The following is a 57,671-nucleotide window of genomic DNA, read 5'->3' as shown; positions in this document are numbered from 1 at the left end:
GGAAGATTTACCTGTGCCAACGATTTCCGCCGTTAACGGCTACGCGCTGGGCGGCGGCTGCGAATGCGTGCTGGCGACCGATTACCGTCTGGCAACGCCGGACCTGCGCATCGGCCTGCCGGAAACCAAGCTGGGCATCATGCCGGGCTTTGGCGGTTCCGTGCGTATGCCACGCATGCTGGGTGCGGACAGCGCCCTGGAAATCATCGCTGCCGGTAAAGACGTGGGTGCAGAACAGGCGCAGAAAATCGGCCTGGTCGACGGCGTCGTGAAACCAGAGAAGCTGGTTGAAGGAGCACTCGCCATTCTGCGTCAGGCGATTAATGGCGATCTCGACTGGAAAGCCAAACGCCAGCCGAAGCTGGAGCCGTTAAAGCTCAGCAAGATTGAAGCCACCATGAGCTTCACTATCGCCAAAGGCATGGTGATGCAGACGGCGGGTAAACATTACCCGGCGCCAATCACGGCGGTGAAAACCATTGAAGCGGCAGCCCGTCTGGGCCGTGATGAAGCCCTGAAGCTTGAAAACCAGAGCTTTGTCCCGCTGGCGCATACCAATGAAGCCCGCGCGCTGGTTGGCATCTTCCTGAACGATCAGTTCGTGAAGGGCAAGGCTAAGCAGCTGACCAAAAACGTTGAAACGCCAAAACACGCGGCGGTGCTCGGCGCCGGCATTATGGGTGGCGGTATTGCTTACCAGTCGGCCTGGAAAGGCGTGCCGGTGGTGATGAAAGACATCAACGAAAAATCCCTGACGCTGGGCATGACCGAAGCCGCCAAACTGCTGAATAAACAGCTTGAGCGCGGCAAAATTGACGGTATGAAACTCTCCGGCGTGATCTCCACCATCCAGCCAACGCTGGAATACAGCGGCTTTGACCGCGTGGACGTGGTGGTTGAAGCGGTCGTTGAGAATCCGAAAGTCAAAAAAGCAGTGCTGGCCGAAACGGAAGAGAAGGTGCGTCCTGAGACGGTGCTGGCCTCCAACACCTCCACCATTCCTATCAGCGAGCTGGCAAGCGTGCTGAAGCGTCCGGAAAACTTCTGCGGAATGCACTTCTTTAACCCGGTGCACCGCATGCCGCTGGTCGAAGTGATCCGCGGGGAAAAAACCTCCGACGACACCATCGCCAAAGTGGTGGCGTGGGCCAGCAAAATGGGCAAAACGCCAATCGTTGTTAACGACTGCCCGGGCTTCTTCGTTAACCGCGTACTGTTCCCCTACTTTGCCGGCTTCAGCCAGCTGCTGCGCGACGGCGCGGACTTCCGCAAGATCGACAAAGTGATGGAAAAACAGTTCGGCTGGCCGATGGGCCCGGCCTATCTGCTGGACGTGGTCGGGATCGACACCGCGCATCACGCTCAGGCGGTGATGGCAGCGGGCTTCCCGCAGCGCATGCAGAAAGATTATCGCGACGCAATTGACGCCCTGTTCGACGCCAACCGCTTCGGGCAAAAAAACGGCATGGGCTTCTGGCGTTATAAAGAAGACAGCAAAGGCAAGCCGAAGAAAGAGGAAGATCCGGCGGTGGATGGCCTGCTGGCCGACGTATGCCAGCCGAAACGCGACTTCACCGACGACGAAATTATTGCCCGCATGATGATTCCGATGATCAACGAAGTGGTGCGCTGCCTCGAAGAAGGCATTATCGCCAGCCCGGCAGAAGCGGATATGGCGCTGGTGTACGGCCTGGGCTTCCCTCCGTTCCACGGCGGCGCGTTCCGCTGGCTGGATACGCTCGGCAGTGCCCGCTACCTCGATATGGCGCAGCAGTATCAGCACCTCGGCCCGCTGTACGACGTGCCGGAAGGCCTGCGTAACAAAGCGCGCCATAACGAACCCTACTACCCAGCAGTTGAGCCAGCCCGTCCGGTTGGCGCACTGAAAACGGCTTAAGGAGTCACAATGGAAAAGGTTGTCATTGTTGATGCGATTCGCACCCCGATGGGCCGTTCAAAAGGCGGCGCGTTCCGTAATGTGCGCGCGGAAGACCTCTCCGCGCACCTGATGCGTAGCCTGCTGGCGCGTAACCCGGCGCTGGATCCCGCTGCGCTGGATGATATCTACTGGGGCTGCGTGCAGCAAACGCTGGAGCAGGGCTTCAACATCGCCCGCAACGCGTCGCTGCTGGCGGAGATCCCGCATTCGGTTCCGGCCGTTACCGTCAACCGCCTGTGCGGTTCATCGATGCAGGCGCTGCACGATGCGGCGCGTATGATTATGACCGGCGATGCGCAGGCCTGTCTGGTCGGCGGCGTTGAGCACATGGGCCACGTGCCGATGAGCCACGGGGTTGATTTCCACCCTGGCATGAGCCGCAACGTGGCGAAAGCCGCAGGCATGATGGGCCTGACCGCCGAAATGCTCTCCCGCCTGCACGGTATCAGCCGCGAAATGCAGGATGCTTTTGCCGCGCGCTCTCACGCCCGCGCCTGGGCCGCCACGCAGTCTGGCGCTTTTAAGAATGAGATTATCCCAACCGGCGGACACGACGCGGACGGCGTACTGAAGCAGTTCAGCTACGACGAAGTTATCCGTCCTGAAACCACGGTCGACGCGCTTTCTACCCTGCGTCCGGCTTTTGATCCGGTCACCGGCACGGTAACGGCGGGCACCTCTTCTGCCCTGTCCGACGGCGCCGCCGCGATGCTGGTGATGAGCGAAAGCCGCGCCCGCGAATTAGGCCTGACGCCACGCGCCCGCGTGCGTTCGATGGCGGTCGTGGGTTGCGATCCTTCAATCATGGGTTACGGTCCGGTTCCGGCCTCGAAGCTGGCGCTGAAAAAAGCGGGGCTGAGCGCAAGTGATATCGATCTGTTCGAGATGAACGAAGCCTTCGCCGCACAGATCCTGCCGTGCATTAAAGATCTGGGCCTGATGGATCAGATCGACGAGAAGATTAACCTCAACGGCGGCGCGATCGCCCTCGGACACCCGCTGGGCTGCTCCGGGGCGCGTATCAGCACCACGCTGATCAACCTGATGGAACGCAAAGATGCCCAGTTCGGGCTGGCAACGATGTGTATTGGGTTGGGTCAGGGGATCGCGACGGTATTTGAGAGGGTGTAAGGCTATAACGTAAGCCCGATAAGCTTCGCGCCATCGGGCTTTTGCCGGGAGGCGCTGCGCTTTCCCGGCCTACGAAGAATAAAGTTTAGTTGCCGTTCTTCCCGCCTGTCAGGGGCGGGTTTTTTACATCATTGCAGCAGCGAAATATCCGCCACGCGCAGGAACAGCTCACGCAGTTTCTCGAGCATAGAGAGACGGTTAATACGCAGCTCTTTATCTTCCACGTTTACCATCACTTTCTCGAAGAAGGCGTCGATGATGTCACGCAGCTCCGCCAGCTCCACCAGCGCTTCCTGGTAGCGGCCTTCCGCGAAGTACGGCTCAAGCTTGTCGCGCAGCACCACAACCTGCATCGCCAGAGCAATCTCTTCCGGCTCTTTCAGCGACGCGGCGTTTACACGCTCGTTCAGCGTCTCGTCGGATTTCGCGAGGATGTTAGATACACGCTTGTTGGCCGCAGCCAGAGCTGACGCCGCTTCCAGCGTACGGAAGTGGGATACCGCTTTCATACGCGCATCGAAATCTGCCGGACGGGTCGGACGACGCGCCAGCACCGCCTGAATGGTGTCAACGGAGTAACCTTCGTCCTGATACCACGCGCGGAAACGACCGAGCATAAAGTCGATAACATCATCCACAACCTTCGCGTTGGTCAGCTTATCGCCGTACAGACGCACCGCTTCTTCCGTCAGCGTTTGCAGATCGAGGTTCAGGTTCTTCTCAACGATGATACGCAGCACGCCCAGCGCGGCGCGGCGCAGCGCAAACGGGTCTTTATCGCCTTTCGGATGCTGACCGATACCGAAGATACCCGCCAGGGTGTCCATCTTATCGGCAATCGCCACGGCGCAGGCAACCGGGTTGGACGGCAGATCGTCACCGGCAAAGCGCGGCTGATACTGCTCGTTCAGGGCCACCGCCACGTCTTCCGCTTCGCCATCGTGACGCGCGTAATGCATGCCCATGACGCCCTGGGTGTCGGTGAATTCGAACACCATGTTGGTCATCAGGTCGCACTTGGAAAGCAGGCCCGCACGGGTAGCGTGGTTCACGTCCGCGCCAATCTCACGGGCAATCCAGCCGGACAGCTCCGCGATACGGTCGGTCTTGTCGCGCAGCGTACCCAGTTGCTGCTGGAACAGCACGGTTTGCAGACGCGGCAGGTTATCTTCCAGACGTTTTTTACGGTCGGTGTTGAAGAAGAACTCTGCATCCGCCAGACGTGGGCGCACCACTTTCTCGTTACCGGAGATAATCTGGATCGGATCTTTCGATTCGATGTTCGCCACGAAGATGAAGTTTGGCAGCAGCTTGCCGTCGTTGGCGTAAACCGGGAAGTACTTCTGGTCACCCTTCATGGTGTAAACCAGCGCTTCTGCCGGAACGGCCAGGAATTTCTCTTCGAATTTCGCGGTCAGTACAACCGGCCATTCTACCAGAGAAGTTACCTCTTCCAGCAGGCTGTCGCTCAGATCGGCATTACCACCAATCTTACGCGCCGCTTCTTCTGCGTCCGCTTTAATTTTGGCTTTACGCTGTTCGTAGTCAGCAATAACTTTACCGCGCTCCAGCAGGATCTGCGGGTACTGGTCGGCATTGTCGATGGTGAACTCTGGCTCGCCCATAAAGCGATGGCCGCGGATCACGCGATCGGACGCCACGCCCAGAATGGTTGCTGGAATAACGGTATCGCCCAGCAGCAGGGTCACAGTGTGCACCGGACGCACGAAGTGTACGTCGGACGCGCCCCAGCGCATCAGCTTAGGAATCGGCAGCTTAGCCAGCGAAGTCGCGATCATATCTGGCAGCAGCGCTTCCGCACTTTCGCCTTTCACGTGGGCACGATACAGCAGCCATTCACCTTTATCGGTGGTCAGACGCTCGGCCTGGTCAACGGTGATACCGCAACCGCGCGCCCAGCCTTCTGCCGCTTTGCTCGGCTTGCCTTCCGCGTCGAACGCCTGAGCAATGGCCGGGCCACGTTTCTCAACTTCACGATCCGGCTGAGACGCCGCCAGGTTTGCCACCTTCAGCGCCAGACGACGCGGCGCAGCAAACCACTCAATTTTACCGTGCGCCAGGCCAGCGTTATCCAGCTCGGCAGTAACGTTCGCAGCGAAAGATTCAGCCAGGCTGCGCAGGGCTTTTGGTGGCAGCTCTTCAGTGCCGATTTCCACCAGGAAAGTTTTCTCAGACATGGCCGCCTCTTATTTGTTTCGGTTGCACATCGGGAAGCCAAGGGCTTCACGGGACGCGTAGTAAGCTTCTGCAACGGCTTTGGTCAGGGTACGGATTCGCAGAATGTAGCGCTGACGTTCAGTCACGGAGATGGCTTTGCGGGCGTCCAGCAGGTTGAAGCTGTGGGCAGCCTTCAGAATACGCTCGTAGGCAGGCAGCGGCAGCGGAGTCTCCAGCGCCAGCAGCTGCTGGGCTTCTTTCTCGTACTGCTCGAAGCAGGTGAACAGGAAGTCCACGTCCGCGTATTCGAAGTTATAGGTGGATTGCTCCACTTCGTTCTGATGGAACACGTCGCCGTAGGTGGTTTTACCCAGCGGGCCGTCGCTCCAGACCAGGTCGTAAACGCTGTCTACGCCCTGAATGTACATTGCCAGACGTTCCAGACCGTAGGTGATTTCACCGGTGATCGGCTTACATTCGAGACCGCCGACCTGCTGGAAGTAAGTGAACTGGGTCACTTCCATGCCGTTCAGCCACACTTCCCAACCCAGACCCCAGGCACCCAGCGTTGGGTTTTCCCAGTTATCTTCCACGAAGCGAATGTCGTGAATGGTTGGATCCATACCCAGCTCTTTCAGTGACCCGAGGTACAGTTCCTGAATATTGTCGGGTGATGGCTTAATCACCACCTGGAACTGATAGTAGTGCTGCAAGCGGTTCGGGTTCTCGCCGTAACGGCCATCGGTCGGACGACGGGATGGCTGCACGTAGGCGGTTGCCATTGGCTCTGGCCCTAACGCGCGCAGGCTGGTCATCGGGTGTGAGGTGCCTGCGCCAACTTCCATGTCCAAAGGTTGAACAATGGTGCAGCCCTGACGAGCCCAGTAATCCTGTAAGGTCAGGATCAGGCCCTGGAAGGTCTTGGTATCAAACTTTTGCATAGTATTTCGTGCTGGATACGTGTGGTTTTAAATGGAAGGGATCAGTATACCCGCTGGCTGCAAGATATACAGTACGAAACGGGGTTGTTTAGGGAAAATTGGGGAATAAGGTCTACTGCCAGAACCGGTGAGGGCTCTGGTTGCTGATTATCCGAGCAATTTAGCGCATCGAGAGATGTAAAAACTGGCCGTCTGCATCAAAAGAGCAGACAAAGCCCTCTTTACGCGCAGTATACCCTTTCAGTTCATAGCTGCCCTGAAAGCGCTCAAAGCCGTTTATGTGAATTTTCTGTGCCTCGGAATTATAGCGATGAGCCGCCTCACCTATGCACAGCTGTTCCATATTCAGGGAACGCTCCGGGCTCATTTTCCCCTGCTGCGCTTTCTGGACAGGGGCCTCCTGAGAAGCACTGCACCCTGCTAATAAAAGCAGCAGAAAGAGTGACGCCCCACGCTTCATCATCATTTTTATTACCGCCCCGGTCAGTGGCTGTTATTTTTAGTAGCAACACGTTTATAGATTAATGTTCAACATTCTGCGAATCTCGCCAGCTCGCGACAAGACAGCCTGGCTAAACTCAGAATTTTCCAAGGGAAAAGTTTTACGCTACCGCAGTCACACTTTCTTTATCAGGAATACAGAGGAACTGATGCAGTCAAAAATTAACTGGATTGATAACCTGCGGGGAATAGCCTGTCTGATGGTGGTGATGATCCACACAACGACCTGGTATGTCACGAACGCGCACAGTATCAGCCCCGTTAACTGGGATGTCGCCAATATTCTGAACTCGGCCTCCCGCGTGAGCGTCCCGCTGTTCTTTATGATTTCCGGTTTTCTCTTTTTTGGTGAGCGTAGCGCGCAGCCGAGACATTTCATCCGTATTGTCTCCTGTCTGCTGTTTTACAGCGCCATTTCGCTGCTCTATATCATCCTGTGCACGTCCATTAACGCCGAACGTTCCCTGCTCAATGTGCTGCAAAAACCGGTGTTCTATCACCTGTGGTTTTTCTTCGCGATAATCGTTATTTACCTGGTTTCTCCGTTAATTCAGGTAAAAAACGTCAGCGGTAAAATGCTGCTGGCCTTGATGGCGATCATCGGGATTGTGGCAAACCCGAATACCCTCTCACAAAAAGTTGATGGCTTTGAATGGCTTCCCGTCAACCTCTATATCAACGGCGACACGTTTTATTATGTGCTGTACGGCATGCTGGGGCGCGCCATCGGCATGATGGAGACGCAAAAGCGAGGAATGAACTGGCTTTGCGCGGCTGCGTTTATCGCCGGTGTGTTTATTATCTCTCGCGGGACGCTGCACGAGCTGCAATGGCGCGGCAACTTTGCCGATACCTGGTATCTGTATTGCGGCCCGATGGTCTTTATCTGCGCGATTTCTCTGCTGACCCTGGTGAAAAACACCCTCAACGAACGTCCGCTTCCGGTGCTGGGATTTATCTCTCGCCACTCGCTGGGTATTTACGGTTTTCACGCGCTGGTGATCCACGCCCTGCGCACCCGCGGCGTTGAGCTGAAAAGCTGGCCGGTGCTGGATATTATCTGGATATTTACCGCTACGCTGGCTGTCAGCCTGCTGCTGTCCATGTTGCTGCAAAGAATCGATACGCGCAGGTTTGTAAGCTAGCCAGATGGATGGGGAGTTGCAGGCCGGGTCAGCGCAGCGCCACCCGGCGGATGTTCAGGACATCAGCGGTAAAAGCTGCTGATAGATTTTGCGGAACACGACTCGTCGTTCAGCATAGCGAGCATGGTTTTTCGCATCAGGACGATGCTGCTGTTCAAGCGGAAGCTGGGGCAAAAGCGAGTTCAGTGGTTTATCCGGGTTCACCGCGATTTGCGCCAGCCGTGCCGCACCGAGCGCCGGACCAACTTCTCCCCCCGTACGATAGTCCAGCGGCAACCCGCTGATATCAGAAAGCATTTGCCGCCAGTAGCTGCTTCGCGCCCCGCCGCCAATTAAGGTAATGCTGGATGGCGTCAGGCCACAGTCATGCACGACATCCATGCCGTCCGCCAGTGCATAGCCGACCCCTTCAAGCACCGCGCGCGCCAGCTCTGCCGGGCCGTGCTGATGGGTAAGCCCGAAGAACACCCCTTTCGCTTCCGGGTTGTTGTGCGGCGTGCGCTCGCCGGAAAGGTACGGTAAAAACCAGGCCGCACCGGCATTATCATCCGCCTGCTGTGCCGCTGCGATAAGCGCCGGTACGTCCGCCATTCCGGTCAGCTTTGCCGCCCAGTCGAGGCAGGAAGCGGCACTCAGCATCACCGACATGAGATGCCATTTGCCCGGCAACGCGTGGCAGAAGCTGTGTACGGCGTTTTCAGGGTTACTGCGATAGCCGTCACTGACGGCAAAATAGACGCCGGAGGTGCCGAGCGAGAGCATCGCCTGCCCTGCTTCCACCATCCCCACGCCAACGGCGCCCGCCGCGTTATCGCCGCCGCCGGCGACAACCGGTACGGCCGGCATATTCCAGCGTTCAGCAATGGAGGATTGCAGCGTGCCCGCGATCTCGCTGCCTTCAAACAGCGCAGGCATATGGTCGCGCGTCAGCTGGCAGGCATCCAGCATCGCCTCGCTCCAGTCCCGTTTCGCCACGTCGAGCCACATCGTGCCCGCGGCGTCAGACATGTCGCTGGCAAATTCTCCCGTCATGCGAAAACGCAGGTAGTCTTTAGGCAGCAGAACCTTCGCCACCTGACGGAAAATATCGGGTTCATGGCGCTGCACCCACAGGAGTTTTGGCGCGGTAAAACCGGGCATCATCAGGTTGCCCGTAATCTCGCGGGACGTGGGCACACGCGCTTCAAGAAGCGCACACTCTACCGCACAGCGGCCATCGTTCCAGAGAATAGCCGGGCGCAGAACGCGATGCTGGCTATCCAGCAACGTTGCACCATGCATTTGCCCGGCAATGCCCAGCGCCTTTACATCGCGCAGGCTGTGCTGCTCGCCTAAGGCTTTCATCGCGCGGTCCGTCGCCTGCCACCACTGCTCCGGATCTTGCTCAGACCACAGCGGATGCGGGCGTGAAACCTGCAACTTTTCAGTCTGGGTTGCTAACACATCGCCCTGCTCGCTTAACAGAATGGCTTTCACACCCGACGTGCCAAGATCGATCCCGATATACATTGTGGTGGCTCCTTTGACAGAAATGCCCGGTGGCGATGCGCTTACCGGGCCTGCATACTGTTATTTATCGAAGAGGTAATGATTGACCAGGTTTTCCAGCAGTTCCTGATGCCCGCTCTGATGCTGCGGGGCCAGCTGATGCTGTTCAGCGTACTTCGCGATTTCCGCAAGCGATAACTGACCTTTCAGAATTTGCTGGCCCAGCTCACTGTTCCAGCCGCCGTAACGCTTCGCCACACGTTTATCCAGCTCACCGTCTTCAATCATACGGGCCGCCACCTTCAGCGCCAGCGCCATGGTGTCCATCGCGCCAATATGCCCGTAAAACAGATCGTATTTGTCAGTGCTCTGGCGACGGACTTTGGCGTCGAAGTTCAGGCCGCCGGTGGTGAAACCGCCCGCTTTGATGATTTCGTACATTACCAGCGCATTTTCTTCCACGCTGTTCGGGAACTGGTCGGTATCCCAGCCCAGCTGCGGATCGCCGCGGTTCGCATCTACCGATCCGAAGATGCCCAGCGCAATCGCAGAGGCAATTTCGTGATGGAAAGAGTGGCCCGCCAGGGTAGCGTGGTTAGCCTCAATATTCACTTTGATCTCTTTTTCCAGACCAAACTGCTTCAGGAAGCCATACACGGTGGCAACATCGTAGTCGTACTGATGCTTGGTTGGCTCCTGCGGTTTAGGCTCAATCAGCAGCGTGCCGCGGAAGCCGATTTTGTGTTTGTGGTCCACAACCATCTGCATAAAGCGACCAATCTGCTCGCGCTCCTGACGCAGGTCGGTATTTAGCAGCGTTTCATAACCTTCACGACCGCCCCAGAGAACATAGTTCTCGCCGCCCAGCTGATGCGTGGCGTTCATCGCAGTCACGACCTGGGTTGCCGCCCAGCTGAAGACTTCCGGATCGGGGTTGGTTGCCGCACCCGCACCGTAGCGAGGGTTGGTAAAGCAGTTAGCCGTCCCCCAGAGCAGCTTCACGCCGCTCTGCTGCTGTTTTGCCGCCAGCACATCCACCATCTGCGCGAAATTGTTCAGATACTCTTTCAGCGATGCCCCTTCAGGCGACACGTCCACATCGTGGAAACAGTAGTACGGCACGTTCAGCTTATGGAAGAACTCGAACGCGACGTCGGCTTTACGCTTCGCCAGCTCAATGGCCTCGCCCGGCTGCTGCCATGGACGGTCAAAAGCGCCCACGCCGAACATATCGGCACCGTTCCAGCAGAAGGTGTGCCAGTAGCAGGCGGCAAAGCGCAAGTGATCTTCCATGCGCTTACCCAGCACCAGCTCATCCGGGTTGTAGTGACGAAATGCTAAAGGATTGGTCGTTTTCGTGCCTTCGAAACGAACGCGATCGAGTTGGTCGAAATAAGCTTGCATATTGAGCTCCATAATCAGGGTATGCGGCGTGGTCTTGCTTCTGGAGTAATAGTGAATAGACATTGGGGGTTGCTCAATTACGTTATTTCACACTGCTATTGAGAGAATGCACAATTGTGCGCTGGCTCGCAAAATAATGTGCAGACAAACTATTTTTCGGCGCATATTCCAGAATCAAATGTAATTAATAGGTTACGCTTTTTAAAATCCGATCGCGGTCATAAATTCAGAAATAAACCAAATATCGTAATGAGAAGATAAAAATCTGTAATTGCCAGCAGGCCTTTCCACGTTAAAAATTTGCTGCGTCTCAGCAGTGAACGTTTCTTTTATCTCAGCGACACATACCCCTACAAAAAGGCCTAATAATTATGAAGATAAAGAACCTGACCCTAACGCTCTGCACTACTCTCCTGCTTGCAAGCTTTGCCGGCCATGCCAAAGAGGTCAAAATCGGCATGGCGATTGATGATTTACGCCTGGAGCGCTGGCAAAAAGATCGCGATATCTTTGTTAAAAAAGCGGAATCCCTCGGCGCGGAGGTGTTCGTTCAGTCCGCTAACGGCAACGAAGAGACGCAAATGTCGCAAATCGAGAATATGATCAACCGTGGCGTCGATGTGCTGGTCATTATCCCGTATAACGGCCAGGTATTAAGCAACGTGGTGAAAGAGGCTAAACAGGAAGGCATAAAAGTCCTGGCCTATGACCGCATGATTAATAATGCGGATATTGATTATTATATTTCGTTCGACAATGAAAAAGTGGGTGAATTACAGGCTAAAAGCCTGGTCGCTAAGGTGCCGCAAGGAAATTATTTCCTGATGGGCGGTTCGCCTGTGGATAACAACGCCAAGCTGTTCCGCCAGGGACAAATGAAGGTGCTTAAGCCATATATCGACGAGGGCAAAATTAAGGTCGTCGGCGACCAGTGGGTTGACGGTTGGTTACCGGAAAACGCGCTGAAAATTATGGAAAACGCGTTGACCGCAAATAACAACAAAATCGATGCGGTCGTGGCCTCTAACGATGCCACCGCGGGTGGCGCCATTCAGGCGCTGAGCGCGCAGGGTCTGGCCGGAAAAGTCGCTATCTCCGGTCAGGATGCCGATCTTGCGGGTGTTAAACGCATTATCGCGGGCACCCAAACCATGACGGTGTATAAACCCATTACCGAACTTGCCAATACGGCTGCTGAAATTGCCGTTGAGCTGGGCAATGACCAACAGCCTAAAGCAGACGCAACGTTAAATAACGGCCTGAAAGACGTACCGGCTCGCCTGCTTACCCCTATCGAAGTCAACAAAGAGAACATTGACGCCACGGTGGTGAAAGACGGTTTCCATAAGAAGAGTGAACTGTAATCCAGCGCAGCCCCTGCCCGGCGGGGGCGCATCGACCTGCCCTGTTCATCTGTCGGGCTATGCGGAGCAGTTATGTCTTATTTACTTGAAATGAAAAGCATCACCAAAGCCTTCGGGACGGTGAAAGCGGTCGACAACGTCAGCCTGCGGCTGAATCCCGGCGAAGTGATGTCGCTGTGCGGCGAAAACGGCTCGGGGAAATCCACGCTGATGAAGGTGCTGTGTGGGATCTACCCGCACGGCAGCTATGAGGGCGAAATCGTCTTCGCCGGAGAGGTGCTCCAGGCCACGCACATTCGCGATACCGAGCGTAAAGGCATCGCTATCATTCACCAGGAGCTGGCGCTGGTGAAGCACCTAAGCGTGCTGGAAAATATCTTTCTTGGGGCCGAACTCTCGCGCCACGGCGTGCTGGATTACGACACCATGACGCTGCGCTGCGAAAAATTGCTGGCTCAGGTGAGCCTGGCTATCTCACCGGATACGCGCGTGGGCGACTTAGGTTTGGGCCAGCAGCAACTGGTGGAGATCGCCAAAGCGCTGAATAAACAGGTACGCCTGCTGATCCTCGACGAGCCAACCGCCTCGCTCACCGAACAGGAAACGGCCGTACTGCTCAATATCATCCGCGACCTGCAAAACCACGGTATCGCCTGCATCTATATTTCGCACAAGCTTAACGAGGTGAAAGCCATTTCCGACACCATCTGCGTCATCCGCGACGGGCAGCACATCGGCACGCGTGAGGCAGAAGGCATGAGTGAGGATGACATCATCACCATGATGGTGGGCCGCGAACTCACCGCGCTGTATCCCAACGAGCCGCACGCGATTGGCGAAGAGATCCTGCGCGTGGAAAACCTGACGGCGTGGCACCCCGTTAACCGCCATATCAAGCGCGTGAATGACCTCTCCTTCTCGCTGCACCGAGGCGAAATTCTCGGCATTGCGGGCCTGGTGGGTGCCGGAAGAACCGAGGCCGTACAGTGTCTGTTTGGCGTCTGGCCGGGGCGCTGGGAAGGCAAAATTTATGTCAACGGTCAGCCAGTAAAAATCGACAACTGCCAGCAGGCCATTGCCAGAGGCATTGCCATGGTGCCCGAAGACCGCAAAAAAGACGGCATCGTGCCGGTCATGGCGGTGGGAAAAAATATCACGCTGGCGGCGCTCAGCCAGTTTTCCGGCGCGCTGAGCAGCCTGGACGATGCCGCAGAACAGCAGTGCATTCTCCAGTCGCTCGCAAGGCTTAAGGTGAAAACGTCCTCGCCAGAGCTGGCGATAGGACGCCTGAGCGGCGGCAACCAGCAAAAGGCGATTCTGGCGCGCTGCCTGCTGCTTAATCCGCGCATTTTAATTCTGGACGAACCCACGCGGGGAATCGATATCGGCGCGAAGTACGAAATCTACAAGCTGATTAATCAACTGGTGCAGCAAGGGATTGCCGTCATTGTTATCTCGTCCGAACTGCCTGAAGTGCTGGGCCTGAGCGACCGCGTGCTGGTCATGCATGAAGGGAAACTCAAAGCCAACCTGAACAACCAGAACCTGACGCAAGAGCAGGTGATGGAAGCTGCCCTAAGGAGCGAACGCCATGTCGAAAAGCAACCCGTCTGATATCAAAGTCGCTGTTCCGACGCCCGGTGCGTTCGCAGGACTTAAATCGCTGAATCTACAAGTATTCGTGATGATTGCAGCCATCATCGTCATCATGCTGTTCTTTACCTGGATGACCGACGGCTCCTATCTGAGCGCACGTAACGTCTCTAACCTGCTGCGTCAGACCGCCATCACCGGCATTCTGGCGGTGGGGATGGTCTTCGTGATCATCTCAGCGGAAATTGACCTGTCGGTAGGGTCAATGATGGGCCTGCTCGGCGGCGTGGCGGCGATTTTTGACGTCTGGCTCGGCTGGCCGCTGCCGCTGACGATTGCGGTCACGCTGGTACTGGGTCTGCTGCTGGGGGCGTGGAACGGCTGGTGGGTGGCCTACCGGAAAGTCCCGTCGTTTATCGTCACCCTGGCGGGAATGCTGGCCTTCCGCGGCATTTTAATTGGTATCACCAACGGCACCACCGTCTCCCCCACCAGCGCCTCTATGTCCCAGATTGGCCAAAGCTACCTCTCTGATGGCGTCGGTTTTACGATCGGCGTGGTTGGGCTGATGGCGTTTGTCGCGTGGCAATGGCGGGGGCGCATGCGTCGCCAGGCGCTGGGTCTGGCCTCGCCTGCTTCTACCTCGGTGGTGGGTCGTCAGGCGCTTACCGCCGTGATTGTGCTAGGTGCCATCTGGCTGCTTAACGATTATCGCGGCGTCCCGACGCCCGTTCTGCTGCTGGCGCTGCTGCTGTTAGGTGGGATGTTTATGGCCACACGTACCGCTTTCGGCCGCCGCATTTATGCCATCGGCGGCAACCTGGAAGCCGCGCGTTTGTCCGGCATTAACGTGGAGCGCACCAAACTCGCCGTCTTTGCCATTAACGGTCTGATGGTAGCCATCGCGGGGCTGATCCTCAGCTCGCGACTGGGTGCGGGTTCTCCGTCTGCCGGTAATATTGCCGAGCTGGACGCCATCGCCGCCTGCGTAATTGGCGGAACCAGCCTCGCCGGGGGCATTGGCAGCGTGGCGGGTGCGGTGATGGGCGCATTTATTATGGCTTCGCTGGATAACGGGATGAGTATGATGGACGTGCCGACGTTTTGGCAGTATATCGTCAAGGGAGCCATTCTTTTGCTGGCAGTCTGGATGGACTCTGCCACCAAGCGGCGCGCCTGAGAACCGTATCGTGACTAATTTGGGAAAGTGAGCCATGTTTGAAAAGCGTCACCGCATTACGTTGTTATTCAATGCCAACAAAGCCTATGACCGTCAGGTGGTTGAAGGGGTTGGTGAATATTTGCAGGCGTCGCAATCCGAATGGGATATTTTCATCGAAGAAGATTTCCGTACCCGTCTGGAGAACATTAAGGACTGGCTGGGAGACGGGGTCATCGCTGACTTTGACGACCCCGTGATTGAACAGCTGCTGAGTGGCGTCGACGTTCCTATCGTGGGCGTTGGCGGCTCATACCATTCACCGGAACATTATCCCCCTGTTCACTACATCGCCACCGATAACCATGCCCTGGTCGAGACCGCCTTCCTCCATTTAAAGGAGAAAGGCGTACACCGTTTTGCGTTTTACGGTTTGCCCGCCACCAGCGGCAAGCGCTGGGCAATGGAGCGTGAGTATGCGTTCTGCCAGCTGGTTGCCCAGGAGAAGTATCGCGGCGTCGTTTATCAGGGACTGGAAACCGCGCCAGAAAACTGGCAGCACGCGCAAAACCGGCTGGCTGACTGGCTGCAAACGCTGCCGCCCCAGACAGGCATTATCGCCGTGACGGACGCCCGCGCTCGCCACGTATTGCAGGTGTGCGAGCATTTGCATATTCCGGTGCCTGAAAAGCTGTGCGTGATTGGTATCGATAACGAAGAGCTTACGCGCTATCTGTCGCGCGTGGCGCTGTCATCCGTGGCGCAGGGTACGCGGCAGATGGGCTATCAGGCTGCGAAGCTGCTGCACAGACTGTTAGACAACGAATCCCTGCCGCTCCAGCGTCTGCTGGTTCCGCCCGTTCGCGTGGTCGAGCGCCGCTCTACCGACTACCGTTCCTTAAACGATCCGGCCGTGATTCAGGCGATGCACTACATTCGCAATCATGCCTGCAAAGGTATTAAGGTCGATCAGGTGCTGGATTCGGTCGGGATTTCACGTTCGAATCTGGAGAAGCGCTTCAAAGAGGAAGTGGGTGAGACGATACATGCCGTGATCCATGCGGAAAAGCTGGAGAAAGCGCGCAGTCTGCTGATCTCCACCTCGCTGTCGATCAACGAGATTTCACAGATGTGCGGCTACCCGTCGCTACAGTATTTCTATTCGGTGTTCAGGAAAGAGTATGACACCACGCCGAAGGAGTACCGGGAACGGTACAGTGAAGTCCTGCTCTAGAAAAGAGAACGCCTTCCAGTGGAAGGCGTTTTTCATTACATGTGCGCGGCAATCAGACGCTGGTTATCCTGGTACATCGAGAACAGATAGTTGTTATAACGCTGTCCCTGAGTGGAATACCCTTTCAGCTTGTGGATCATCGCCGTAGCCGTCACTTCCTGATCCGCTTTACGCAGCTGGGCGCGGGACTTACGGAACGAGGAGTAGGCCGGGTGGGTGTTCAGGTTCACCACGTAGGCATTCACGGAATCTTTCACCGATTCAAACTGTGAATAACCCTTCACCTTGCCAGGTGCATTGGTACAACGACCTTTGGCGCACTTCATGCCAAACAGATTGTTGTTGTTGCGGGCCAGCTTCGAGGTCCCCCAACCGCTTTCGGCGGCGGCCATTGTCGCCACCATGCTGCCTGGAATGATGTCCACACGTTCTAACAGTGAGTTCCACGGCACGCGACGCGTGTTTCCGCTCCACTTCACTTTATAGCGTTTGGCGATGTCTTTCAGGCGCGTGCGCTCAGACGGCGACCAGCGGCTATCGTACTGTTTGGAGATCAGCCAGTTACGATCCGCAGTAATCGCGGCATTTTGACTTTTAATGTAAGGCATGACCGTCCGGAGAAACGCTTTTTTTCGTGGTGTCCCGGAAGGGTATTTTCGCAAATCAGGAAGTGAACTACTCTTTGCACTATTGCGAGAATACTCTTGTTTACTGCTAACCTTACTGCTTGTCGTCTTTATTACGTGGGCTTTCTTACTCGTTGTATCCGCGTGCGTCTTTGCAAGCACCTCACCTGAAAATGCCATGGTGAGTAACATGAGTATCGCGGCCCCATATCGTCGAATGGGAGTCGATATCATTAGGTCTCCTGGTCGGATATAAGCATTCCAACACCTTATTTTCTTCAAAATTTGAGAGCGGAATCTCAAATCGTACCAAAAATAGTCTTCAAGAGCACGTATATAAATAGTCCAATTCCGAAACTATGTCATTCGAAACGTGCTCATTAAAGCATCAACACCGGAAAAATGTGTGCGATATCGCAGATAACAGCCTAATTTTGCGCGGGATCACTCATCCCTTCGCGTCCTCCTGGCAGAAAGCCTCATAGGAGGAGTTTTTCCCCTGAGCCGAATGGCACACTGGTCAAAAATGCCGCGACAGGAAAATGGAATGAAACGCACTGCATTAGCTGTTCTGATGTTACCCGCACTCGCGCATGCCGACTGGTCATCGCCGGGATTTGACGCGTTTAACGCTGAAGGTACCGGCGTCTTTACCAGCCAGGCAAAGCTTGCGAAGGGTACCCGTCCACTAACGTTGAGTCTTGACAACGCGTGCTGGCAGCCGACAGAGGCTATTAAGCTCAACGAGATGCTGTCGCTCAAACCGTGCGAAGGCACTCCGCCGCAGTGGCGGTTATTCCGTGACGGCGTTTATCAGATGCGTATTGATACGCGTTCGGGAACGCCAACCCTGATGCTGACGGTACAAAGCGCGGCGCCACAGCCTGTCGCTAACGTCACCCGCCAGTGCCCGAAGTGGGACGGTAAACCGCTTACGCTCGACGTAGCAAACACCTTCCCGGAAGGAACGGTGGTGCGTGATTTTTACAGCAAACAGACCGCGACCGTTGAAAATGGCAACGTCACGCTTCAGCCAGCCGCCAACAGCAATGGCCTGCTGCTGCTTGAGCGCGCCGAGACGGACAAACCCGCGCCGTTCAGCTGGCAAAACGCCACCGTCTATTTCGTGCTGACCGATCGCTTCGTGAATGGCGACCCTGCCAACGATAACAGCTATGGCCGCCATAAAGACGGTATGCAGGAGATAGGGACGTTCCACGGCGGCGATCTTAAAGGGCTTACCAGCAAACTGGATTACCTTCAGCAACTGGGCGTGAATGCGCTCTGGATAAGTTCTCCGCTGGAGCAGATCCACGGCTGGGTGGGCGGCGGCACCAAGGGGGATTTCCCTCACTACGCCTATCACGGCTATTACACTCAGGACTGGACGAAGCTCGACGCCAACATGGGCAGCGAAGAGGATTTGCGCCAGCTTGTCGACGAAGCGCACCGGCGCGGTATCCGCGTCCTGTTTGACGTTGTCATGAACCACGCGGGCTATGCGACGCTTGCCGATATGCAGGAATATCAGTTTGGCGCGTTGTATTTGCAGGGGGATGAGCTGAAGAAAACGCTCGGCGAACGCTGGACTGACTGGAAGCCAGGCGCGGTTCAAAGCTGGCACAGCTTCAATGATTACATCAACTTCAGTGATAAAGCTGCATGGGAAAAATGGTGGGGAAAAAAATGGATCCGCACCGATATCGGCGATTATGACAACCCCGGCTTTGACGATTTAACGATGTCCCTGGCGTTTCTGCCGGATCTGAAAACGGAATCTAAGATCCCGTCAGGTTTGCCGAACTTTTATCAACACAAACCCGACACCAACGCGAAAGTGATGACGAACTTCACGCCGCGAGATTACCTGACCCACTGGCTCAGCCAGTGGGTACGTGACTACGGCATCGACGGTTTCCGGGTCGATACCGCTAAACACGTTGAGCCTGAAGCCTGGCAGCAGTTGAAGGAGCAGGCCAGCCTGGCGCTGGTCGCGTGGAAAGCCGCCAACCCGGACAAAAAACTCGACGATGCGCCATTCTGGATGACCGGTGAATCCTGGGGTCACGGCGTGATGCAGAGCGATTATTATCGCCACGGCTTTGATGCGATGATCAATTTTGACTATCAGGAGCAGGCGGCGAAAGCGGTGGACTGTCTGGCGGATATGGATCTGACCTGGCAGCAAATGGCCGAAAAACTGCAAAGCTTTAATGTGCTGAGCTATCTCTCCTCCCACGATACGCGACTGTTCCGTGAAGGAGGCCAGCGCGCCGCTGAGCTACTGCTGCTGGCGCCGGGAAGCGTGCAAATCTATTACGGCGATGAATCAGAGCGTCCATTTGGTCCGACGGGGTCCGATCCGCTACAGGGAACCCGTTCGAATATGAACTGGCAGGACGTAACGGGTAAACAGGCGTTAACTGTCGCCCACTGGCAGCTTCTGGGGCAGTTCCGCGCCCGTCATCCGGCAATGGGTGAAGGCAAGCAAACCACGCTGTCGCTGAAAGAGGGGTACGGATTTGTACGCGAGCATAAGGGCGATAAGGTGATGGTGGTGTGGGCGGGTAATCAGTAGAACAATTCACTACATGAATCCTGCTCCGCCATACAAAACAACAAATCCGACCACATCCGCCGATTTGCACCAACACGGTGCTGGCGTTATGGTTACTGCCTTTCATATTAAGCCCGACAGATCACCTGCTATGACGTTTTCACAATTCGGCGATAAATTTACCCGCCATTCAGGCATTACCCGCCTGATGGAGGACCTCAACGACGGGCTGCGCACCCCCGGTGCTATCATGCTCGGCGGCGGAAACCCGGCTCAGATTCCGGAGATGAACACCTACTTCCAGGCGCTACTTGCAGACATGCTGGAAAACGGTAAAGCAACCGATGCGCTGTGTAATTACGACGGCCCTCAGGGTAAAACAGAACTGCTGACGCTTCTGGCATCGATGCTGCGGGAAGCGCTGGGCTGGGATATCGAACCACAGAATATTGCACTGACAAACGGCAGTCAGAGCGCGTTTTTCTACTTGTTCAATCTGTTCGCCGGACGCCGCGCCGACGGCAGCACGAAAAAAGTGTTGTTCCCGCTGGCACCGGAGTATATCGGCTACGCCGATGCCGGCCTCGAAGAAGATCTTTTTGTTTCCGCACGCCCGAATATCGAGTTGCTGCCGGAAGGCCAGTTCAAATATCACGTTGATTTTGAACATCTGCATATCGGTGAAGAGACGGGCATGATTTGCGTGTCACGCCCTACTAACCCGACGGGCAACGTGATCACCGACGACGAGCTGATGAAGCTGGATGCGCTGGCGAATCAGCATGGCATCCCGCTGGTGATCGATAACGCCTATGGCGTCCCGTTCCCGGGGATTATCTTTAGTGAAGCGCGTCCGCTGTGGAACCCGAACATCATCCTCTGCATGAGCCTTTCCAAGCTGGGCCTGCCGGGCAGCCGCTGCGGTATCATTATCGCCAACGAAAAGATCATTACCGCCATTACCAACATGAACGGCATTATCAGCCTTTCGCCTGGTGGGATCGGTCCGGCCATGATGTGCGAGATGATCAGACGCAACGACCTGCTGCGCCTGTCGAATGAGGTGATCAAACCGTTTTACGCTCAGCGCGTTCAGGAAACCATCGCCATTCTTCGCCGCTACTTACCGGAAGAACGCTGTCTGATCCATAAACCGGAAGGGGCAATTTTCCTGTGGCTGTGGTTTAAGGATCTACCCATTACGACAGAGCTGCTTTATCAGCGCCTGAAAAAGCGTGGCGTGCTGATGGTGCCGGGGGATTACTTCTTCCCGGGGCTGGATAAGCCGTGGCCGCACACGCACCAGTGCATGCGCATGAACTACGTCCCGGACCCGGAAAAAATCGAAGCGGGAGTGAAAATTCTCGCCGAAGAGATCGAGAACGCCTGGCACGAGGCGGGTTAATAAGACCTCAGGCCAGATTACGCACCCGTTCCGCGCGTAATCTGGCGGGATCGATGCAGCGCAGCGCGTGGGTAGGACAGGCTTCAACGCAGGCTGGCCCACCCTCGCGATGCGCGCACAAATCACATTTCAGCGCCTGAACGCGACCTTCCACGACCCGAACCTGCATTGCCCCGAACGGGCACGCCACCATACAGCTTTTGCAGCCGATACAGCGCGATTGCTCAACGAGCCACGCTCCCGCAGCGCGGCGAATGGCCTGCGTCGGGCAGACATTAGCGCAGGGCGCATCTTCACACTGATGACAACCTACAGCCGTGGTGAAAGCGTTCCCTTTAACCACCCGGATCCGCGACGTAAACGCGTCTGGCACGGCGGTGCTTTCATGCGACATCATGCAAGCCACCTCGCAGGTGCGGCATCCGATGCATTTTTCAGGATCCGCCATGATAAATCGGTTCATGGATAACGCCTCGCGCAGGTTAAAAGTCAGTTCCGTTGAATTATCGTTAGCGCATCATACCTTGCGTGCGAATCGTTAAGGATGCTGTGGGTCAAAGAGCGGGCGCGGATACTTTTAGCTTAGGGTAAATGCGGATATGTGTGGATGAAGGCTGATTAACTGCGGCCTGTTGCCCTCACCCCAACCCTCTCCCACGGGAGAGGGAGAACGTTAAGCCAATACACGCCGTGCTGCCTCTGCAAGAAAAGCACTTCGGTTAGTAAATTGTGGATGCTCGCTGACAAAGGAATCAATCTTCACCAGCAAACGGCGAGGTATCGTAATATTGATGCGCTCTACTTTGCCTTCAAACTGTTTCATATTGATATCCACCAGCAACCATTGTCCGCCAATGAAATCCTCCGGATGACTTGCCAGATGCGCTTCAACCATACCCGGAAGTGGCAACATTTCATCCATTTCAAACAACGCTTCAAAATGGGCAGTTAATGCATCACGTGCATCCTGAAAAGCATCATCCAGTGAATCCCCCGCAAAAAAACACCCCGGAACGTCAGGAAAGAAACCACTGGCGCTACCGTCGGAATCAGAATGAATGTAAGCCGGATAAAACATAACTACTCCTGATATCAGTGTTTAATTCCCGCCTGTCGCCAGATTTGTGCGAGAGTGCCTGGTTTAATGTCCTTTTTAGGATGTGGGACGGTAACCAATCCTTTTTGCACTGGATGGCGAAACTCATGATGGCTTCCCTTCGTTCTTACACATTTCCAGCCATGGCTAACCAGAACAGTAATGATATCCGCACTTTTCACATCCCAATCCTTCCCTGATTATACACATGATACACACCGCCGCTACTGGGTTGAATGAGACTACCGCATTAAAAACGGCAGCGCAGCCAGACTTTAGCGAAACAGGAAGAGGCATCGAGAAAAGAAGAGGGAGGATTGTTATGTTGCAGATAAAAATGCGGGCACTATCGTAGGCCGGGTAAGGCGAAGCCGCCACCCGGCTTTAACCCGGCTCAGGCCGCCCGGGACGGCCTGAGCCGGAAGTTTAAAACAGCCCCAGCGGTTTTTCGGAGTAGCTGACCAACAGACATTTCGTTTGCTGGTAGTGCTCCAGCATCATCTTATGGGTTTCACGCCCGATGCCCGACTGCTTGTAGCCGCCAAACGCCGCATGAGCTGGATAGGCGTGATAGCAGTTGGTCCACACGCGACCGGCCTGAATGCCGCGGCCCATTTTGTAGGCCAGATTACCGTTACGGCTCCAGACGCCCGCCCCCAGGCCATACTGCGTGTCGTTGGCGAGCTCCAGCGCCTCGTCCATGGTTTTAAACGTCGTGACCGCCAGCACCGGCCCAAAAATTTCCTCCTGGAATACACGCATGTTGTTCTGACCGAACAGGATGGTCGGCTCAAGGTAGTAGCCCTCCTGTAAATCGCCGCCCAGTACCTTACGGCGTCCGCCGGTCAGCACATCGGCCCCCTCTTTTTTACCGATATCGATATAGTTGAGGATGGTTTCCAGCTGGCCATGCGATACCTGTGCCCCCATCTGGGTGACGTTATCCAGCGGGTTACCGCTGCGGATTGACTCCACGCGCCGGATCGCCCGCTCCATAAAACGCTCATAAATGGATTCCTGCACCAGCGCGCGGCTCGGACAGGTACAGACTTCACCCTGGTTAAACGCGAACAGCGCAAACCCTTCCAGCGCTTTGTCGAAGAAGGCATCCTCTTCATCCATTACGTCGGCAAAGAAGATGTTCGGCGATTTGCCGCCCAGCTCGAGCGTGACCGGAATGATGTTCTGGGTCGCGTACTGCATAATCTGCTGACCCACTTCCGTTGAGCCGGTAAACGCCACTTTGGCGATACGTTTTGAGGTGGCAAGATATTCCCCAATCTCGCCCCCAGCCCCGTTGACCACGTTAATGACGCCCGGCGGCAACAGATCGCCAATCACCTCCATCAGCAGCAGCACCGAAAGCGGGGTTAAGCGCGCAGGTTTCAGCACAACGCAGTTGCCCGCCGCCAGCGCGGGGGCCATTTTCCAGCTCGCCATCAGCAGCGGAAAGTTCCAGGGAATGATTTGCCCCACCACGCCCAGCGGCTCGTGGAAGTGATACGCCACGGTGTCGCTGTCCACCTCGCTGATCCCACCCTCCTGAGCACGAATGCAGGAGGCAAAATAGCGGAAATGGTCAATCGCCAGCGGGACGTCCGCCGCCATGGTTTCGCGGATCGGCTTGCCGTTGTCCCACGTTTCTGCCGTTGCCAGCAGCTCCAGATTCTGCTCCATCCGGTCAGCGATTTTGAACAAAATGGCCGCCCTGTCCTGCACGGAGGTCTGTCCCCATTTATCCTTCACCTTATGTGCCGCATCCAGCGCTAAATCAATATCCCGCTTGCCCGAACTGGCAATTTCACATAACGGCTGGCCGGTGACGGGCGTCAGGTTGGAATAGTATTCACCGTCGACGGGCGCCACCCAGTCGCCACCGATAAAGTTGTCATAGCGGGGCTTGAGCTTAAGGGGAAAACCATACTCGCCAGGCTGGATACGCGATGAGGGAGGATTGTTTGTCATGACCGTCTCCTTGCAGTAGGTGTACAACAAGGGTAGTTCCGGCTGGTGATTTTCTCGCCAGCGGGTAGCGGGTTTACGAGCCGCATCACGGATTACCGTACTTTACGTTTCGTTTCTGCCGCCAGAGCCATAATTAATAGTTCAGGGGCACATGAGGAACGATGCAATGCAGCTATTTATCGGCTTTGACGTGGGTGGAACCCACATCAAACACGGCGTAATTAACGAAAACGGCGAAGAACTGACATCCGATGAATATGATACGCCGGACGATGAAAGCACCTTCAAAGAGAAGTGGAAAGCGGTGGTGGATAAGTACTGCCAGGAGCACGAGATCGCCGGCATTGGCGTGAGTTTTCCGGGACACATCAATCACCACACCGGCGAAGCGGCCAAAGCCGGGGCGCTGGACTATCTTGACGGCGAAAATCTGTGCGAACTGTTCGCACAGCTGACCGATCTCCCCGTGACAATCGAAAACGATGCAAACTGCGCGGCGCTGGGCGAGCGCTGGCAGGGCGCGGGCAAGGACTATGAGCATTTCGTCTGCATCACCATCGGTACCGGCATCGGCGGCGGTATCGTCATGGAGGGCGATCTCTACCGCGGATCGCACTACCGGGCGGGTGAATTTGGCGTTCTGCCCGTGGGCAATGAGGGCGAACCGATGCATGAAGTGGCCTCCGCCAGCGGCCTGATGAAAGCCTGCCGCCGCGCGCTGGCCGTGTCGGAAGACGAAATGCCTGACGGCGAGGAGCTGTTTAAACGCATGGACAGCGACGTGCATCTGCGCGAGGCCATTGAAGAGTGGGCGCACTGTCTGTCTCGCGGTATCTACAGCGTGATCTCTATGTTCGATCCGCAGGCGGTGCTGATTGGCGGGGGCATTAGCGAGCAGGAGAAAATTTATCTCCTGCTGGATAAATACTTACAGCGATTCGAGGAGTGGGAGGCGCTCCGGGTGCCCATCCTCCCCTGCGAGCTGGGCAACCAGGCGGGAAGGCTGGGTGCGGTCTGGCTGGCTAAGCAGAAGCAGGCGCGCAGCGCTTAACGCTTACGGAAATAACTGCGCGTCGCGGAGCACATGGTCATTGCCGCGACGACGCGTAAACCCGATGCGGTTGAAGTACTCCAGGATCTGAATCGCCAGCTTGCGTCCCACGTTCAGCCGATCGCGGAAGTCAGCGGCGCAGGTCGATCCTCGCGCATGATCCAGCTCGCGGATCAGGTTCGCAAACGCCACGATCCGATCGTTGCGGTAATAACGATCTTTCACGATCGCCACAATCATGCCCTGCTGGGCCGCATGGCGCAGTACCTGTCGCATTAGCTGCTCATCGGTATGGGTTTCACGCGCCAGATCGCGTACCCACCACGGTTCATCGCCAAACAGCGTCGCCACCTTTTGCCACACCGCGTCCTGCTCGGCGGTAAAACCCGCCTTGTGTTCCGGCAGGTGCAGCCAGCCGTGGTGGCTTGCGATCGCGCCGCTGGCGCGCATGTTTTCAATCAGCAGCAGCACCAGCGCGTCGTCTTCCATCGGCAACGCCATGCGCCGCAGACGCTCACGACCCGGGCCTGGCTCATCCTGATGCTGTTCATGGTAGGTGGCCAGCGTGCTCAGCACCTTGCGCTGCCAGCGCGCCGCCACCGGCGCGTTCAGCAGGCTGTTACCGGCCTGAATAAAACCTGGCTCCTGCGTCAGAAGCCGCAATCCTTCGCTGCTGAGCTGGCGCGCCCAGGCGAACGCAGCCAGATCCACCGCACCACGTTCAAGGTGGATATCTAACGCAGACTTATCATCGCGGGCCTTCGCCAGCGCGCCCAGCCACTGTAAATACTCGGGCTTACGCTTGCCGCGACGGGGCGGATTAAGCATGACCACGCGCGCGCCCGCCAGCGTTTCCCGCGCCGAAATATCGCGCAGGACCAGGCGGTCGTTATCCGCCAGCCAGAGCGGGGAGTCGAACACCAGCTCGGCAAGATCGTTTTCCAGCAGCGACACGCGTCCGGTGATGTGGCTGGCCGCGTGGTGAATGTGCAGCGGCTGCCACTGGGTCAGCGGCGTGTGGGTCTGGAGAGAGACGATCGCCCGCCCGCAAGGTTCTGGCGGCGCGTCAGCCATCAGCCAGTCACCACGGTTGAGCTGCTCTTTCCCGGCATCCCCGGCAATGTTCAGGGCGATACGCTGCCCGGCATGGGCCCGTTCCACCGGCTGGTTTTGCGCGTGAAGTCCGCGCACGCGCATCGGTTTATTTACGCCCGTTAGCCACAGGGTATCGCCCACGTTCACTTCGCCGCTCAGCGCGGTGCCGGTCACCACCAGCCCAGCACCTTTTACGGTGAACGCCCTGTCGATCGCCAGACGGAAACGGTGATGGCTGGCATGCTCACGAGACGGGATCTGCTGCAAATGGTCGCGAAGGGCGTCGATACCGCGGCCTTCTGTCGCCACGGTGACAAACAGTGACGCATCCTTAAAACCGTATTCATCGAGCGTCGCCAGCACCTCTTTACGCACCTCGTCGATACGCGCCTCATCCACACGGTCCGCTTTGGTGAGGGCGACGGTCAGCTGCGGGCTGCCCGTCAGTTGCAGGATAGCCAGATGCTCGCGCGTTTGCGCCATCACCCCGTCATCGCACGCGACCACCAGCAGAGCGTGATCGATACCGCCCACGCCCGCGAGCATATTGGACAGAAACTTCTCGTGGCCGGGCACGTCGATAAAGCCCAGCACGCGGCCATCGGGCAGCGGCCAGTAGGCGTATCCCAGGTCAATGGTCATGCCGCGCTTTTTCTCTTCCGGCAGGCGATCGGCATTTACGCCCGTAATGGCCTGCAATAACGTGGTTTTGCCGTGGTCAACGTGACCGGCGGTGGCAATAATCATTTCAACATCATCTCCAGAAACCGCACTTCATCTTCCAGACAGCGTAAATCCAGCCACATGCGGCCATCACCGATACGGCCAATCACCGGCGTCGGTAATGCACGCCAGCGCGCCGACAGCGCCTCAAGCTGGCTTCCGCGTCCGTCGCGCGGGGTGAACGTCAGCGCTTCGCTCGGTAATCTGTCCACGGGCAGCGAGCCGCTGCCAATTTGCGACAGACAGGGCTCGATACGAACATCAAATTCAGGGTAGTGAGGAGCAACCTGCGGCAGTAGCGCTTCCGCCCGCGCGCGGATGGAAGCTGCATTACGGCTTAGCAAACGCAACGTGGGCAGGCGGTCAGCCAGTTTCTCCGGGTGAAGATAGAGCCGCAGCGTCGCTTCCAGCGCGGCCAGCGTCATTTTATCTGCACGCAGGGCGCGCTTCAGCGGATGTTGCTGTAGCTGCGCAATCAGCTCGCGCCTGCCGACGATAATCCCCGCCTGCGGTCCGCCCAGCAGTTTATCGCCAGAGAAACTGACCAGGCTTACGCCCGCGGCAACCATTTCCTGCACCATCGGCTCTTTCGGCAGACCGTACTGGCGCATATCCACCAGCGACCCGCTGCCGAGATCGGCGATCACCGGCACGTTAAGCTCGCGCCCAATGGCAGCCAGCTCGGCTTCATCCACCGTTTTGGTGAACCCCTCGATATGGTAATTGCTGGTATGCACTTTCATCAGCAGCGCGGTGTTTTCATTCACCGCCGCGCGATAATCTTTAGCATGGGTACGGTTGGTTGTGCCCACTTCATGCAGCGTGCACCCCGCCTGGCGCATGACATCCGGAATTCGAAATGCCCCGCCGATTTCCACCAGCTCGCCGCGAGAGACGACAACCTCTTTCCCGCTCGCGGTAGCCGCCAGCATCAACAGCACCGCCGCCGCGTTGTTATTCACAATGCAGGCATCTTCCGCGCCGGTGATCTGGCAGAGCAGATCGGCCAGCGCGCGATCGCGATGCCCGCGCCCGGCGCCGTCCAGATCGTACTCCAGCGTCACCGCCGAGCGCATGGCCCGGGTGACGGCCTGTATCGCCTCTTCCGCCTGTTGTGCACGGCCCAGATTGGTGTGCAGAACCGTGCCCGTCAGGTTAATGACCGGGCGCAACGCGCTTTGCGCGCGCTCATTCAGCCTCCGCTCAACTTCCTGCTCCCACGCCATGCACCAGCCAGGAAGCGCGTTCTCAGCCTGAATATGACGGCGCGCGTCATCCTGAAGCTGGCGTAGCATGTCGACCGTTGCAGTATGGCCAAACTGCGCCAGCACCGCTGCTATGCGCGGGTCACGAAGCAGACGATCGGTTGCGGGGATCTGGCTGTAGAGGGAATGATGAGTAGTCATGAATGCGCCTGGCGAGTAAATATCTTCCCCCCTCCCGACGGGAGAGGGAGTTAACATGTGGGGGGATTGTACCGCCTCCTGCCGGGAAGTGTTATAACCCGCATCAAGCCTTTGGTGGTTCGGTACGGGCAAAACTTTCGCGCTGAAAGAGCGTCTCCGCCAGCTTAACCAGCAGCGGGCGATCCACGCACCACCCAGGCGAGACCCGGCGGAAATTGAGGTAGCCAATGGCGCAGGCGATGGCGATCGTCGCCAGATTCAGGCTATCGCTTTGGATTTTACCGTCGCGGATCAGTTGTTCACACCTATCCAGGCTGCGGCAAATTTTTTCTCGCTGACGCAGCAGTTCATCCTCTGACTGCTGTGCCGCGGGCCTCGCCTGCTCGCGCACGGACGTTAACGCTGCGTCCATAATGCCATCGGCCAGCGCTTCAATTTGCTTCACCGCCAGCGCCGCTTTTGGATCCGCCGGCAGCATGGCTGGCGCAACGCCAAGCAGCTCGATGTATTCCGCAATGATCGGGGAATCAAACCAGTAGTCACCCTCGTCCGTGACCAACGCCGGAACTTTACCCAACGGGTTGTACTGCGCAACGCCGTTCTCAGCGTTGTAGGGCTGTTCATTCACGAATTCAAATTCAATCCCTTTCTCCAGCAGGAGAATCGAAATCTTACGCACGAAAGGACTGGTATAACTGCCGATGAGTTTCATTGCTTATCCTTAATGCCCACAAAGAGGTCAGTATGGATCACGCCGTGAAAAAAGGCAGGTATGCGTATCGCATTCCTGACCTCAGGCGATACGGGAGGAATCCGTATAAAAATATTTTGTGAATCAAGTCACAACCCAGAAACAAACCGCCAACTTAGAAATGTGATTATTATCACAAAAAGCACGCCAGTCTGGCGCAATTTTGCGCGATGTATTTTTTTTACACACTCATTATGTGATCACCATCACTTCATTAATCACCACACCCCCTACATTTACGTGACTGCGATCACACAAAATTTCGCTGTCTGGACAGTTGAACGATTCAGTGCCAGATTTCACAGCATCAGAACAGGGCCCGGCTACCTCTGCCGCCGCACATTAACGATAAACCTCGGGCCATAAGCCTAAGCGTAAACATAAGAAGGGGTGTTTTATGTCATCCGATTTCAAGATCAAAGTGCAAAGCTTTGGTCGTTTCCTCAGCAACATGGTGATGCCAAATATCGGCGCGTTTATCGCGTGGGGTATTATCACCGCATTGTTTATTCCGACAGGGTGGTTGCCTAACGAAACGCTGGCGAAACTTGTTGGCCCAATGATCACATACCTGCTGCCGCTGCTCATCGGTTATACCGGTGGTCGTCTGGTGGGCGGTGACCGCGGTGGCGTCGTGGGTGCCATCACAACCATGGGCGTGATCGTCGGTGCGGATATGCCGATGTTCCTCGGTGCGATGATTGCCGGTCCTCTGGGTGGCTGGGCGATTAAGAAATTCGACGTCTGGGTCGATGGCAAAATCAAGTCCGGCTTCGAAATGCTGGTGAACAACTTCTCCGCGGGCATCATCGGGATGATCCTCGCGATTCTGGCGTTCCTCGGCATTGGTCCGGCGGTTGAAGTGCTGTCCAAACTGCTGGCAGCGGGCGTTAACTTCATGGTGGCGCACGACATGCTGCCGCTGGCGTCTATCTTCGTTGAACCGGCGAAAATCCTGTTCCTGAACAACGCCATCAACCACGGTATCTTCTCCCCGCTAGGTATTCAGCAGTCTCACGATCTCGGCAAGTCCATCTTCTTCCTGATTGAAGCCAACCCGGGTCCGGGCATGGGCGTTCTGCTGGCGTACATGTTCTTTGGTCGCGGCAGCGCGAAACAGTCTGCTGGCGGCGCGGCTATCATCCACTTCCTGGGCGGTATCCACGAAATTTACTTCCCGTACGTGCTGATGAACCCGCGTCTGATCCTGGCCGTTATCCTCGGCGGTATGACCGGCGTGTTCACCCTGAGCGTGCTGGGCGGCGGTCTGGTCTCCCCTGCTTCTCCGGGCTCTATCCTGGCGGTGCTGGCGATGACCCCGAAAGGCGCGTACTTCGCAAACATCGCGGCAATCTGTGCGGCCATGGCGGTCTCCTTCGTGGCATCCGCTATCCTGCTGAAAACCAGCAAGGTGAAGGAAGACGACGATATCGAAGCGGCAACCCGCCGTATGCACGACATGAAGGCTGAATCCAAAGGCGCTACGCCGCTGGCGGCTGGCGATGTCTCTAACGACCTGAGCCACGTGCGTAAAATCATCGTTGCCTGCGACGCCGGTATGGGTTCCAGCGCAATGGGGGCCGGCGTGCTGCGTAAGAAAGTGCAGGATGCGGGTCTGACCAACATCTCCGTGACCAACAGCGCGATTAACAACCTGCCGCCGGACGTTGACCTGGTGATCACGCACCGCGATCTGACCGAGCGCGCCATGCGTCAGGTGCCGCAGGCGCAGCACATTTCCCTGACCAACTTCCTGGACAGCGGCCTGTACACCAGCCTGACCGAACGTCTGGTTGCGGCCCAGCGCCATGAAGATAACGAAGTGAAGGTGCGCTCCAGCCTGCAAGACAGCTTTGACGAGAGCAACGCGCATCTGTTCAGACTGGGCGCGGAAAACATCTTCCTCGGCCGCACCGCGACCAATAAAGAAGAGGCGATTCGCTTCGCCGGTGAGCAGCTGGTGAAAGGTGGCTACGTTCAGCCTGAATACGTTGACGCGATGCTGGAGCGTGAAAAGCTGACGCCAACCTACCTGGGTGAATCCATCGCGGTTCCGCACGGTACGGTTGAAGCAAAAGACCGCGTGCTGAAAACCGGCGTGGTGTTCTGTCAGTATCCTGATGGCGTGCGCTTCGGTGAAGAAGAAGACGACATCGCCCGTCTGGTGATTGGTATCGCCGCTCGCAACAACGAGCACATTCAGGTGATTACCAGCCTGACCAACGCCCTGGATGATGAAACGGTCATCGAGCGTCTGGCTAATACCACCAGCGTTGAAGAAGTACTGGCGCTGCTCAACAAATAACAGCGTCTCTTCCCTCTCCCCGACGGGGAGAGGGCTAGGGTGAGGGGAAAACGTTTCTCACCCCAGCCCTCTCGGGTAAAAACATTGATGAAGGTTAATACTATGAAAGCATTACATTTTGGCGCAGGTAATATTGGTCGTGGCTTTATCGGTAAACTGCTGGCAGACGCGGGCATTACCCTGACATTCGCCGATGTGAACGAGGTGGTTCTGGATGCCCTGAACGCCCGTCATAGCTATCAGGTACATGTAGTCGGTGAAAACGAGCAGGTTGAAACTGTTTCTGGCGTGAACGCGGTGAGCAGCATCGGCGACGACGTGATTGACCTCATCGCAAACGTTGACCTGGTCACCACAGCCGTAGGGCCGGTAGTGCTCGAACGCATCGCCCCGGCGGTCGCAAAAGGCCTGGCGAAGCGTAAAGCACAGGGCATTGAAACACCGCTGAACATCATCGCCTGTGAAAACATGGTGCGCGGCACCACGCAGCTGAAAGGCCACGTTCTTGCCGCCGTTGCAGAGGAAGATAAAGCCTGGGTTGAAGCGCACGTCGGGTTTGTGGACTCCGCCGTAGACCGCATCGTTCCTCCGTCCGAATCCGCCACCAACGATCCGCTGGAAGTGACCGTGGAAACCTTCAGCGAGTGGATCGTCGATAAAACCCAGTTTAAGGGCGCGCTGCCGACCATTCCGGGAATGGAACTCACTGATAACCTGATGGCATTTGTCGAACGTAAACTCTTCACGCTGAACACCGGGCATGCTATAACCGCGTACCTCGGAAAATTGGCCGGTCATCAGACCATTCGCGACGCCATCCTCGATGAGAACATCCGCGCGGTGGTGAAAGGGGCAATGGAAGAGAGCGGCGCGGTGCTGATCAAACGCTACGGTTTTGATGCTGATAAACACGCAGCATACATCCAGAAAATCCTCGGTCGTTTTGAAAACCCGTATCTGAAAGATGACGTTGAGCGCGTTGGTCGTCAGCCGCTGCGTAAGCTGAGCGCGGGCGACCGCCTGATTAAACCGCTGCTGGGCACGCTGGAATACGGCCTGCCGCACGCCAACCTGGTGAAAGGGATTGCTGCCGCGATGCACTACCGCAGCGAGCAGGACCCGCAGGCGATTGAGCTGGCTCAGCTGATTGATGACAAAGGCGCGCAGGCTGCGCTGGCGCAGATTTCCGGTCTGGATGCCAGCAGTGACGTGGTTGCGGAGGCGGTTAACGCATACAACGCAACCAAATGATGCAGAATCCGGCGCAGGTGAGCCTGCGCCCGAATAACAGATTGTCAGATATGCAGGCAACAATGGAACAAACCCAGGCCTTTGAAAATCGTGTGCTTGAGCGTCTGAATGCTGGCAAAACCGTACGAAGCTTTCTGATTGCCGCCGTCGAGCTGTTAACCGAGGCGGTGAACATTCTGGTGCTTCAGGTGTTTCGCAAAGACGACTACGCGGTAAAGTATGCTGTTGAACCGTTGCTGGACGGAGACGGACCGCTGGGCGATTTATCGGTACGGCTGAAGCTGATCTACGGTCTTGGCGTGCTCAACCGCCAGGAGTATGAAGACGCCGAGCTGTTAATGGCGCTGCGCGAAGAGCTCAATCATGACGGTAACGAGTACACCTTTACCGATGATGAGATCCTCGGTCCCTTCGGCGAGCTGCACTGCGTATCCGCCCTGCCTCCTGCACCTCCGTTTGATAACAGCGACCCTGAGCTGTACGCGATGCAAAAGCTGCGTTATCAACAGGTTGTCCGCTCCACCATGGTGCTTTCCCTGACTGAGCTGATTTCTAAAATCAGCTTAAAAAAAGCGTTTCAGAAGTAAGCCCGCACACATTGGTGTATCCTTCCCTGTAAATTCCCCGTTTTCAGAGTTATTTGTCATGAAAGAAGTCGAAAAGAACGAAATTAAACGCCTGAGCGACCGTCTGGATCTGGTCCGCCATCAAATGGCCGGTCTCTCCCTGGTCGATTCCGCCGAGAAATACGCCGAGCTGGAAAAAGAGTCCGTGAAGCTGGAAGCGGAAATCGAGCGCCTGCGCGAAGTGAAAGGCCAGAAGCTGAGTAAAGAAGCACAGAAGCTGATGAACATGCCGCATCGCCGCGCGATCACCAAAAAAGAGCAGGCCGACATGGGCAAGCTGAAGAAAAGCGTCCGTGGCCTGGTGGTGGTGCACCCGATGACTGAGCTTGGCCGCGAAATGGGCCTGAAAGAGATGACGGGCTTTTGTAAGACCGAATTCTGATCGCTCTCCCCTGCTCCTGCGGCAGGGGAATCTCAGTTGTAGATCAGGTTAAACGTCGCCATCGCATCCGCTTTTCCCGCCGAGACGTTCTCTTCTGTCTGAATGTAATGCGCGTCAAACCAGAAGGTCTGCGTCTGGTTATCCCCCACCTGGCCAAGCGCTGACACCTGCGGGGTGTTCCACTGTACCACCTGCCCCTGAACCGAACCGGTATTGTCACCGTAAAGCAGTTCGATTCCGACACCGCTGGCGCTATCCTCCTGCTTCGTCAGTGCCAGTGCCCGATCGTTGGCCGGTGTGGTATCGCCAAAGAAACCCATCTTCACCGCCGTATTATTTTCGCAGGTCACCGGAATGCTGAAGCGCCCGCCACCGGCCCGTGAGCCTGGGCCGTGAAATTCACGCTGGCTCACGCTTCCCATGGGAACAAGAATGCTGCGAGAGCCTACCGAACAGCTGGTACGCCTGACGGTGAAGCTGGCGAGATGGATCTGTACCGGTGTCGCCACGTTGGTAGCGCTGGCTTTATTTTCTCCCGCCTGCAAGATCAGCGATCCGACATTTTGCTCCTGGGAGTTGGCGTTATCATCAGGCATGGCGCTGGTCGTCGGGATTTTGTAAAACACCACCCAGAACTGCATCTTGTACGTTGAGGCGCTGGCAAAGGCGGGGTTTTGCGACGCGTCGCAAATGCGCCGGGACTCATTGCCATCCACCGGGCTGGTGCCGTCAATATAGCGTACCTCATCGGCGCCGCAGTACTGCTGCTCCCGGAACCCCAGCGCGTAGCCGATACCGTCGATCTGGGTTTTGTAAACGTGGCGCGCCGCGCCGTCTTCACCCACCACGGTACCGACGGGGTTATCCATATCGACAAAGCCGATGCTACGCCAGGCGTCATTCCCGCCATCACAGCTGTAGAAATCCGCCCCGGTAGACTGTATCGGCGCGGAAACTGGCGTCCAGTCTGCCGTGCCGGGCGCATACCCTATGGCGTAGGGCACCTGAACGACCCACTGATCGCGAGTGGTGCGACAAGGTGAGATCTGAGCATGGGCATGAAAACTCAGCATGCCAAAAAGCGAAAGCAGGCTCAGATAGAAAAACCAGTGAATAAAACGACGCATGATAATCCTCTAATGACACGCAAGAGACAGCGTGGCGATGCCGGGGGCCATGTGAGCTTCGCCCAGCCTGAAAGGTGTCTGGCACTGATGCTGTTCCCCGCCCTCATACCAGGTGACGCGCAGGTTGCCGCGCTCCGGTACCCCGCTCAGGTAGGCCTGACCGCCGTCAGCGACCATGCTTCGGTTTGCAGAACGGCGGTTCTGCTCCACCACTTCAGCCTGCGCGCCAAACGGCAGCGGTTCGCCGTGATAGCGCAGGGAAAACAGGACGCGATACCCAATGTGGGTTGTGTAATTGGCCAGCACCACCGCGCCGCTGGTGGGAATGAGCGTCAGACCGCTCTGCTCGACGTCGACGTTCTCGCCAAGCGTCGCCGTATCCAGATTGACGGTATTCTTGCGGTAGGCCGAGAGCGTTGGCATGACCGCGTAGCCACGGCTGTCGGTATGGATCCCGTTGTAGCCCTCCGGCTCAACGTTCGCCGCGCCGGGCACGCGCAGCAGGGCGACGGTATCGCCCAGCGGCTGGCTGAGCGTGACGCCATACTGCGTGGCGATGACGCCTCCGGCGAGTCCAAGACTGGCGTTGCTACCGTTTCGGCTGTGGTCATAACCGAGGCTGACGTTGCCGTAGCCACCGTTGTATTGCAGCGCCAGGCTGGTGCTGTCGGCCTCTCCCTCACTGGTCTTACTCTGCTGAACGCTGTAATTCAGGTTGCGGTTCGCCAGCGCGCTGCCGTTGAGTGACACCTGCTGCGTGGTCATCCCACGATTGTTGTGGTTGGCGTAGTAACTGACCGAACTGCCCGGTAGCCAGTTGCCAAGCGGAACATTGACGTTAAACGACACGGTGCGATCGGGATGCTGCTCAAGCGCTGAGTCGGTGTAGTCATACCCCGCGCCCCAGGAAATACCCCGCCAGCTGGTGTACCAGCCGATGTGGATGGTTTTATCCTGGCCGGACGTATGCCAGTAATCCTGCATCCACGCCGAGACGTTGAGGCTGCCGAACTGACCCAGCGTCTGTGAAAAAGTGACCTGCGAGCGGCTACGGCGATTATTAAGTTGCAGCTGCTGGCTGTCGGACTGATTCAGTTCGTTAAATTCGTAGTAATTGCGCGAGGCATAGCGATAGCTCGCCAGGTTGAAGGCGGTGCCGGTAGCGCTGAAATCTTTCTGGTACTGAATGCGCCACGCCTGCCCCATCGCGCTTTTGCCGTTGGGTAAACGGCTTTTTGCCAGCGTATCGTCAATGCCCAGCGAGCCGAATGCGCCAAACCCTCTGCCTATGCCGATCGCACCGGCCTGATAGTTGTTTGCCGTACGAAAGCCGCCATACACCGTCATCCTGGAGAGCAGACCGTAAAAGAAAGCGCCTTCAACAAATTCGGGCGAACGCGCATCGCTGGAGCCGGAATGAAACCGTCCGGCGTTGAGGCTGTATTTCAGGCTGCCCTGGCGTCGCATAAACGGCACCGCAGAATAGGGTTGGGTAAAAACGCGCGTCGAGCCGTCACTTTCCGTGACGGTAACCTGTAGATCGCCACTTTGCGCGCCGGGGAACAGATCGTTAATGATGAATGGCCCGGCGGCCACCCAGGTTTCATAGATCACATAGCCATTTTGCGAAACGGAGACTTTAGCGAAGCTGTGTGCGACGCCGCGGATGGTGGGGGCAAATCCGCGCTGGCTGTCGGGCAACATGCTCTCGCTTGAGGAGAGCTGCACCCCGCGAAACGCCACGCTATCGAACACGTCGCCTGCGGTCCACGCATCGCCGATCCGCAGCTGGCTGTTGAGGCTGCGAATATCCCGGGTCAGCCAGCTGCTCTGTGACTGGAAACGATCCCCACCCGAGTCGCTGTGGCTCCAGGCCGAGGTGTTGCGCAATCGCCACGCTCCCAGATTGACGCCGTTACGCAAGCTCAGATAGCTGGACGTCGTGACGCCGCTCTGATGGCGGGCCTGGCCGCCCGACAGGCTGTAATCAACAAATGCCGCCGGGATACCATCATCCCACTGCGACTGCGGCACGTAGCCGCGGCTTCGGTGTTTCATCGCCGCCTGCGGCAGGCTGATAAAGAGGCGCTGCTGGTTGAAATCATAAGAGGTTCGCGCTGCCGGTATAAAATCGTCGAGGTGCGTGAAGGTCTCTCCCTCGTGCAACCGCGAGAATGCCGGAATCGCACTCACGTTTACCCCAAGCGCTTCCAGCAGCGATAGGCTAAAAACGGGTTGCAGGCGGCCTTTCTCATTGACGAAGGTGATCTCCTGATGCCGCTCCTCGCGTCCATTAATCTCCAGCGTTACGAGCCAGGTGCCGGGCATTTGCCCGCCCTTTTCAGAGAAATAGTGCAAATCCGCCGTTTTCTGTTCGGAAGAGGAAAGCTCCAGCGCGGCGGGATCAAAATAATCCTCGGCCATCCCGGCGCGGCTGAAGCTGAGCAGCAGCACCGAAAGGGGCGCGTAACGAAACAGGCGAAAAGGCATGGTGTTAAAGCGGCTGAGAGCGGGTGGCGGTAATGGCACCGAAATCATTAATAGCCGACCAGCTTACGCCACCGGAGGCAGCCACAGGCCATTCGCGGGTTTCACCTGGACCGATCATACCTGGCTGCTCAATTTTATGCCCGCCGACGGTCAGCCGATAAAAAGAGACGTAATATGGCGTCGGGTTGGAGGCCTTAAGCCCTTTTTCCGTCCGCGAAAATGTTATTTTCTGCCAGGCCGTGGCGGCGTCCCCTTTCAGGTTGTCCGGGCGGTAGAAAATTTTAAATTTCGATTTGACGTTAACCTGTAATTCGTTATTGCTCTCTTTTGGCTTTGGCGCAATCGCTTTAATATCCAGCCAAAATACGGATTCACGATCTGTGGGCAGCGGTGCGCCGGTATATTGAATACGCAGCGTGTTGGTCTGCTCCGGATCAAGCCTGAACAGCGGTGGCGTGACGATAAAGGGCGCGGCGTTATTTTTATCCTGCACATCGCCTTCAACCCACGACTGAATAAGGTAGGGAACCGCACTTTCCATATTAGAAACAGAAAATGCCACCTCCTTGCTGTTTTGCGGGTATACGATCCGTGTCCCACCCATTACAACGCCAGCGGAAACTGACGCAGAGCTAACCATTAATGCAGTGAGCATAATATACGATAAACGTTTCATCATTATTATCTCTGGAGGTGGCTGAAAGTGAAATCAGTTATAAACCATCAGGAAGTTAGACACGGCGTTCACATCGCCCGCGTTGATTTCCGCTCCATCTTTGTCCAGTGCGGCATAGAACGTTAATTCTGCATTGCCTTCACCATCTGGTGCGGTGGTTTTTGAAACCGTGCCCGGTTTAATAGAGGTGCTGCGATCGCTGTTATAAAGCTTCACCCCGACGCCCGTCGCCATCCCCGTACCCGGCGTGACCTGTAACAGCGTGTCATCCTGCGCATCTTTATTGCCGTCAAACAGCACCGCAACGGATTCAACCGCTGGCGGACAATTTTCTACGTTGATTTTGAACTCACGTGGTGTGGTTTCGACGTGCTCATCGAAGTAGTTTTTCGCCCATGCCCCAAGGTCTACCGTTTTGTTTTTTGACGCTGGAGTAATATCACAGGAAATAAGGGTAATTTTGCCAGTGAAGTTGATTACCCCGCCCGTGCTCTGCGTACCTGCGCCTGTATCCAGATTAGTATTAACACCTGAATCATTGCTTGCCAGTACCGATTGAGAAGATAACAGCAGCCCCGCCGCGGCAATCGCCAGCGCCACATTTTTGATTTTCATTTGAAAGCAAACCCCTCTGTACATTAAACAGATTTAGAATTGTCATGCCAAATACGGTCATTGCTATAAGGAATTAAAACGTCACTAAAGGGTACAAATAGAGGTGGTGACGCGACCTCATAGAATAACGTGGGGTCCATCCCGGCGTGGTAATCCATTTATTTTCTTTGAGCCATACGCATTTATTCCCCAACAGAGGAATAGCTTCAGGCAGAAAATAACAATGAATACATTAAGGTTAAAAAAGAACGTCATTTCTTTTGTAACGCAGCATCTTCATAAATAGTAAATCAAATGCTTTATAACGTCTACGCACCGAAAGGTGTGCAGCATCGCTTATAACTCATTTAAAGTTAACATTAAAACAACAAATTTAACCTGTTTTCCTCACCCACCACACTATTAGTGCCCTTCTAATCCCCTTTCTAAATTAAAAAAAGAGTTGACTGATCAATGTTTGATCAATTTATTTCGGATTATTATTAGAAGGAAACGTTGAACCGGGATGCCATGCTTAGACATTATTCTGCGAAATCAGCTAAACGCAGGATATTTACTTACTGATCAGCAATTGATCGTTTGTAATACGCTGTTAAAATCTATATGTGAAATTTATCTTAATTAAAATTTTTTGCTACATATTGGATTTCGCATTTTTACCTAAAAAAAATTTATATTACTCTGAAATACGCCATTTTATCTACACGTTAAACATCAATTACACACTTAATATAAACAAAAATATATCTCACCGTTAACCTAAGTTCCGCATTGATGCTTTTTTATTATCGTCTTTAACACACCCCATCCGCTCCGATTGATGAAAAGATGTTCAGCCCGCTGCTACGGCCCGCGCCGCAAACGGACGGACGGCGCAGGCCTTTTGGTCCTACCAATGCGCGTTAAAGCGAACCACCGTTCACAGTTTTACTGCTCCACTTCACAAAATCATTGCTGAAAAGCAACACTTGATTAACCATTTATTGCCATAACCCCTACAACACAAAATTGGATGGACCACTTTTACGCAGACTGTGACGCAGAGTTGAGCGGAGACTCACCCGCAACCCAGGCTGTGTGGTCCTCAGGAGACCTGCATGAGCCTCTGGCAACAAAACTATGACCCGGCCGGGAATATCTGGCTGTCGAGCCTGATCGCATCGCTACCGATCCTGTTCTTCTTCTTTGCGCTGATTAAGCTCAAGCTGAAGGGCTATCTTGCGGCGACGTATACCGTTGCCATCGCCCTGCTGGTGGCGCTGTTCTTCTATAAAATGCCGGTCGATCGCGCGCTGGCCTCCGTGGTGTATGGTTTCTTCTACGGCCTGTGGCCAATTGCGTGGATCATCATCGCCGCGGTCTTTGTCTACAAAATCTCGGTCAAAACCGGGCAGTTCGACATTATTCGTTCGTCGATCCTCTCTATTACCCCGGACCAGCGTTTGCAGATGCTGATTGTCGGCTTCTCCTTCGGGGCGTTCCTTGAAGGCGCGGCAGGATTCGGCGCGCCGGTAGCGATTACCGCCGCGCTGCTGGTCGGGTTGGGCTTTAACCCGCTGTATGCCGCTGGCCTGTGCCTGATTGTGAACACTGCGCCGGTGGCGTTTGGCGCGATGGGCATTCCGATTCTGGTGGCAGGTCAGGTGACCGGGCTGGACAGCTTCGAGATTGGCCAGATGGTGGGCCGTCAGCTGCCGTTCCTGACCATTATCGTACTGTTCTGGATCATGGCGATTATGGACGGCTGGCGCGGCGTGAAGGAGACCTGGCCTGCGGTGATGGTGGCGGGCGGTTCGTTCGCGATTGCCCAGTACCTCAGCTCAAACTTCCTCGGCCCGGAACTGCCGGACATCATCTCTTCCCTGGTGTCGCTGGTCTGTCTGACGCTGTTCCTGAAGCGCTGGCAGCCGGTACGTATCTTCCGCTTTGCGGACATGGGCGCATCGCACGTGGATCAGACCCTCGCCCGCACCGGCTATACCGCCGGGCAGATCGTCCGCGCGTGGTCGCCGTTCCTGTTCCTGACCGCCACCGTGACGCTGTGGAGCATACCGCCGTTTAAGGCGCTGTTCGCCCCGGGCGGTGCGCTGTACGACATGGTGATTAACATCTCCGTGCCGTTCCTCGACAAGATGGTCGCCCGTATGCCGCCGGTGGTGCACGACGCCACGCCGTATGCGGCCGTGTTTAAGTTTGACTGGTTCTCCGCCACCGGCACGGCCATCCTGTTTGCGGCTATCCTTTCCGTGGTGTGGCTGCGCATGAAGCCTGCCGCCGCGGTGCAGACTTTTGCGGCAACGATTAAAGAGCTGATGCTGCCGATCTACTCCATCGGCATGGTGCTGGCGTTCGCGTTTATCTCGAACTACTCCGGCCTGTCGTCGACGCTGGCGTTAGCGCTGGCGCACACCGGGCACGCATTCACCTTCTTCTCGCCGTTCCTCGGCTGGCTGGGAGTGTTCCTGACCGGTTCCGATACGTCGTCTAACGCCCTGTTTGCCGCCTTACAGGCCACGGCCGCACAGCAGATTGGCGTTTCTGACGTCCTGCTTGTGGCAGCAAACACGACGGGCGGCGTAACCGGGAAGATGATCTCGCCGCAGTCCATCGCCATTGCCTGTGCCGCGGTGGGATTGGTAGGCAAAGAGTCGGATCTGTTCCGCTTTACCGTTAAACACAGCCTGATATTTACCTGCATGGTGGGCGTAATCACCACATTGCAGGCCTATGTCTTAACCTGGATGATTCCATGATAGTGATGCCCAGACGCCTGTCCGACGAGATTGCCACTCGCGTGCGGGCGCTGATTGAAGAACAACAGCTGGAGGCGGGCATGAGATTGCCCGCCGAACGCCAGCTTGCCGCCCAGCTTGGCGTGTCGCGCAATTCACTGCGCGAAGCGCTGGCAACACTGGTCAGCGAAGGTGTGCTGCTGAGCCGTCGCGGCGGCGGCACTTTTGTGCGCTGGCAGCATGATGACTGGTCCGAACAAAACATCGTTCAGCCGCTGAAAACGCTGATGGAAAACGACCCGGACTACAGCTTTGACATCCTCGAAGCGCGTCACGCCATCGAGACCAGCACCGCGTGGCACGCGGCGATGCGGGCGACCGACGCCGACAAAGAGAAGCTCAAAGCCTGTTTTGACGCCACGCAAAGCAGCGACCCGGATATCGCCTCGCAGGCCGACGTGCGTTTTCATCTGGCGATTGCCGAGGCGTCCCATAACGTCGTGCTGCTGCAAACCATGCGCGGGTTCTTTGACCTGCTGCAATCCTCCGTGAAGCAGAGCCGCCAACGCATGTATCTGGTCCCGCCGGTCTTCGCTCAGCTGACCGAACAGCATGAAGCCGTGCTCAACGCCATTCTTGCTGGCGATGCCGAGGCCGCGCGTAAAGCGATGATGGCGCATCTCGGGTTCGTGCACACCACCATTAAACGATTCGATGAAGATCAGGCCCGACAGGCGCGTATTACCCGTCTGCCTGGCGAGAGTGATATTTCCAGGGAGAACAAAGCATGATTATTTCAGCAGCCAGTGACTATCGCGCCGCGGCGCAGCGCATTTTGCCGCCGTTCCTGTTCCACTACATTGATGGCGGGGCTTACGCCGAATATACCCTGCGCCGCAACGTGGAGGATCTCTCTGAGGTGGCCCTGCGCCAGCGCGTGCTGAAGAATATGTCTGACCTGAGCCTTGAGACAAAGCTGTTTAACGAAACGCTCTCCATGCCGGTGGCGCTTGCGCCCGTTGGCTTATGCGGCATGTACGCCCGCCGGGGCGAAGTGCAGGCTGCCGCCGCAGCGGATGCCAAAGGCATTCCGTTTACCCTGTCTACCGTGTCCGTCTGCCCGATTGAAGAGGTCGCGCCGACCCTCAAGCGCCCGATGTGGTTCCAGCTGTACGTCCTGCGCGATCGCGGCTTTATGCGTAACGCGCTGGAGCGCGCCAAAGCGGCAGGCTGCTCAACGCTGGTCTTTACCGTCGATATGCCCACGCCCGGCGCCCGCTACCGCGACGCCCACTCCGGCATGAGCGGCCCTAACGCCGCGATGCGCCGCTACTGGCAGGCGGTGACGCATCCGCAGTGGGCGTGGGATGTAGGGCTGAACGGCCGTCCGCACGATCTGGGCAATATTTCGGCCTACCTGGGTAAACCGACCGGCCTGGAAGATTACATCGGCTGGCTGGCGAATAACTTCGATCCGTCGATCTCGTGGAAGGACCTGGAGTGGATCCGCGAATTCTGGGATGGCCCGATGGTGATCAAAGGGATCCTCGATCCGGAAGATGCCCGCGACGCGGTGCGTTTCGGCGCCGACGGGATCGTCGTTTCTAACCACGGTGGACGCCAGCTCGACGGGGTGCTCTCTTCCGCCCGCGCGCTGCCCGCCATTGCCGATGCGGTGAAGGGCGATATTGCGATCCTGGCCGACAGCGGTATTCGTAACGGGCTGGACGTGGTGCGCATGATTGCGCTGGGCGCAGACAGCGTGCTGCTGGGCCGCGCGTACCTCTATGCCCTGGCCACCAGCGGTCAGGCGGGCGTGGCGAACCTGCTGAACCTGATCGAGAAAGAGATGAAGGTGGCGATGACCCTGACCGGTGCGAAGTCGATTAGCGAAATCAGTAAGGATTCGCTGGTACAGGAGCTGAGTAAACTACCGGCGGCGCTGGCTCCGCTGTCACATGGCGACGCGGCCTGATCTTCTCCCGTTACCCCACCTTTCCCTGCGCCCGGTTACCCCCTCGGGCGCTTTTTTTTGTCGAAAATAACACCTACGTAACATTCTGGATAAGAAAATTTGACACACCCTGCCCCTCCGCAATTGTATAGACAAGCAAATACAAGAACACAAAAACAACATCACATCGGAGAGGCGCATATGACGTATTCAGGTCGGGTGGATATTCAGCAGGTGATCGATGAAAGTCCCTTTTCAGGGTTTCACTGGCTTCTTATTGTGCTGGGCTTTCTGGTGCTGGCGATCGATGGGTTCGATACCGCAGCGATGGGTTACATTGCGCCTACGCTGTCGGCGGAGTGGGGAATAGATAAACAGGATCTGGGGCCGGTGCTGAGCGCAGCGCTGTTGGGGCTGTCGCTGGGGGCCCTTATTGCAGGTCCGGTATCGGACCGCATGGGACGCAAGCGCGTGCTGGTCTTTTCGTGTCTGTTCTTCGGCCTGGCGAGCCTGGGTACGGCCTGGGCGCAAAGCCTGAATACGCTGACGCTGTGGCGATTTCTGACGGGCCTCGGGCTGGGTGCTGCAATGCCAAACGCCATCACGCTGATCTCGGAGTTTGCTCCCCAGCGCTGCCGCGCCATGGCGATCAATACCATGTACTGCGGCTTTCCGCTGGGTGCGGCGGGCGGCGGGGCGATCTCTTCCTGGCTTATCCCTCACCACGGCTGGCGAAGCGTACTGCTGACCGGCGCGATTGCGCCGCTGATTTTAACCGTGCTGCTGGCGCTGCTGCTGCCGGAATCGGTGAAGTTTCTGGTGCAGCGCGGGAAAGACGTCGCGCAGGTTCGCCGCATCGCCAGCCGGTTCGCCCGCAGCACGCTCGATAGCGTCACGGGCTTTTTCCTGGCGGAAGAAAAGGTGGCGTCTAAAAAAGGGAGCGTGGCGCAGCTTTTTTCCATGCCCTGGCTACCCGGCACCCTGATGCTGTGGGTCACCTACTTTATGGGGCTGGTCATTTACTACGTCCTGCTTAGCTGGATGCCGACGCTGATGCAGGGGATGGGCTATGCGCTGGCGGAGTCCGCCTGGCTGACCTCCCTGTTTACCTTCGGCGGTACCGCAGGCATTCTGCTCGCCGGCTGGATGATGGACCGCTGGGAAGCGCATAAGGTGGTCGCGGGTGGTTTCGTGCTGACGATGGGCCTTATTCTTTTACTGGGCATTGAGCATAACCATATCGTCATGTTTGGCGGGCTGATATTCCTGATGGGGATCGCCATGAACGGCGCGCAGTCGGGCATGCAAACTTTGGCCGCTACCTTTTACCCTACCGAGTGCCGCGCGACGGGTATCGCCTGGATGCAGGGGATCGGCCGCTTCGGTGGCGTGGCGGGCACCATGACCAGCGCCCAGCTTCTTTCCATGCAGTGGCAGGCAGACAGTATTTTAATGATCCTCAGCGTGCCCGCCCTGGTGGCTGCGGCGGCGACCTGCTACAAAATGCTGCGTTGCCGTATACAGGAACCGGGCGTCGCGTAGTCCCTCTCTTTTCTGCTATTCTGCCCCCCGCAATTAAGGGGGCAGCATGCTTAACATCGTCTTATTCGAACCAGAAATCCCACCCAATACCGGCAATATCATCCGCCTGTGCGCCAACACCGGTTTTCGTCTGCACATCATTGAGCCGATGGGCTTCACGTGGGACGACAAACGCCTGCGCCGCGCCGGGCTGGACTACCATGAGTTTACTGCCGTCGTTCGTCATCACGATTACGCCGCGTTTCTGGACGCCGAGAAGCCGCAGCGCATGTTCGCCCTGACCACCAAAGGTACGCCAGCGCACAGCGCCGTAAGCTATCAGGACGGGGATTATCTGATGTTTGGTCCGGAAACCCGCGGCCTGCCGGCCACCATTCTGGATGCCCTGCCAGCCGAGCAAAAAATTCGTATTCCGATGATGCCGGACAGCCGCAGCATGAACCTGTCGAATGCGGTGTCGGTGGTGGTGTATGAGGCGTGGCGCCAGCTGGGATATCCCGGCGCGATACTGCGTAGCTGAAACACTTCGGGTGGCTTGCGCCACCCGATTCGTCGTATTTAGCCTGCTACCGCGATGCGTTTCATATCGGTCATGTAGCCGCGCAGTTTCTGGCCCACTTTCTCGATTTCATGGCTGCGAATCGCTTCGTTTACGTCACGCAGTTGCGCGTTATCAACCGCACCTTCCGCAATCGCTTTGCCCAGATCGCCTGCTTGCAGGGTGGTCATGAACTCTTTCAGCAGCGGCACGCATGCGTAAGAGAACAGGTAGTTACCGTACTCGGCGGTATCGGAGATCACCACGTTCATTTCGTACAGACGCTTACGGGCGATAGTGTTCGCAATCAGCGGCAGTTCGTGCAGTGATTCATAGTACGCCGACTCTTCGATGATGCCGGAATCCACCATGGTTTCGAACGCCAGCTCAACGCCTGCTTTCACCATCGCGATCATCAGTACGCCTTTGTCGAAGTACTCCTGCTCAGTGATTTTGCCATCGTACTGCGGTGCGGTTTCGAACGCGGTTTTACCGGTCTCTTCGCGCCAGGTCAGCAGTTTTTTGTCGTCATTCGCCCAGTCCGCCATCATGCCGGAAGAGAACTCGCCGGAGATGATGTCGTCCATGTGTTTCTGGAACAGCGGCGCCATGATGGTTTTCAGCTGTTCAGAGAGTGCGAACGCGCGCAGTTTTGCCGGGTTGGACAGGCGGTCCATCATCAGCGTAATGCCGCCCTGCTTCAGCGCTTCGGTGATGGTTTCCCAGCCGAACTGAATCAGTTTTTCTGCATAGGCCGGATCGGTACCTTCTTCCACCAGCTTGTCGAAGCACAGCAGAGAGCCGGCCTGGAGCATGCCGCACAGAATGGTCTGCTCGCCCATCAGGTCAGATTTCACTTCCGCAACGAAGGAAGATTCCAGCACGCCCGCACGGTGGCCGCCGGTGGCCGCTGCCCAAGCTTTGGCAATCGCCATGCCTTCGCCTTTCGGATCGTTTTCCGGATGAACTGCGATAAGCGTCGGTACGCCGAAGCCACGCTTGTACTCTTCTCGCACTTCCGTACCCGGGCACTTCGGCGCCACCATCACTACGGTGATGTCTTTACGGATCTGCTCGCCCACTTCAACGATGTTGAAGCCGTGGGAGTAACCCAGCGCGGCGCCGTCTTTCATCAGCGGCTGTACAGAACGCACAACGTCAGAGTGCTGCTTGTCCGGCGTCAGGTTCACCACCAGATCCGCCTGCGGGATCAGCTCTTCGTAAGTACCCACCTTAAAGCCGTTTTCGGTCGCTTTGCGCCAGGAAGCACGCTTTTCAGCAATCGCTTCTTTGCGCAGGGCGTAGGAGATATCCAGCCCGGAGTCACGCATGTTCAGGCCCTGGTTCAGGCCCTGTGCGCCACAGCCGACGATGACCACTTTTTTACCCTGAAGGTAGCTCGCGCCATCGGCAAATTCATCGCGCGCCATGAAGCGGCATTTGCCCAGCTGCGCCAGCTGCTGGCGCAAGTTCAGTGTATTAAAGTAGTTAGCCATGGGTGATACCTCGTGATGTTGTGTGTCTTATTGTTCGGTTCGCGTTTCAGCGAGAATGTACCCACATTACAACAGGAAATTTATTGCGGAAATTGATATATTCACAACGTCACATTGCAATTTTTGCAATGAAAAAAGAGGGAGTGGAATCGGTGGATTTACGCGATCTAAAAATGTTCCTGCACCTGGCGGAAAGCCGTCACTTTGGCCGCAGCGCCCGGGCGATGCACGTCAGCCCCTCCACGCTTTCGCGCCAGATCCAGCGCCTTGAGGAAGACCTCGGCCAGCCGCTTTTCGTGCGCGATAACCGTACCGTTACCCTTACGGAAGCGGGCGACGAGCTGCGGGTTTTTGCCCAGCAAACCTTGTTGCAGTACCAGCAGCTACGGCACACCATCGACCAGAAGGGGCCGTCGCTCTCTGGTGAACTCCATATTTTCTGCTCCGTAACGGCAGCCTATAGCCATCTTCCTCCCATTCTTGACCGCTTCCGTGCGGAGCATCCGTCGGTTGAAATTAAACTCACTACCGGCGATGCCGCCGACGCCATGGAAAAAGTGGTGACCGGCGAAGCGGATCTGGCCATTGCCGGGAAGCCCGAAACGCTGCCGGGCGCGGTGGCGTTCTCGATGCTGGAGAATCTGGCGGTGGTGCTGATTGCTCCGGCGCTGCCCTGCCCGGTGCGTAATCAGATATCTGTTGAGAAACCGGACTGGTCCACGGTGCCGTTTATCATGGCCGATCAGGGCCCGGTGCGCCGCCGCATTGAGCTGTGGTTCCGCCGCCAGAAGATCAGCAACCCGTCGATTTACGCCACGGTGGGCGGACATGAGGCGATGGTCTCAATGGTAGCGCTCGGCTGCGGCGTGGCGCTGCTGCCGGAAGTGGTGCTGGAAAACAGCCCGGAGCCGGTGCGTAACCGCGTGATGATTCTGGAGCGCAGCGACGAAAAAACGCCGTTTGAGCTTGGCGTATGTGCGCAAAAAAAGCGGCTGCATGAGCCGCTTATTGATGCGTTCTGGAAGATATTGCCGAACCACTAGCCTGCCAGAAAGAACCTGAACGCCGGGTTGTGGGTTTCGTCATGGCACTCATAGCCCAGTTCGTTCAGGCGCGTTTCGAAATCCGGCTCGTGCTCGCCCAGCTCGAACGCCGCCAGCACGCGGCCATAGTCGGTGCCGTGGCTACGGTAGTGGAACAGGGAGATGTTCCAGTGCGTGCCCAGCGTGTGCAGGAACTTGAGCAGCGCGCCCGGTGATTCCGGGAACTCGAAGCTGAACAGGCGTTCCTGGAGCGGTTTCGAGGGACGCCCGCCGACCATATAGCGCACGTGCAGCTTCGCCATTTCATCGTCGGAGAGATCGACCACGCTGTAGCCGCCTTCATGCAGCAGGCTGAGGATCTCTTTACGCTCCTCCACGCCACGGCTCAGACGCACGCCGACAAAAATGCAGGCATCTTTCGCATCGGCAAAGCGGTAGTTGAACTCCGTTACCGAGCGTCCCCCCAGCAGTTGGCAGAACTTGAGGAAGCTGCCCTTCTCTTCCGGAATGGTCACCGCCAGCAGCGCTTCACGCTGTTCGCCCAGCTCGCAGCGCTCGGAAACGTAGCGCAGGCCATGGAAGTTCACGTTGGCACCCGACAGCACGTGCGCCAGACGCTCGCCGCGGACGTGGTGCTGGGCGATGTATTTTTTCATCCCCGCCAGCGCCAGCGCGCCGGACGGCTCCGCCACCGCACGTACATCTTCGAACAGATCTTTCATTGCCGCGCAGATGGCGTCGCTGTCGACGGTGACGATATCGTCCAGATACTCCTGGCACAGACGGAACGTTTCATCGCCAATGCGCTTCACCGCCACGCCCTCGGCAAACAGCCCGACGCGCGGCAGATCCACCGGATGTCCGGCGTCCAGCGCCGCCTTCAGGCAGGCAGAGTCTTCCGCTTCAACTGCAATCACCTTGATCTGCGGCATTAGCTGTTTGATCAGCACCGCCACGCCTGCCGCCAGCCCGCCGCCGCCCACCGGGACGAAGACGCGGTCGAGATGGGCATCCTGCTGCAACAGCTCCAGCGCCAGCGTGCCCTGCCCGGCAATCACCATTGGGTGGTCGAACGGCGGCACCCAGGTGAAGCCCTGCTGCTGCGCCAGCTCAATCGCTTTGGCTTTGGCTTCGTCAAAGTTCGCGCCGTGGAGCAGCACTTCCCCGCCAAAACCGCGCACCGCGTCGACTTTGATATCCGCAGTGGCAACCGGCATCACGATCAGCGCCTTCAGCCCTAAACGGGCCGAGGAGAACGCCACGCCCTGCGCGTGGTTGCCCGCCGACGCGGTAATGACGCCGCGTGCTTTCTGCTCATCCGTCAGCCCCGCCATCATCGCGTAGGCACCGCGCAGCTTAAAGCTGTGCACCGGCTGGCGGTCTTCGCGCTTCACCAGAATGACGTTGTCGAGGCGCGAGGAGAGTTTTTCCATTTTTTGCAGGGGCGTGACCTGCACGGCTTCATAGACCGGCGCGCGTAGCACCGCTCTCAGGTATTCCGCCCCCTCAGGGGCGGCGGATAAGGGTTGTGACTCGGCCATCATTAGCCCCCAAGTTTAGATTTATCGCGCACCGCGCCTTTATCTGCACTGGTTGCAAGGCTCGCGTAGGCGCGCAGGGCGAAGGAGACTTCACGCTGGCGATCTTTCGGCGTCCAGGCTTTGTCGCCGCGCGCTTCCTGCGCTTCACGACGGGCCGCAATCTCCTGGTCGCTCAGCTTCAGCTGAATGCCGCGATTCGGAATGTCGATTTCGATCAGGTCGCCATCTTCGATGATTGCGATGTTGCCGCCGCTTGCCGCTTCCGGGGAGACGTGGCCGATGGAGAGACCAGACGTGCCGCCGGAGAAACGGCCGTCGGTGATCAGCGCGCAGGCTTTACCGAGGCCCATCGATTTCAGGAAGGTGGTCGGGTAGAGCATCTCCTGCATGCCCGGACCGCCTTTCGGCCCTTCGTAGCGAATGACAACCACGTCGCCTTCCACCACTTTGCCGCCGAGGATGGCGTCTACCGCCTCGTCCTGGCTTTCGTACACTTTCGCCGGACCGGTGAATTTCAGGATACTGTCGTCCACACCTGCGGTTTTCACGATGCAGCCGTTTTCCGCAAAGTTACCGTACAGCACGGCCAGACCACCGTCTTTGCTGTAGGCGTGCTCCAGCGAGCGGATGCAGCCTTCAGCGCGGTCGTCGTCCAGCGTGTCCCAGCGGCAATCCTGCGAGAACGCCTGGGTGGTGCGAATACCCGCCGGACCGGCGCGGAACATCTTTTTCACCGCGTCGTCTTTGGTCAGCATCACATCGTATTGATCGAGCGATTCCGGCAGCGTCAGGCCGAGGACGTTTTTCACGTCGCGGTTCAGCAGCCCGGCGCGATCCAGCTCGCCCAGGATACCGATGACGCCACCGGCACGGTGCACGTCTTCCATGTGGTACTTCTGGGTACTCGGCGCGACTTTACACAGCTGCGGCACTTTGCGGGAGAGCTTGTCGATGTCGCTCATGGTGAAGTCGATTTCGGCTTCCTGCGCGGCGGCCAACAGGTGCAGAACGGTGTTGGTGGAGCCGCCCATGGCGATATCCAGCGTCATGGCGTTTTCGAACGCCGCTTTACTGGCGATATTGCGCGGCAGCGCGCTGGCATCGTCCTGCTCGTAGTAGCGTTTGGTCAGCTCAACGATACGTTTACCGGCGTTGAGGAACAGCTGCTTACGGTCGGCGTGGGTCGCCAGCAGCGAGCCGTTGCCCGGCTGAGAAAGGCCCAGCGCTTCGGTCAGGCAGTTCATGGAGTTGGCCGTGAACATGCCGGAACAGGAGCCGCAGGTCGGGCACGCGGAGCGTTCCACCTGATCGCTCTGCTCGTCAGAGACTTTCGGGTCTGCGCCCTGGATCATCGCATCGACCAGGTCGAGCTTGATGATTTTGTCGGAGAGCTTGGTTTTACCCGCCTCCATCGGACCACCGGAGACGAAGATCACCGGAATGTTCAGGCGCAGGGAGGCCATCAGCATCCCCGGGGTGATTTTGTCGCAGTTGGAGATACAGACCATCGCATCGGCGCAATGGGCATTGACCATATACTCCACCGAGTCGGCGATCAGCTCGCGCGACGGCAGTGAATAGAGCATTCCCCCGTGGCCCATTGCGATACCGTCATCCACCGCAATGGTGTTGAACTCTTTCGCCACGCCGCCGGAGGCTTCGATTTGCTCGGCAACCAGCTTACCGAGATCGCGCAGATGCACGTGGCCCGGTACAAACTGGGTGAAGGAGTTCACCACGGCGATAATTGGCTTGCCAAAATCGGCGTCGGTCATTCCGGTGGCGCGCCACAATGCGCGGGCACCCGCCATGTTACGGCCGTGGGTGGTGGTGGCTGAACGATACTTAGGCATGCTTTATTGACTCCCGTCTGACTATTTAATGGGACGGTGCGTGCCGTCCCACATTTATATTTAGTGATTAACCTGATCCAACCAGCCGTATTTGTCTTCTGTTTCGCCGGTGAAGAGGCCGAAGAAGGCTTGCTGGATGCGTTTGGTCACCGGACCACAGCGGCCTTCACCCACCTGGATACCGTCGACGCTGCGAACCGGCGTGATTTCAGCCGCGGTACCGGACATGAACACTTCGTCTGCCAGGTAGAGGGATTCGCGGGACAGCACCTGCTCACGCACTTCGATACCCAGATCTTTCGCCAGCTTGATGATGGCGTCGCGGGTGATGCCCGGCAGCGCGGAAGAGGTGAACGGCGGGGTAAACAGAATGCCGTCTTTTACTTCAAACAGGTTTTCGCCCGCGCCTTCTGAGATGTAGCCGTTCACGTCGAGGGCGATGCCTTCCTGATAGCCGTGGCGGCGCGCTTCGCTGCCGACCAGCAGTGAGGAGAGGTAGTTACCGCCCGCTTTAGCGGCGGTCGGGATGGTGTTTGGCGCCACGCGGTTCCAGGAAGAAACCATTGCGTCGATCCCCTGATCCAGTGCTTCTGCGCCCAGGTAGGCGCCCCACGGGAACGCAGCAATGATCACATCAGTGTTGTAACCGGCCGGCGGGTTCACGCCCATGCCCACATCACCCACGAAGACCAGCGGACGAATATAGGCGCTGGTCAGTTTATTCTGGCGAATCACTTCGCGGCAGGCTTCCATCAGCTCATCAACGCTTTGAGAGACCGGGAAACGATAAATTTTGGCTGAGTCATGCAGACGCTGCATGTGTTCGCGATGGCGGAACACCACTGGCCCTTTGTGAGAATCGTAGCAACGGATGCCTTCAAACACGGAGGTACCGTAGTGCAGCGCGTGGGACATCACGTGAACTTTCGCGTCTTCCCAGCGAACCATCTCCCCATTGAACCAAATGTAATCAGCTTTTTTTGTCGTCATTTTTTCGTCCTGTCACGCTTAAGCGCGGATTTGTTGTGATGTGGTTGTGCTCTGGCAGATGGCAACATGGGCAACGTCTACCAGCTTTGATAACTGACTAAACAGTAAGTCGACCGGCCGCGGGCTGGCAACGGTTAATTCGATACTGATGTTCTGCGCGTCGGTGGCCGTTTCCATATTCATAGAGCAAATCTGAAAGCCACGGTGACGGACCACGCGCAATACGCGTTCTAACGTTTCCGGGTTGAAGCGAGCCTGCACGGCGACCTGATGTTGCATCATGATAATTTCTCCAGCATTTGTGAGTTACTGGCACCGGGCGGTACCAACGGCCAGACATTCTCAAGCTCGTCGATTGAGACATGAAGCAGGTATGGCCCTTCGCTTGACAGCATGGTGTCGAGTGCCGCTTCAACCTGGTCTTTACGGGTGATGTGCTGGCCAGGAATGCCGAAGGCGCTGGCCAGGGTGAGGAAATCGGGGTTATCGGTCAGGGTTGTCTCGCTGTAACGCTCCTGGAAGAACAGCTGCTGCCACTGGCGAACCATCCCTAAACGCTGGTTATCGAGCAACACGATCTTCAGCGGTAACTGCTTGCGCTTCACGGTGCCGAGCTCCTGAACGTTCATCATGAAGGAGCCGTCACCGGAGATACAGATCACGGTATCGTTCGGGCGGGCCACCTGTGCGCCTACGGCTGCCGGCAGGCCAAAGCCCATTGTGCCTAAGCCGCTGGAGGTGATGAAGTTCTCCGGGCGGGTGTAGGTCATGTGCTGGGCTGACCACATCTGATGCTGGCCCACATCCGTCGTCACCACGCTGTCGGCGGGTTTACGGTCGGACAACTGCTTCAACAGCAGCGGCGCGTAGATGGCATCGCCTGGGTGATCGTAACGCCAGGCATGCTCAGCGCGCATATCTGCGGTGTGCTGACGCCATGCGTTGATATCCAGCGGCTGCTCCAGCGCCGGTAACAGCGCGTTAAGATCGCCCTGCAACGCCACGTGCGCCTGACGCAGTTTGTTCATCTCCGCCGGATCGATATCCATATGGATCACTTTGGCATTCGGCGCGAAGGTATTCAGCTTGCCGGTGACGCGGTCGTCGAAACGGGCGCCTGCGACGATAAGCAAGTCGCACTCCTGCACCGCCAGGTTTGCCGCTTTAGTACCGTGCATTCCCAGCATGCCGAGGTAATACGGGTAGTCCGCGTCGACTGCGCCCAGGCCTTTCAGGGTGCAGGTAGCGGGCATTTGCGTGGTCGAAATGAACGCGCGAAGCGCCGGAACAGCCTGCGCCATACCCACCCCGCCGCCGACGTACAGCATCGGCTGCTTCGCCTGCGCCATCATCTGACGCGCCTCTTCAACGTCTGCATGCGGAAACGCATCGTCGCTTTTCACGGTGGAGAAATGCGGCTCCAGATCGCCAGGTGCAACCTGGATATCTTTCGGGATATCCACCAGAACCGGGCCAGGACGGCCAGAGCTGGCAACCTCGAACGCTTCGGCCATCACGCGCGGCAGCTCTTCGAGGGACTGGACGAGGAAGCTATGTTTGGTGCAGGCCAGCGATAAACCGAGCACGTCCACTTCCTGGAAGGCATCGGTGCCGATGAACGGTGAGGCCACCTGGCCGGTGATCGCCACCACGGGAACGGAATCGAGCAGTGCGTCAGCGAGGCCGGTGATCAGGTTCGTTGCACCAGGACCCGAGGTTGCCATACAGACGCCGGTTTTACCGGTCGCGCGGGCATAGCCGATGGCGGCCATCGCTGCGCCCTGCTCGTGCCGGCACAAGAGGTGTTCCACGCCGCCGTCATACAGTGCATCGTAAATCGGCATAATTGCGCCACCCGGATAACCGAATACGGTTTCAACTCCCTGCGCGCGCAACGCATGTACTACCCATTGTGCCCCATTCATAGTCAGTTCCCCGTCATAAATCTGGAGAAACAGAATTTTGTGCTAGTCGTCATTCTCTGCTCCTCATTTAAGTTTTTTAGTCATAAAAAAACCCCCGGACCTTTCGGTGCGGGGGTCTTAGTTCGTTAAGGCTTGATTCTTAAGCCTTTCCTCGTCCAAGTGCAGCCCCGCACGGTGGGATAATAATCACCACCACGCTAATCACGACCAGGCTAATCACTCGTAGAAGGGCTGTCATTTTCAGTTCTTTTTGCATCTTGTTCGAAGGAATACCTAAAGAGTTACCACAGATATTTCATCTGACACAAGATTTTTTTATGACCCATTTCTTTAGCATGCGAACTATTTCTTTGAAAAGCGTTGTTTTATATAGGGAAAAAATAGAAATGAAGATTTTTCATTTTTTTCCTGATTCTTCAGGCAGGGCGAGCATGATTTCTTTTTTGCGAGGCGGCTTCCGCCAGCATGTAACGTTTACATTTTGCTGCTAAAAAGCATGAACGCGCGTCGTAAATCAGCGATTTAACGCTAAACAGAAAAACGCGAGACTGGCATAGTCACCGCCAAGGAGGGCTTATGTCACTGTCAGTTGTTTATACACGCGCGGCTATCGGAGTGAAGGCCCCGCTCATCTCTGTAGAGGTTCATTTAAGCAATGGCCTGCCCGGATTGACGCTGGTCGGCTTACCGGAAACCACCGTTAAAGAGGCGAGGGATCGCGTGCGCAGCGCCATTATCAATAGCGGTTATGCTTTTCCCGCGAAGAAGATCACCATCAACCTGGCGCCCGCCGATTTGCCAAAGGAGGGTGGGCGATATGATTTACCTATTGCTATAGCGCTTCTCGCGGCTTCTGAACAGCTCAACACGACAGGGCTAAGCTCATGCGAGTTCGTGGGTGAATTAGCGCTTACAGGCGCGTTAAGGGGCGTTCCCGGTGCAATATCGGGTGCGCTTGAAGCCATACGTGCGGGAAGACAAATCATTGTAGCCAATGAAAACGCCTCTGAAGTAAGCCTTATCGCCGAAAAGGGATGCCTGATTGCGGGACATTTGCAGGAGGTTTGCGCCTGGCTGGAAGGCCGACACGAGCTTGCCGAACCGCAGGAGAAGGAGGAGGAGCCGCCAGATTCAACTGAGGATCTCAGCGATATTATGGGTCAGGACCAGGGTAAGCGGGCGTTAGAGATCACTGCCGCGGGCGGGCATAACCTGTTACTGATAGGTCCGCCAGGCACGGGGAAAACGATGCTGGCGAGCAGGTTGAACGGCCTCCTGCCACCCCTCAATAATCACGAAGCGCTGGAAAGCGCCGCGATATTTAGCCTGGTCAGTTCTACATCGTTGCATAAACAGTGGCGCCGCCGCCCTTTCCGCTCGCCGCACCACAGTGCGTCTCTTACCGCGATGGTGGGCGGAGGATCGATTCCCGGGCCGGGTGAAATCTCTCTGGCGCACAACGGCATTCTGTTCCTGGATGAACTGCCTGAGTTTGAACGCCGCGTGCTGGATGCATTGCGGGAGCCGATTGAATCCGGCGAGATCCATCTCTCTCGTACACGCGCCAAAATAAGCTACCCTGCGCAGTTTCAGCTGGTCGCCGCGATGAACCCTAGCCCAACGGGCCATTATCAGGGAAACCATAACCGCTGTACGCCGGAGCAGACGCTGCGCTATCTGAGTAAGCTGTCAGGGCCCTTTCTCGACCGTTTTGATTTATCTCTGGAGATCCCCCTGCCACCGCCCGGTCTGTTGAGGCAAAGCGGTATCAAAGGCGAAAGCTCAGCAGCGGTACGCGAACGGGTTATTGCGGCACAGGCGCGGCAGTATGCTCGACAGAACAGGCTGAATGCCCGGCTGGATAACGCCGGGATCCGACAGTTTTGTTCTCTTAATGCTGAAGATGCAGGCTGGCTGGAAGAGACGCTGACGCGGTTTGGACTATCCATTCGCGCGTGGCAGCGTTTGTTGAAGGTCGCGCGCACCGTCGCGGACGTAGAAGGCTGCCCCGGAATTGAGAGGCGACATTTGCAGGAGGCATTAAGCTACCGTGCGATCGATCGGCTGCTGCTGCATCTGCAAAAAATGCTGGCGTAAAAAAGGGGCCGTAGCCCCTTCGCTTCTTAATCGTCAGACTCGGTGTAGTCTTCTGCACCTTCCATCTGCGGCTTACCGCCAGACAGCGTATGGAAACGCTTAGGACGCTTGATGCGAGCCATATACTTGATCCATACACGTTCTGCATCAGACTGCGGCTCACGCTCACCACGGCAAACAGAGACAAACTGTTTTTCATCTTCGGTTGCCGGTTCACGTTTACCCAGATCCAGCTCGTTGAAGGCATAACCATGGCGCTCAAGAAGTTGAGCTTCTTTGATAGTGAAATCGCCGTGACGAGAGAACCCGCGCGGATAATGTTTATTGTCGAAAAAACGATTAGTCGTCGTAAAGCTTTCCGCCATCCTACACGCTCCTAATTCTTTGGCCGAGCTATTTATGGCGCGGAGTATTAGTTACGCTTGACAGAGTGTAAAACAAAACATTTAAATCATAACGACAAATAATTTTGTGGAGAAAGATGTGGATACGGAATTGCTAAAAACTTTCCTCGAAGTGAGCAGAACGCGACACTTTGGGCGAGCAGCTGAAGCCCTCTACCTGACGCAGTCAGCAGTCAGTTTTCGTATTCGACAACTGGAAAATCAATTGGGTGTGAACCTTTTTACCCGTCATCGCAACAATATCCGCTTAACGCCAGCCGGTGAAAAACTGCTGCCGTATGCAGAAACCTTGATGAATACCTGGCAGGCGGCGCGAAAGGAGGTTGCGCACACTTCCCGGCACAATGAATTCTCGATCGGTGCCAGCGCATCACTGTGGGAATGCATGCTCAGCCAGTGGCTTATGCGGCTATATCGTACACATAATCATCTGCAATTTGAGGCGAGGATTGCGCAACGTCAGTCGCTGGTTAAGCAACTCCATGAACGTCAGCTGGACCTGCTGATCACCACAGAAGCCCCCAAGATGGACGAATTTAGCAGCCAGATTGTTGGACAGTTCAGTCTGGCGCTCTATGCATCTGAGCCTGCAATGATGAAGGCCGACCTTAATTATTTACGCCTGGAATGGGGACCTGACTTTCAGCAGCATGAGACGGGGTTAATTGCCAGCGATGATATCCCGCAGCTCACGACAAGCTCTGCGGAGATCGCCTGCCAGCAACTTCCCGCACTGAAGGGTTGCACGTGGCTACCTGTTCGCTGGGCGGATAATAAATCTGCACTCCACGTTGTTACCGATTCGACGACGCTCTCCAGGCCGCTGTATGCCATTTGGCTGCAAAACAGCGACAAGCAATCGCAGATAAAAGATCTGTTAAAAACCAGCATACTGGATTAACGCAAAAGCCTGCGGAGACGCAGGCTGCTTAGTCTTCAGAAGGGATTTCAGCCGTTTTGCAGGCAAAAAAAATCCTTTGCCGAAGCAAAGGATTCTATATGGCAGGGGCGGAGAGACTCGAACTCGCGACACCCGGTTTTGGAGACCGGTGCTCTACCAACTGAGCTACGCCCCTAAAGTTTTTTGCCATTAAGCCTGCCGGGAGGGCAGGCTTAATGTCTTAATAAGTGGCGGAACGGACGGGACTCGAACCCGCGACCCCCTGCGTGACAGGCAGGTATTCTAACCGACTGAACTACCGCTCCACCGAATACTTCTGTAACCACCGGATTAATGCACCGGCTCACTACTTAATTTGATGCCTGGCAGTTCCCTACTCTCACATGGGGAGACCCCACACTACCATCGGCGCTACGGCGTTTCACTTCTGA

48 protein-coding genes and 2 tRNA genes (1 of these 50 running past the window's edge) are annotated in these 57,671 nt (G+C 56.7%); 22 read left to right on the top strand and 28 right to left on the bottom strand.

All coding sequences use genetic code 11. The features are described from left to right. Both fadB and fadA read left to right on the top strand, forming a co-directional pair. Positions 1-1,897 carry the 3' portion of a fatty acid oxidation complex subunit alpha FadB gene (gene fadB / locus INF58_RS19325; protein WP_193528320.1) on the top strand. The gene continues 293 nt to the left of window position 1, outside the view, so the window shows 1,897 of its 2,190 coding nt (coding positions 294-2,190); its start codon lies off the left edge, out of view; the stop codon is at positions 1,895-1,897. A gap of 9 nt (positions 1,898-1,906) precedes the next feature. After that, the gene (gene fadA, locus INF58_RS19320) at positions 1,907-3,070 is read left to right on the top strand and encodes an acetyl-CoA C-acyltransferase FadA (RefSeq protein WP_063865822.1); all 1,164 of its coding nucleotides are present in this window, start codon (positions 1,907-1,909) and stop codon (positions 3,068-3,070) included. 128 nt (positions 3,071-3,198) lie between these two features. On the opposite strand, the gene glyS is transcribed toward fadA, so the two are convergent. The 3 genes from glyS to INF58_RS19305 form a co-directional block, all read right to left on the bottom strand. Next, positions 3,199-5,268, bottom strand: a complete 2,070-nt coding sequence (glyS, locus tag INF58_RS19315) for a glycine--tRNA ligase subunit beta (RefSeq protein ID WP_193528319.1) — start codon at positions 5,266-5,268, stop codon at positions 3,199-3,201. 9 nt (positions 5,269-5,277) lie between these two features. Beyond that, positions 5,278-6,189 (bottom strand): glycine--tRNA ligase subunit alpha, encoded by a 912-nt coding sequence (gene glyQ, locus INF58_RS19310; protein ID WP_003860141.1) that lies wholly within the window; start codon positions 6,187-6,189, stop codon positions 5,278-5,280. Positions 6,190-6,349: 160 nt separating this feature from the next. Beyond that, entirely contained in the window at positions 6,350-6,655 is a 306-nt protein-coding gene (locus tag INF58_RS19305; RefSeq protein ID WP_063865825.1) for a YsaB family lipoprotein, read from the bottom strand. A 184-nt stretch (positions 6,656-6,839) separates the two neighbouring features. Here INF58_RS19305 and INF58_RS19300 point away from each other — a divergent pair, with 184 nt between their 5' ends. After that, positions 6,840-7,835, top strand: a complete 996-nt coding sequence (locus INF58_RS19300) for an acyltransferase (protein WP_193528318.1) — start codon at positions 6,840-6,842, stop codon at positions 7,833-7,835. A 54-nt stretch (positions 7,836-7,889) separates the two neighbouring features. On the opposite strand, the gene xylB is transcribed toward INF58_RS19300, so the two are convergent. Then, on the bottom strand, positions 7,890-9,344 hold the full coding sequence (xylB, locus tag INF58_RS19295) for a xylulokinase (RefSeq protein WP_193528317.1): 1,455 nt from the start codon (positions 9,342-9,344) through the stop codon (positions 7,890-7,892). Between the two features lie 60 nt (positions 9,345-9,404). Continuing rightward, positions 9,405-10,727, bottom strand: a complete 1,323-nt coding sequence (gene xylA, locus INF58_RS19290) for a xylose isomerase (protein ID WP_193528322.1) — start codon at positions 10,725-10,727, stop codon at positions 9,405-9,407. 371 nt (positions 10,728-11,098) lie between these two features. Between xylA and xylF the strand changes: the two genes are divergently transcribed. The 4 genes from xylF to xylR all read left to right on the top strand — a co-directional run bounded on the left by xylF (position 11,099) and on the right by xylR (position 16,077). Then, positions 11,099-12,091, top strand: a complete 993-nt coding sequence (gene xylF, locus INF58_RS19285) for a D-xylose ABC transporter substrate-binding protein (protein ID WP_063865834.1) — start codon at positions 11,099-11,101, stop codon at positions 12,089-12,091. A gap of 72 nt (positions 12,092-12,163) precedes the next feature. Further along, on the top strand, positions 12,164-13,705 hold the full coding sequence (locus INF58_RS19280; RefSeq protein ID WP_193528316.1) for a xylose ABC transporter ATP-binding protein: 1,542 nt from the start codon (positions 12,164-12,166) through the stop codon (positions 13,703-13,705). Next, a complete protein-coding gene (gene xylH, locus INF58_RS19275; protein WP_003860151.1) occupies positions 13,683-14,864 on the top strand; it encodes a xylose ABC transporter permease XylH in 1,182 nt (393 codons plus the stop codon). The genes INF58_RS19280 and xylH overlap by 23 nt, the downstream gene beginning before the upstream one ends. Before the next feature lie 34 nt (positions 14,865-14,898). Beyond that, positions 14,899-16,077, top strand: coding sequence for a D-xylose utilization transcriptional activator XylR (gene xylR, locus INF58_RS19270; protein ID WP_063449964.1), 1,179 nt, complete (start codon positions 14,899-14,901; stop codon positions 16,075-16,077). Between the two features lie 35 nt (positions 16,078-16,112). Here the strand turns inward: xylR and INF58_RS19265 are convergent, their stop codons facing one another. Then, on the bottom strand, positions 16,113-16,937 hold the full coding sequence (locus INF58_RS19265; RefSeq protein ID WP_071888809.1) for a protein bax: 825 nt from the start codon (positions 16,935-16,937) through the stop codon (positions 16,113-16,115). A 313-nt stretch (positions 16,938-17,250) separates the two neighbouring features. Between INF58_RS19265 and INF58_RS19260 the strand changes: the two genes are divergently transcribed. Both INF58_RS19260 and avtA read left to right on the top strand, forming a co-directional pair. Beyond that, positions 17,251-19,281 (top strand): alpha-amylase, encoded by a 2,031-nt coding sequence (locus tag INF58_RS19260; protein WP_193528315.1) that lies wholly within the window; start codon positions 17,251-17,253, stop codon positions 19,279-19,281. A 130-nt stretch (positions 19,282-19,411) separates the two neighbouring features. Then, entirely contained in the window at positions 19,412-20,665 is a 1,254-nt protein-coding gene (gene avtA / locus INF58_RS19255; RefSeq protein ID WP_063865841.1) for a valine--pyruvate transaminase, read from the top strand. Positions 20,666-20,672: 7 nt separating this feature from the next. On the opposite strand, the gene INF58_RS19250 is transcribed toward avtA, so the two are convergent. From INF58_RS19250 to aldB, 4 genes are all read right to left on the bottom strand, one after another. Next, complete coding sequence (locus INF58_RS19250; RefSeq protein ID WP_131638059.1) at positions 20,673-21,128, bottom strand: 4Fe-4S dicluster domain-containing protein; 456 nt, start codon at positions 21,126-21,128, stop codon at positions 20,673-20,675. A gap of 210 nt (positions 21,129-21,338) precedes the next feature. Then, entirely contained in the window at positions 21,339-21,743 is a 405-nt protein-coding gene (locus INF58_RS19245) for a type II toxin-antitoxin system HicB family antitoxin (protein WP_193528314.1), read from the bottom strand. Between the two features lie 14 nt (positions 21,744-21,757). Then, positions 21,758-21,943, bottom strand: coding sequence for a type II toxin-antitoxin system HicA family toxin (locus INF58_RS19240; RefSeq protein ID WP_193528313.1), 186 nt, complete (start codon positions 21,941-21,943; stop codon positions 21,758-21,760). 244 nt (positions 21,944-22,187) lie between these two features. Continuing rightward, entirely contained in the window at positions 22,188-23,726 is a 1,539-nt protein-coding gene (gene aldB / locus INF58_RS19235) for an aldehyde dehydrogenase AldB (RefSeq protein WP_063865846.1), read from the bottom strand. Positions 23,727-23,892: 166 nt separating this feature from the next. On the opposite strand from aldB, the gene INF58_RS19230 reads away from it, so the two are divergent. Next, positions 23,893-24,777 carry an ROK family protein gene (locus tag INF58_RS19230; RefSeq protein ID WP_063865848.1) on the top strand — a complete coding sequence of 295 codons (885 nt, stop codon included), beginning with the start codon at positions 23,893-23,895 and terminating at the stop codon, positions 24,775-24,777. A gap of 3 nt (positions 24,778-24,780) precedes the next feature. Here the strand turns inward: INF58_RS19230 and selB are convergent, their stop codons facing one another. The 3 genes from selB to INF58_RS19215 form a co-directional block, all read right to left on the bottom strand. Further along, positions 24,781-26,619, bottom strand: coding sequence for a selenocysteine-specific translation elongation factor (gene selB / locus INF58_RS19225; protein ID WP_193528312.1), 1,839 nt, complete (start codon positions 26,617-26,619; stop codon positions 24,781-24,783). Then, entirely contained in the window at positions 26,616-28,001 is a 1,386-nt protein-coding gene (gene selA / locus INF58_RS19220) for an L-seryl-tRNA(Sec) selenium transferase (RefSeq protein WP_193528311.1), read from the bottom strand. Before selA ends, selB begins: the two co-directional genes overlap by 4 nt. A gap of 103 nt (positions 28,002-28,104) precedes the next feature. Beyond that, entirely contained in the window at positions 28,105-28,713 is a 609-nt protein-coding gene (locus INF58_RS19215; protein ID WP_193528310.1) for a glutathione S-transferase, read from the bottom strand. A gap of 436 nt (positions 28,714-29,149) precedes the next feature. Between INF58_RS19215 and INF58_RS19210 the strand changes: the two genes are divergently transcribed. The 4 genes from INF58_RS19210 to INF58_RS19195 all read left to right on the top strand — a co-directional run bounded on the left by INF58_RS19210 (position 29,150) and on the right by INF58_RS19195 (position 33,316). Further along, the gene (locus INF58_RS19210) at positions 29,150-31,057 is read left to right on the top strand and encodes a PTS mannitol transporter subunit IICBA (protein WP_063865856.1); all 1,908 of its coding nucleotides are present in this window, start codon (positions 29,150-29,152) and stop codon (positions 31,055-31,057) included. Positions 31,058-31,159: 102 nt separating this feature from the next. Continuing rightward, entirely contained in the window at positions 31,160-32,308 is a 1,149-nt protein-coding gene (gene mtlD, locus INF58_RS19205; RefSeq protein WP_193528309.1) for a mannitol-1-phosphate 5-dehydrogenase, read from the top strand. Then, on the top strand, positions 32,305-32,895 hold the full coding sequence (mtlR, locus tag INF58_RS19200; protein ID WP_063865860.1) for a mannitol operon repressor MtlR: 591 nt from the start codon (positions 32,305-32,307) through the stop codon (positions 32,893-32,895). Before mtlD ends, mtlR begins: the two co-directional genes overlap by 4 nt. A 58-nt stretch (positions 32,896-32,953) precedes the next feature. Then, positions 32,954-33,316 (top strand): YibL family ribosome-associated protein, encoded by a 363-nt coding sequence (locus INF58_RS19195; protein ID WP_063449976.1) that lies wholly within the window; start codon positions 32,954-32,956, stop codon positions 33,314-33,316. Between the two features lie 32 nt (positions 33,317-33,348). On the opposite strand, the gene INF58_RS19190 is transcribed toward INF58_RS19195, so the two are convergent. The 4 genes from INF58_RS19190 to INF58_RS19175 are packed head-to-tail and all read right to left on the bottom strand — an operon-like array spanning position 33,349 to position 38,224. Further along, a complete protein-coding gene (locus tag INF58_RS19190) occupies positions 33,349-34,443 on the bottom strand; it encodes a fimbrial protein (protein ID WP_193528308.1) in 1,095 nt (364 codons plus the stop codon). Positions 34,444-34,452: 9 nt separating this feature from the next. Beyond that, on the bottom strand, positions 34,453-36,972 hold the full coding sequence (locus tag INF58_RS19185) for a fimbria/pilus outer membrane usher protein (protein WP_370552672.1): 2,520 nt from the start codon (positions 36,970-36,972) through the stop codon (positions 34,453-34,455). After that, a complete protein-coding gene (locus INF58_RS19180) occupies positions 36,938-37,612 on the bottom strand; it encodes a molecular chaperone (protein ID WP_063449979.1) in 675 nt (224 codons plus the stop codon). The genes INF58_RS19185 and INF58_RS19180 overlap by 35 nt, the downstream gene beginning before the upstream one ends. Before the next feature lie 30 nt (positions 37,613-37,642). Further along, on the bottom strand, positions 37,643-38,224 hold the full coding sequence (locus INF58_RS19175) for a fimbrial protein (protein ID WP_193528307.1): 582 nt from the start codon (positions 38,222-38,224) through the stop codon (positions 37,643-37,645). Positions 38,225-39,321: 1,097 nt separating this feature from the next. Here INF58_RS19175 and lldP point away from each other — a divergent pair. The 5 genes from lldP (at position 39,322) to trmL (ending at position 44,972) form a co-directional block, all read left to right on the top strand. After that, entirely contained in the window at positions 39,322-40,977 is a 1,656-nt protein-coding gene (lldP, locus tag INF58_RS19170; protein ID WP_003860175.1) for an L-lactate permease, read from the top strand. Further along, a complete protein-coding gene (gene lldR, locus INF58_RS19165; protein WP_063865871.1) occupies positions 40,974-41,747 on the top strand; it encodes a transcriptional regulator LldR in 774 nt (257 codons plus the stop codon). Before lldP ends, lldR begins: the two co-directional genes overlap by 4 nt. Continuing rightward, on the top strand, positions 41,744-42,931 hold the full coding sequence (gene lldD / locus INF58_RS19160) for an FMN-dependent L-lactate dehydrogenase LldD (RefSeq protein ID WP_063865875.1): 1,188 nt from the start codon (positions 41,744-41,746) through the stop codon (positions 42,929-42,931). Before lldR ends, lldD begins: the two co-directional genes overlap by 4 nt. A gap of 180 nt (positions 42,932-43,111) precedes the next feature. Beyond that, positions 43,112-44,452 carry an aromatic acid/H+ symport family MFS transporter gene (locus tag INF58_RS19155; RefSeq protein WP_063865877.1) on the top strand — a complete coding sequence of 447 codons (1,341 nt, stop codon included), beginning with the start codon at positions 43,112-43,114 and terminating at the stop codon, positions 44,450-44,452. A gap of 46 nt (positions 44,453-44,498) precedes the next feature. Continuing rightward, positions 44,499-44,972, top strand: coding sequence for a tRNA (uridine(34)/cytosine(34)/5-carboxymethylaminomethyluridine(34)-2'-O)-methyltransferase TrmL (gene trmL / locus INF58_RS19150; protein WP_022649772.1), 474 nt, complete (start codon positions 44,499-44,501; stop codon positions 44,970-44,972). A 38-nt stretch (positions 44,973-45,010) separates the two neighbouring features. Here the strand turns inward: trmL and ilvC are convergent, their stop codons facing one another. Then, positions 45,011-46,486, bottom strand: a complete 1,476-nt coding sequence (gene ilvC, locus INF58_RS19145) for a ketol-acid reductoisomerase (RefSeq protein ID WP_063865878.1) — start codon at positions 46,484-46,486, stop codon at positions 45,011-45,013. A gap of 152 nt (positions 46,487-46,638) precedes the next feature. Between ilvC and ilvY the strand changes: the two genes are divergently transcribed. Beyond that, positions 46,639-47,529 (top strand): HTH-type transcriptional activator IlvY, encoded by an 891-nt coding sequence (ilvY, locus tag INF58_RS19140; protein ID WP_063449990.1) that lies wholly within the window; start codon positions 46,639-46,641, stop codon positions 47,527-47,529. Here the strand turns inward: ilvY and ilvA are convergent. The 7 genes from ilvA to ilvL all read right to left on the bottom strand — a co-directional run bounded on the left by ilvA (position 47,526) and on the right by ilvL (position 54,076). After that, positions 47,526-49,070 (bottom strand): threonine ammonia-lyase, biosynthetic, encoded by a 1,545-nt coding sequence (ilvA, locus tag INF58_RS19135; protein ID WP_107535636.1) that lies wholly within the window; start codon positions 49,068-49,070, stop codon positions 47,526-47,528. The two genes, ilvY and ilvA, sit on opposite strands and share 4 nt — an antisense overlap. 2 nt (positions 49,071-49,072) lie before the next feature. Then, the gene (gene ilvD, locus INF58_RS19130) at positions 49,073-50,923 is read right to left on the bottom strand and encodes a dihydroxy-acid dehydratase (protein ID WP_047366694.1); all 1,851 of its coding nucleotides are present in this window, start codon (positions 50,921-50,923) and stop codon (positions 49,073-49,075) included. Between the two features lie 60 nt (positions 50,924-50,983). Further along, complete coding sequence (ilvE, locus tag INF58_RS19125; RefSeq protein ID WP_003860182.1) at positions 50,984-51,913, bottom strand: branched-chain-amino-acid transaminase; 930 nt, start codon at positions 51,911-51,913, stop codon at positions 50,984-50,986. Positions 51,914-51,931: 18 nt separating this feature from the next. Next, the gene (gene ilvM, locus INF58_RS19120; protein ID WP_003860184.1) at positions 51,932-52,195 is read right to left on the bottom strand and encodes an acetolactate synthase 2 small subunit; all 264 of its coding nucleotides are present in this window, start codon (positions 52,193-52,195) and stop codon (positions 51,932-51,934) included. Continuing rightward, positions 52,192-53,838, bottom strand: a complete 1,647-nt coding sequence (ilvG, locus tag INF58_RS19115) for an acetolactate synthase 2 catalytic subunit (RefSeq protein ID WP_193038322.1) — start codon at positions 53,836-53,838, stop codon at positions 52,192-52,194. Before ilvG ends, ilvM begins: the two co-directional genes overlap by 4 nt. Before the next feature lie 2 nt (positions 53,839-53,840). Continuing rightward, complete coding sequence (ilvX, locus tag INF58_RS19110; RefSeq protein ID WP_166792073.1) at positions 53,841-53,891, bottom strand: peptide IlvX; 51 nt, start codon at positions 53,889-53,891, stop codon at positions 53,841-53,843. A gap of 86 nt (positions 53,892-53,977) precedes the next feature. Further along, positions 53,978-54,076, bottom strand: a complete 99-nt coding sequence (gene ilvL, locus INF58_RS19105) for an ilv operon leader peptide (protein ID WP_001311244.1) — start codon at positions 54,074-54,076, stop codon at positions 53,978-53,980. Positions 54,077-54,414: 338 nt separating this feature from the next. Here ilvL and INF58_RS19100 point away from each other — a divergent pair, with 338 nt between their 5' ends. Next, on the top strand, positions 54,415-55,935 hold the full coding sequence (locus tag INF58_RS19100) for a YifB family Mg chelatase-like AAA ATPase (RefSeq protein WP_193528306.1): 1,521 nt from the start codon (positions 54,415-54,417) through the stop codon (positions 55,933-55,935). Between the two features lie 26 nt (positions 55,936-55,961). Here INF58_RS19100 and INF58_RS19095 read toward each other — a convergent pair whose 3' ends face one another. Continuing rightward, complete coding sequence (locus INF58_RS19095) at positions 55,962-56,300, bottom strand: DUF413 domain-containing protein (protein ID WP_006808641.1); 339 nt, start codon at positions 56,298-56,300, stop codon at positions 55,962-55,964. A 118-nt stretch (positions 56,301-56,418) separates the two neighbouring features. Between INF58_RS19095 and hdfR the strand changes: the two genes are divergently transcribed. Beyond that, positions 56,419-57,240, top strand: coding sequence for an HTH-type transcriptional regulator HdfR (hdfR, locus tag INF58_RS19090; RefSeq protein ID WP_063449988.1), 822 nt, complete (start codon positions 56,419-56,421; stop codon positions 57,238-57,240). A 99-nt stretch (positions 57,241-57,339) separates the two neighbouring features. Here the strand turns inward: hdfR and INF58_RS19085 are convergent. Both INF58_RS19085 and INF58_RS19080 read right to left on the bottom strand, forming a co-directional pair. Beyond that, positions 57,340-57,415: transfer RNA gene (locus tag INF58_RS19085), tRNA-Trp, on the bottom strand. A 53-nt stretch (positions 57,416-57,468) separates the two neighbouring features. Then, positions 57,469-57,545, bottom strand: a tRNA-Asp gene (locus tag INF58_RS19080). Positions 57,546-57,671 lie beyond the last annotated feature (126 nt).

The organism is Enterobacter cloacae complex sp. P24RS, from assembly GCF_014982165.1.
In the GTDB taxonomy this organism is placed as follows: Bacteria; Pseudomonadota; Gammaproteobacteria; order Enterobacterales; family Enterobacteriaceae; genus Enterobacter; species Enterobacter quasihormaechei.
Note: the sequence above shows the minus strand (reverse complement) of the source record. Positions and strands in the feature narration are given on the sequence as shown.

What these genes read in the sequence shown, in the direction of transcription:
- INF58_RS19300 (WP_193528318.1), top strand. Translation starts at nt 6,840, where the DNA reads ATGCAGTCAAAAATTAACTGGATTGATAACCTGCGGGGAATAGCCTGT.
- ilvM (WP_003860184.1), bottom strand. Translation starts at nt 52,195, where the DNA reads ATGATGCAACATCAGGTCGCCGTGCAGGCTCGCTTCAACCCGGAAACG.
- INF58_RS19250 (WP_131638059.1), bottom strand. Translation starts at nt 21,128, where the DNA reads ATGAACCGATTTATCATGGCGGATCCTGAAAAATGCATCGGATGCCGC.
- INF58_RS19175 (WP_193528307.1), bottom strand. Translation starts at nt 38,224, where the DNA reads ATGAAAATCAAAAATGTGGCGCTGGCGATTGCCGCGGCGGGGCTGCTG.
- INF58_RS19265 (WP_071888809.1), bottom strand. Translation starts at nt 16,937, where the DNA reads ATGATATCGACTCCCATTCGACGATATGGGGCCGCGATACTCATGTTA.
- ilvC (WP_063865878.1), bottom strand. Translation starts at nt 46,486, where the DNA reads ATGGCTAACTACTTTAATACACTGAACTTGCGCCAGCAGCTGGCGCAG.
- xylR (WP_063449964.1), top strand. Translation starts at nt 14,899, where the DNA reads ATGTTTGAAAAGCGTCACCGCATTACGTTGTTATTCAATGCCAACAAA.
- INF58_RS19260 (WP_193528315.1), top strand. Translation starts at nt 17,251, where the DNA reads ATGAAACGCACTGCATTAGCTGTTCTGATGTTACCCGCACTCGCGCAT.
- lldD (WP_063865875.1), top strand. Translation starts at nt 41,744, where the DNA reads ATGATTATTTCAGCAGCCAGTGACTATCGCGCCGCGGCGCAGCGCATT.
- mtlD (WP_193528309.1), top strand. Translation starts at nt 31,160, where the DNA reads ATGAAAGCATTACATTTTGGCGCAGGTAATATTGGTCGTGGCTTTATC.
- INF58_RS19210 (WP_063865856.1), top strand. Translation starts at nt 29,150, where the DNA reads ATGTCATCCGATTTCAAGATCAAAGTGCAAAGCTTTGGTCGTTTCCTC.
- INF58_RS19190 (WP_193528308.1), bottom strand. Translation starts at nt 34,443, where the DNA reads ATGCGTCGTTTTATTCACTGGTTTTTCTATCTGAGCCTGCTTTCGCTT.
- xylB (WP_193528317.1), bottom strand. Translation starts at nt 9,344, where the DNA reads ATGTATATCGGGATCGATCTTGGCACGTCGGGTGTGAAAGCCATTCTG.
- INF58_RS19280 (WP_193528316.1), top strand. Translation starts at nt 12,164, where the DNA reads ATGTCTTATTTACTTGAAATGAAAAGCATCACCAAAGCCTTCGGGACG.
- INF58_RS19245 (WP_193528314.1), bottom strand. Translation starts at nt 21,743, where the DNA reads ATGTTTTATCCGGCTTACATTCATTCTGATTCCGACGGTAGCGCCAGT.
- selB (WP_193528312.1), bottom strand. Translation starts at nt 26,619, where the DNA reads ATGATTATTGCCACCGCCGGTCACGTTGACCACGGCAAAACCACGTTA.
- INF58_RS19195 (WP_063449976.1), top strand. Translation starts at nt 32,954, where the DNA reads ATGAAAGAAGTCGAAAAGAACGAAATTAAACGCCTGAGCGACCGTCTG.
- lldR (WP_063865871.1), top strand. Translation starts at nt 40,974, where the DNA reads ATGATAGTGATGCCCAGACGCCTGTCCGACGAGATTGCCACTCGCGTG.
- ilvD (WP_047366694.1), bottom strand. Translation starts at nt 50,923, where the DNA reads ATGCCTAAGTATCGTTCAGCCACCACCACCCACGGCCGTAACATGGCG.
- xylF (WP_063865834.1), top strand. Translation starts at nt 11,099, where the DNA reads ATGAAGATAAAGAACCTGACCCTAACGCTCTGCACTACTCTCCTGCTT.
- glyS (WP_193528319.1), bottom strand. Translation starts at nt 5,268, where the DNA reads ATGTCTGAGAAAACTTTCCTGGTGGAAATCGGCACTGAAGAGCTGCCA.
- ilvA (WP_107535636.1), bottom strand. Translation starts at nt 49,070, where the DNA reads ATGGCCGAGTCACAACCCTTATCCGCCGCCCCTGAGGGGGCGGAATAC.
- mtlR (WP_063865860.1), top strand. Translation starts at nt 32,305, where the DNA reads ATGATGCAGAATCCGGCGCAGGTGAGCCTGCGCCCGAATAACAGATTG.
- INF58_RS19180 (WP_063449979.1), bottom strand. Translation starts at nt 37,612, where the DNA reads ATGATGAAACGTTTATCGTATATTATGCTCACTGCATTAATGGTTAGC.
- xylA (WP_193528322.1), bottom strand. Translation starts at nt 10,727, where the DNA reads ATGCAAGCTTATTTCGACCAACTCGATCGCGTTCGTTTCGAAGGCACG.
- INF58_RS19215 (WP_193528310.1), bottom strand. Translation starts at nt 28,713, where the DNA reads ATGAAACTCATCGGCAGTTATACCAGTCCTTTCGTGCGTAAGATTTCG.
- lldP (WP_003860175.1), top strand. Translation starts at nt 39,322, where the DNA reads ATGAGCCTCTGGCAACAAAACTATGACCCGGCCGGGAATATCTGGCTG.
- glyQ (WP_003860141.1), bottom strand. Translation starts at nt 6,189, where the DNA reads ATGCAAAAGTTTGATACCAAGACCTTCCAGGGCCTGATCCTGACCTTA.
- INF58_RS19155 (WP_063865877.1), top strand. Translation starts at nt 43,112, where the DNA reads ATGACGTATTCAGGTCGGGTGGATATTCAGCAGGTGATCGATGAAAGT.
- xylH (WP_003860151.1), top strand. Translation starts at nt 13,683, where the DNA reads ATGTCGAAAAGCAACCCGTCTGATATCAAAGTCGCTGTTCCGACGCCC.
- INF58_RS19100 (WP_193528306.1), top strand. Translation starts at nt 54,415, where the DNA reads ATGTCACTGTCAGTTGTTTATACACGCGCGGCTATCGGAGTGAAGGCC.
- ilvG (WP_193038322.1), bottom strand. Translation starts at nt 53,838, where the DNA reads ATGAATGGGGCACAATGGGTAGTACATGCGTTGCGCGCGCAGGGAGTT.
- fadA (WP_063865822.1), top strand. Translation starts at nt 1,907, where the DNA reads ATGGAAAAGGTTGTCATTGTTGATGCGATTCGCACCCCGATGGGCCGT.
- avtA (WP_063865841.1), top strand. Translation starts at nt 19,412, where the DNA reads ATGACGTTTTCACAATTCGGCGATAAATTTACCCGCCATTCAGGCATT.
- ilvL (WP_001311244.1), bottom strand. Translation starts at nt 54,076, where the DNA reads ATGACAGCCCTTCTACGAGTGATTAGCCTGGTCGTGATTAGCGTGGTG.
- ilvE (WP_003860182.1), bottom strand. Translation starts at nt 51,913, where the DNA reads ATGACGACAAAAAAAGCTGATTACATTTGGTTCAATGGGGAGATGGTT.
- trmL (WP_022649772.1), top strand. Translation starts at nt 44,499, where the DNA reads ATGCTTAACATCGTCTTATTCGAACCAGAAATCCCACCCAATACCGGC.
- INF58_RS19305 (WP_063865825.1), bottom strand. Translation starts at nt 6,655, where the DNA reads ATGATGATGAAGCGTGGGGCGTCACTCTTTCTGCTGCTTTTATTAGCA.
- INF58_RS19095 (WP_006808641.1), bottom strand. Translation starts at nt 56,300, where the DNA reads ATGGCGGAAAGCTTTACGACGACTAATCGTTTTTTCGACAATAAACAT.
- aldB (WP_063865846.1), bottom strand. Translation starts at nt 23,726, where the DNA reads ATGACAAACAATCCTCCCTCATCGCGTATCCAGCCTGGCGAGTATGGT.
- INF58_RS19230 (WP_063865848.1), top strand. Translation starts at nt 23,893, where the DNA reads ATGCAGCTATTTATCGGCTTTGACGTGGGTGGAACCCACATCAAACAC.
- selA (WP_193528311.1), bottom strand. Translation starts at nt 28,001, where the DNA reads ATGACTACTCATCATTCCCTCTACAGCCAGATCCCCGCAACCGATCGT.